At 70.2% G+C, this 51,920-nt stretch carries 46 protein-coding genes; 21 read left to right on the top strand and 25 right to left on the bottom strand.

Annotation, left to right across the window (positions count from 1 at the left end; translation table 11 throughout):
• The 9 genes from D7X99_RS27730 to D7X99_RS27690 all read right to left on the bottom strand — a co-directional run.
• The coding region (locus D7X99_RS27730) for a TolC family protein (RefSeq protein WP_147476282.1) at positions 1-1,338 on the bottom strand (1,338 nt) is incomplete at its 3' end.
• Between the two features lie 162 nt (positions 1,339-1,500).
• Entirely contained in the window at positions 1,501-2,154 is a 654-nt protein-coding gene (locus D7X99_RS27725; protein ID WP_121780417.1) for an isoprenylcysteine carboxylmethyltransferase family protein, read from the bottom strand.
• A gap of 65 nt (positions 2,155-2,219) precedes the next feature.
• On the bottom strand, positions 2,220-2,765 hold the full coding sequence (locus tag D7X99_RS27720; protein WP_121780416.1) for an RNA polymerase sigma factor: 546 nt from the start codon (positions 2,763-2,765) through the stop codon (positions 2,220-2,222).
• Positions 2,762-5,890: an efflux RND transporter permease subunit gene (locus tag D7X99_RS27715; protein WP_121780415.1), complete on the bottom strand. Its 3,129-nt coding sequence runs from the start codon at positions 5,888-5,890 to the stop codon at positions 2,762-2,764. The genes D7X99_RS27720 and D7X99_RS27715 overlap by 4 nt, the downstream gene beginning before the upstream one ends.
• On the bottom strand, positions 5,880-7,070 hold the full coding sequence (locus tag D7X99_RS27710) for an efflux RND transporter periplasmic adaptor subunit (protein WP_121780414.1): 1,191 nt from the start codon (positions 7,068-7,070) through the stop codon (positions 5,880-5,882). Before D7X99_RS27710 ends, D7X99_RS27715 begins: the two co-directional genes overlap by 11 nt.
• On the bottom strand, positions 7,067-8,296 hold the full coding sequence (locus D7X99_RS27705) for a TolC family protein (protein WP_121780413.1): 1,230 nt from the start codon (positions 8,294-8,296) through the stop codon (positions 7,067-7,069). The genes D7X99_RS27710 and D7X99_RS27705 overlap by 4 nt, the downstream gene beginning before the upstream one ends.
• A 105-nt stretch (positions 8,297-8,401) precedes the next feature.
• On the bottom strand, positions 8,402-8,719 hold the full coding sequence (locus tag D7X99_RS27700; protein ID WP_121780412.1) for a hypothetical protein: 318 nt from the start codon (positions 8,717-8,719) through the stop codon (positions 8,402-8,404).
• 76 nt (positions 8,720-8,795) lie between these two features.
• The gene (locus D7X99_RS27695; RefSeq protein WP_121780411.1) at positions 8,796-9,662 is read right to left on the bottom strand and encodes an N-acetylmuramoyl-L-alanine amidase; all 867 of its coding nucleotides are present in this window, start codon (positions 9,660-9,662) and stop codon (positions 8,796-8,798) included.
• A gap of 157 nt (positions 9,663-9,819) precedes the next feature.
• Entirely contained in the window at positions 9,820-10,923 is a 1,104-nt protein-coding gene (locus tag D7X99_RS27690) for an ornithine cyclodeaminase family protein (protein ID WP_121780410.1), read from the bottom strand.
• Positions 10,924-11,137: 214 nt separating this feature from the next.
• Between D7X99_RS27690 and D7X99_RS27685 the strand changes: the two genes are divergently transcribed.
• From D7X99_RS27685 to D7X99_RS27675, 3 genes are all read left to right on the top strand, one after another.
• Positions 11,138-12,409 (top strand): ATP-binding protein, encoded by a 1,272-nt coding sequence (locus D7X99_RS27685; protein WP_211484211.1) that lies wholly within the window; start codon positions 11,138-11,140, stop codon positions 12,407-12,409.
• Between the two features lie 201 nt (positions 12,410-12,610).
• Positions 12,611-13,798 (top strand): alpha/beta fold hydrolase, encoded by a 1,188-nt coding sequence (locus tag D7X99_RS27680; RefSeq protein ID WP_233613778.1) that lies wholly within the window; start codon positions 12,611-12,613, stop codon positions 13,796-13,798.
• Positions 13,799-13,986: 188 nt separating this feature from the next.
• Positions 13,987-15,519, top strand: coding sequence for a methyl-accepting chemotaxis protein (locus D7X99_RS27675; protein WP_121780407.1), 1,533 nt, complete (start codon positions 13,987-13,989; stop codon positions 15,517-15,519).
• Here the strand turns inward: D7X99_RS27675 and D7X99_RS27670 are convergent.
• The gene (locus D7X99_RS27670; protein WP_121780406.1) at positions 15,467-16,999 is read right to left on the bottom strand and encodes an MFS transporter; all 1,533 of its coding nucleotides are present in this window, start codon (positions 16,997-16,999) and stop codon (positions 15,467-15,469) included. The two genes, D7X99_RS27675 and D7X99_RS27670, sit on opposite strands and share 53 nt — an antisense overlap.
• A gap of 166 nt (positions 17,000-17,165) precedes the next feature.
• Here D7X99_RS27670 and D7X99_RS27665 point away from each other — a divergent pair, with 166 nt between their 5' ends.
• Genes D7X99_RS27665 through D7X99_RS27655 form a run of 3 tightly spaced genes read left to right on the top strand, consistent with a single transcriptional unit; the run spans position 17,166 to position 19,305 of the window.
• The gene (locus D7X99_RS27665; protein ID WP_121780405.1) at positions 17,166-18,164 is read left to right on the top strand and encodes a polyprenyl synthetase family protein; all 999 of its coding nucleotides are present in this window, start codon (positions 17,166-17,168) and stop codon (positions 18,162-18,164) included.
• The gene (locus tag D7X99_RS27660) at positions 18,161-18,760 is read left to right on the top strand and encodes a GbsR/MarR family transcriptional regulator (RefSeq protein ID WP_121780404.1); all 600 of its coding nucleotides are present in this window, start codon (positions 18,161-18,163) and stop codon (positions 18,758-18,760) included. Before D7X99_RS27665 ends, D7X99_RS27660 begins: the two co-directional genes overlap by 4 nt.
• Positions 18,761-18,777: 17 nt before the next feature.
• On the top strand, positions 18,778-19,305 hold the full coding sequence (locus D7X99_RS27655; protein ID WP_121780403.1) for a gamma-glutamylcyclotransferase: 528 nt from the start codon (positions 18,778-18,780) through the stop codon (positions 19,303-19,305).
• Between the two features lie 16 nt (positions 19,306-19,321).
• Here D7X99_RS27655 and D7X99_RS27650 read toward each other — a convergent pair whose 3' ends face one another.
• Together D7X99_RS27650 and D7X99_RS44325 are read right to left on the bottom strand one after the other, a co-directional pair.
• Complete coding sequence (locus D7X99_RS27650; RefSeq protein ID WP_121780402.1) at positions 19,322-20,263, bottom strand: sorbosone dehydrogenase family protein; 942 nt, start codon at positions 20,261-20,263, stop codon at positions 19,322-19,324.
• Between the two features lie 54 nt (positions 20,264-20,317).
• Positions 20,318-20,449 (bottom strand): hypothetical protein, encoded by a 132-nt coding sequence (locus tag D7X99_RS44325; protein WP_255429624.1) that lies wholly within the window; start codon positions 20,447-20,449, stop codon positions 20,318-20,320.
• 368 nt (positions 20,450-20,817) lie between these two features.
• Here D7X99_RS44325 and D7X99_RS27645 point away from each other — a divergent pair, with 368 nt between their 5' ends.
• From D7X99_RS27645 to D7X99_RS27635, 3 genes are all read left to right on the top strand, one after another.
• A complete protein-coding gene (locus tag D7X99_RS27645; protein ID WP_120576236.1) occupies positions 20,818-21,081 on the top strand; it encodes a hypothetical protein in 264 nt (87 codons plus the stop codon).
• Entirely contained in the window at positions 21,078-21,869 is a 792-nt protein-coding gene (locus tag D7X99_RS27640) for a heme oxygenase (biliverdin-producing) (RefSeq protein WP_121780401.1), read from the top strand. The genes D7X99_RS27645 and D7X99_RS27640 overlap by 4 nt, the downstream gene beginning before the upstream one ends.
• A gap of 104 nt (positions 21,870-21,973) precedes the next feature.
• Complete coding sequence (locus D7X99_RS27635) at positions 21,974-22,324, top strand: PilZ domain-containing protein (protein WP_233613777.1); 351 nt, start codon at positions 21,974-21,976, stop codon at positions 22,322-22,324.
• Positions 22,325-22,330: 6 nt separating this feature from the next.
• On the opposite strand, the gene D7X99_RS27630 is transcribed toward D7X99_RS27635, so the two are convergent.
• The 5 genes from D7X99_RS27630 to D7X99_RS27610 are packed head-to-tail and all read right to left on the bottom strand — an operon-like array spanning position 22,331 to position 30,535.
• Positions 22,331-23,296: an aldo/keto reductase gene (locus tag D7X99_RS27630; protein ID WP_121780400.1), complete on the bottom strand. Its 966-nt coding sequence runs from the start codon at positions 23,294-23,296 to the stop codon at positions 22,331-22,333.
• 35 nt (positions 23,297-23,331) lie between these two features.
• Positions 23,332-25,536, bottom strand: a complete 2,205-nt coding sequence (gene glgB / locus D7X99_RS27625; protein ID WP_121780399.1) for a 1,4-alpha-glucan branching protein GlgB — start codon at positions 25,534-25,536, stop codon at positions 23,332-23,334.
• Entirely contained in the window at positions 25,533-26,867 is a 1,335-nt protein-coding gene (locus D7X99_RS27620) for a phosphotransferase (protein ID WP_121780398.1), read from the bottom strand. The genes glgB and D7X99_RS27620 overlap by 4 nt, the downstream gene beginning before the upstream one ends.
• Before the next feature lie 6 nt (positions 26,868-26,873).
• Positions 26,874-28,523 carry a maltose alpha-D-glucosyltransferase gene (gene treS / locus D7X99_RS27615; RefSeq protein WP_121780397.1) on the bottom strand — a complete coding sequence of 550 codons (1,650 nt, stop codon included), beginning with the start codon at positions 28,521-28,523 and terminating at the stop codon, positions 26,874-26,876.
• Positions 28,524-28,540: 17 nt separating this feature from the next.
• Positions 28,541-30,535, bottom strand: coding sequence for an alpha-1,4-glucan--maltose-1-phosphate maltosyltransferase (locus tag D7X99_RS27610; protein ID WP_121780396.1), 1,995 nt, complete (start codon positions 30,533-30,535; stop codon positions 28,541-28,543).
• Positions 30,536-30,746: 211 nt separating this feature from the next.
• Here D7X99_RS27610 and D7X99_RS27605 point away from each other — a divergent pair, with 211 nt between their 5' ends.
• Both D7X99_RS27605 and D7X99_RS27600 read left to right on the top strand, forming a co-directional pair.
• Positions 30,747-31,352, top strand: a complete 606-nt coding sequence (locus D7X99_RS27605; RefSeq protein WP_121780395.1) for a sigma-70 family RNA polymerase sigma factor — start codon at positions 30,747-30,749, stop codon at positions 31,350-31,352.
• A 128-nt stretch (positions 31,353-31,480) separates the two neighbouring features.
• Positions 31,481-32,074, top strand: coding sequence for a hypothetical protein (locus D7X99_RS27600; RefSeq protein WP_121780394.1), 594 nt, complete (start codon positions 31,481-31,483; stop codon positions 32,072-32,074).
• 223 nt (positions 32,075-32,297) lie between these two features.
• On the opposite strand, the gene D7X99_RS43940 is transcribed toward D7X99_RS27600, so the two are convergent.
• Positions 32,298-33,713, bottom strand: coding sequence for a GntR family transcriptional regulator (locus D7X99_RS43940; RefSeq protein ID WP_233613776.1), 1,416 nt, complete (start codon positions 33,711-33,713; stop codon positions 32,298-32,300).
• Positions 33,714-34,150: 437 nt separating this feature from the next.
• Here D7X99_RS43940 and D7X99_RS27590 point away from each other — a divergent pair, with 437 nt between their 5' ends.
• Positions 34,151-34,909, top strand: a complete 759-nt coding sequence (locus D7X99_RS27590) for a hypothetical protein (protein ID WP_147476281.1) — start codon at positions 34,151-34,153, stop codon at positions 34,907-34,909.
• A gap of 140 nt (positions 34,910-35,049) precedes the next feature.
• A complete protein-coding gene (locus tag D7X99_RS27585; protein WP_147476280.1) occupies positions 35,050-35,619 on the top strand; it encodes a hypothetical protein in 570 nt (189 codons plus the stop codon).
• Here D7X99_RS27585 and D7X99_RS27580 read toward each other — a convergent pair.
• The 4 genes from D7X99_RS27580 to D7X99_RS27565 form a co-directional block, all read right to left on the bottom strand.
• On the bottom strand, positions 35,588-37,138 hold the full coding sequence (locus D7X99_RS27580; RefSeq protein WP_121780391.1) for a cell wall metabolism sensor histidine kinase WalK: 1,551 nt from the start codon (positions 37,136-37,138) through the stop codon (positions 35,588-35,590). The genes D7X99_RS27585 and D7X99_RS27580 overlap by 32 nt on opposite strands.
• Entirely contained in the window at positions 37,135-37,809 is a 675-nt protein-coding gene (locus D7X99_RS27575) for a response regulator transcription factor (RefSeq protein WP_121780390.1), read from the bottom strand. Before D7X99_RS27575 ends, D7X99_RS27580 begins: the two co-directional genes overlap by 4 nt.
• A 64-nt stretch (positions 37,810-37,873) precedes the next feature.
• Positions 37,874-38,884, bottom strand: a complete 1,011-nt coding sequence (locus tag D7X99_RS27570) for a protocatechuate 3,4-dioxygenase (RefSeq protein ID WP_121780389.1) — start codon at positions 38,882-38,884, stop codon at positions 37,874-37,876.
• 134 nt (positions 38,885-39,018) lie between these two features.
• Positions 39,019-39,366: a hypothetical protein gene (locus D7X99_RS27565; RefSeq protein ID WP_121780388.1), complete on the bottom strand. Its 348-nt coding sequence runs from the start codon at positions 39,364-39,366 to the stop codon at positions 39,019-39,021.
• Positions 39,367-39,535: 169 nt separating this feature from the next.
• On the opposite strand from D7X99_RS27565, the gene D7X99_RS27560 reads away from it, so the two are divergent.
• The 8 genes from D7X99_RS27560 to D7X99_RS27525 are packed head-to-tail and all read left to right on the top strand — an operon-like array spanning position 39,536 to position 49,470.
• Positions 39,536-40,594: an alpha/beta fold hydrolase gene (locus tag D7X99_RS27560; RefSeq protein WP_121780387.1), complete on the top strand. Its 1,059-nt coding sequence runs from the start codon at positions 39,536-39,538 to the stop codon at positions 40,592-40,594.
• 14 nt (positions 40,595-40,608) lie between these two features.
• Positions 40,609-41,535, top strand: coding sequence for an acetoacetate decarboxylase family protein (locus tag D7X99_RS27555; RefSeq protein WP_121780386.1), 927 nt, complete (start codon positions 40,609-40,611; stop codon positions 41,533-41,535).
• Positions 41,532-42,074, top strand: coding sequence for a hypothetical protein (locus D7X99_RS27550; RefSeq protein ID WP_121780385.1), 543 nt, complete (start codon positions 41,532-41,534; stop codon positions 42,072-42,074). The genes D7X99_RS27555 and D7X99_RS27550 overlap by 4 nt, the downstream gene beginning before the upstream one ends.
• Positions 42,071-44,191: a patatin-like phospholipase family protein gene (locus D7X99_RS27545; RefSeq protein WP_121780384.1), complete on the top strand. Its 2,121-nt coding sequence runs from the start codon at positions 42,071-42,073 to the stop codon at positions 44,189-44,191. The genes D7X99_RS27550 and D7X99_RS27545 overlap by 4 nt, the downstream gene beginning before the upstream one ends.
• Positions 44,175-45,950: a GMC oxidoreductase gene (locus D7X99_RS27540; RefSeq protein ID WP_121780383.1), complete on the top strand. Its 1,776-nt coding sequence runs from the start codon at positions 44,175-44,177 to the stop codon at positions 45,948-45,950. The genes D7X99_RS27545 and D7X99_RS27540 overlap by 17 nt, the downstream gene beginning before the upstream one ends.
• Positions 45,926-47,740, top strand: a complete 1,815-nt coding sequence (locus D7X99_RS27535) for a metallophosphoesterase (RefSeq protein ID WP_121780382.1) — start codon at positions 45,926-45,928, stop codon at positions 47,738-47,740. Before D7X99_RS27540 ends, D7X99_RS27535 begins: the two co-directional genes overlap by 25 nt.
• A gap of 34 nt (positions 47,741-47,774) precedes the next feature.
• On the top strand, positions 47,775-48,464 hold the full coding sequence (locus tag D7X99_RS27530; protein ID WP_121780381.1) for a hypothetical protein: 690 nt from the start codon (positions 47,775-47,777) through the stop codon (positions 48,462-48,464).
• A gap of 40 nt (positions 48,465-48,504) precedes the next feature.
• A complete protein-coding gene (locus D7X99_RS27525; protein ID WP_121780380.1) occupies positions 48,505-49,470 on the top strand; it encodes a hypothetical protein in 966 nt (321 codons plus the stop codon).
• Between the two features lie 16 nt (positions 49,471-49,486).
• Here D7X99_RS27525 and D7X99_RS27520 read toward each other — a convergent pair whose 3' ends face one another.
• The 3 genes from D7X99_RS27520 to D7X99_RS27510 all read right to left on the bottom strand — a co-directional run bounded on the left by D7X99_RS27520 (position 49,487) and on the right by D7X99_RS27510 (position 51,790).
• Positions 49,487-49,966: a hypothetical protein gene (locus tag D7X99_RS27520; protein ID WP_121780379.1), complete on the bottom strand. Its 480-nt coding sequence runs from the start codon at positions 49,964-49,966 to the stop codon at positions 49,487-49,489.
• Positions 49,967-50,104: 138 nt separating this feature from the next.
• Complete coding sequence (locus tag D7X99_RS27515) at positions 50,105-51,493, bottom strand: sigma 54-interacting transcriptional regulator (RefSeq protein ID WP_121780378.1); 1,389 nt, start codon at positions 51,491-51,493, stop codon at positions 50,105-50,107.
• A gap of 102 nt (positions 51,494-51,595) precedes the next feature.
• Positions 51,596-51,790, bottom strand: a complete 195-nt coding sequence (locus D7X99_RS27510; protein ID WP_014397120.1) for a hypothetical protein — start codon at positions 51,788-51,790, stop codon at positions 51,596-51,598.
• Positions 51,791-51,920: the final 130 nt, after the last annotated feature.

The raw sequence follows: 51,920 nt of genomic DNA, 5'->3' as shown, positions 1-51,920 counted from the left end.
GGCGGGCGCGGCGGTGGACGGCAGGCGTCCTCCCACGAGCCGCTCCAGGTCGGCTCGCGCCATCCAGTAGTCGCGGACCGTCTCCAGGTACGCCCTCCAGGCCTCCACCTGCTCGCGTCGCGCGAGGAGGAGGGCGGGAAGGCCGATCTGCATGGCGTTGTACTGGCGTTGTGACTCCTCGACGATGGTGGTGCGCAGCGGGAGCACGACCTTCTGGTAGCGCTCCGCCATGTTCCGCAGCGTCACCAGCTTCGCCCTCGCGGCGCGCACCTCCGAGCGGGCGTTGACGGCCAGCTCCGTCAGCCGGTTCTCGCCCTGGCGGTGCTGCGCCTCCAGCTTCGCGATGAGCGCCTGACGTTGATCGAAGATGGGCAGCTCCAGCGACAGCGTGGGGCCCAGCAGGCGCGGCCCGTTCGCGTCGCGGTGCGTGTGCACGCCCACCTCCACGCGGCCGAAGAAGCGCGTGCTGCGCGCCAGCTCCAGCGCGTTCCACAACAGCGACGTCTGCTTGCGGGCCGCGTCGATGTCCAGCCGCTGCTCGATGGCCAGCGTCTCCAGGCGCTCCAACGAGGACTCGGCGGCGGGGACCTCCGGCAGCTTCCGCGCCAGCGTCCACTGGACCCTCGCGCCGTACAGACCCATCAGGCGGGTGAGGTGTTCGCGCGCTTCGACCAGCGCCAGCTCATCCTGGGCCAGCTCCAATCGCGCCTGCTCCAGCGAGGCCTGTTCGGTGGCCAGGGCCAGCACCGTGATGTTTCCCGCGGCGCGCTGACGGTTGGACAGGTCCGCCGCCGCGTCCGCGGCCTGGAACACCTCGCGGCGCAGCGCGACCAGCTGCTGCCGGGCCTGCACCTCCGTGAACGCCTGTCGGACCTCCGCCGTGGTGGCCAGCGCCTCGTGCGCCACGCGCAGCGTGTCCGCGTGGAACTGCTCCTTCGCCACGCGCTTGCGCAAGGGCAGCGTGAAGAGGTCCACGAAGCTCTGGACGATGGAGAACTCGGTCTCGGTGATGCCGTCCGAGGACAGCGGGAAGCCGATGCTCCCGTCGAAGGACGGGTTGGTGAGCAACCCGGCCTGCACCATGTCCGCCTGGGACACACCCAGGTCCTCGTACGTCGCCTGGAGCGCGGGGTTGTTGAGCAGCGCCACCTCCACCGCGCGGTCCGACGTGAGGTCGCCGGCCAGCAGGGCATCCAGGTGTTGCTGCACCTGCGCGTCCTCCGGCGTCCCCTGATTCCAACGCGTCTTCAAACCCGTTCGCTCCTCCACGAGCGCCGCCACTTCCATGTGGCCGCGCTCCTTCTGGATGGACGCGCAGCCACCGAGCAGCAGAACCACGAAGAGCCAGGGGGATTTCCAATGCACACGAGACCTCGAAAAAGGATGTGCCCTGTTGAGCAAGGGTCGGGCCATCGCGTCAGGTAGCGCAACCCCACGGAATGACGGCGTCCGAAGGAACACGCTCGCATGGGCACTTCGTGCGAGGTGTGACCGCCAACGTCACACTGTGATGCGCGGCGCGGCGTCCAGGCCGGGCGCTTCGAGCCGCCCCACACCGGGGATGAAGCGGCCCACGCGCGCCGCGTAGCGCTGATAGGTGCCGCCGTGCAGGCCCAGCAGGTGCTCCTCCTCCAGCCGCACCTGGAGCGACACCAGCAGCACGTAGTCGAGCCAGCCCATCACGGTCCACGCGCTCGGGGTCGCGAGCGCCATGCCCGTCACCACCACGAGCATCCCGCTGAAGATGGGGTTGCGCACGACGCCGAAGAGGCCTCCCGTCACCAGCTCCGTCCGGTCCGAGTCGATGCCGATGCGCCACGACGCGCCCATCTCCACCTGGGCGCGCACGGTGAAGATGAACCCCACGGCCACCAGGGCCCAGCCAGTCCATCGGAGCGCGCCAGGGACCTGCCACACGCCCAACGCCTGCTCACCAATGGCCAGGTGCGCCGCGCTCCAGAGCACGATGGCCCCCATGAACAGGGCCATGCCCGCGCCGATGACCCGCTGGAGCGGCGGGCCGGAGCGGTGCAGCACCAGCGCCGGGCGGCCCGTGCGGCGGCGCAGGCGCACCGACGGCAACACCATGGCGAAGAGGAGGAAGGCGAGGGTGGCGGCGGGCAGGGCCGGCCGGGTGAAGGTGGCGACGTCCATGGGAGACCTCCAGCTGCGTTCCCCCAGGCTGACGCCCGGCCCCGCGCGCTCTTACACCTGGTTTTTCACGCGGGCGCGCAGTCGCAGTCCACGCAGCCCTGCGCGCAGCAATGGCCGCACAGCTCCACCAGCTGCTCGCCCAGGGCCTTCCGGGCGCGGTGCAGGCGCACGGCGGCGTTGTTGGCGGAGATGCCCGCCTCCTGCGCGTACGTGGCCACGGTGAGCCCCTCCAGGTCCACCCGGCGCACGGCCTCCGCGTACTCGGGCTTGAGCGTCCCCGCGAGCCCCGCCACGCAGCCGCACACCGTCGCCTCCAGGCCGTTGGCGTCCTCGGTGGACAGCGGCTGCTCGTGGGCCAGGGACTCCAGCGTGGTGACCTCCCGCTGGCCCCGGCGGTGGCGGTCCACCAGCGCGTTGCGCAGGAGCCGGTAGAACCAGGCCACCGCGCTCTGCTCCTCGCGCAGCGAGCCTCCCTGTTCCATGCCCTTCACGAACGCGGCCTGCAGCACCTCGCGCGCTGCCTCCTGGCTCCCCACGCGCGGCGTGAGGAACGCGAGGAACGCGTGGTGATGGCGCAGCAGCGCGTCCATCGCTTCCGGTGACAGGCTCATGCCGGGACCTTTCGCGCGGCCCTTCGCGCCTTGATCCGCTCCTGGAACCCGTGCACCAGCGCGTAGAACGTGGGCAGGGCCAGCAGCGTGAAGAGGGTGGACGTGACGAGCCCGCCGACCATCACCACCGCCAGCGGACGTTCAATCTCCGTCCCGTGCAGCGGCAACACCAGCAACGGCAGCAACCCGAGGATGGCTGTGCCCGCGGTCATCAGCTTGGGCCTCACGCGGCCGATGCTCGCCTCGCGCACGGCCTCCGCGAAGGGCTTGCCCCGGCCCATCAGGTCCTTCGTCTGCGCCACGAGCACCAGGCCGTTCTGCACCGCGATGCCGAACAGGCCGATGAGGCCCACCAGGCTGGACACGTTCCAGGTCTCGCCCGCGAGGAGCAGCGCGAGGATGCCGCCCACGAACGCGTCCGGCAGCGTGGCCAGGATGACCAGCGCCTCCGCCACCGAGTCCAGCGCGAGGTAGAGCAGGACGAACACCGCCATCAGCGCCAGGGCGATGGCCACCGTCAACGCCTGCGCCGCGCGCTCCTGGCTCTCCACCTTGCCGCCCACGTCCACGAAGTAGCCCGTGGGCAGCTTCAGCTGCGTGGCCAGCACCTCCCGCACCTCCGCCGCCGTGCTGCCCAGGTCTCGGCCGGACACGCCCGCCTCCACCGCGATGCGCCGGCTGCCAGCCTCGCGGCGCACGCTCCCCGCGCCGGAGGTCTCCTCGATGGTGGCCAGCTGACTCAGCGGGATGCGCGTGCCGTCGTGTCCGTCCACCAGCAGGTTGCGGATGGCGTTCACGTCACCCCGGCGGTGGTCCGCCAGCCGGAGCACCAGGTCATAGCGGCGCTGGCCCCGCCAGATCTGCGCGGACTCCTCACCCACGAGCCCTACGCGGACGGCCCGGATGACGTCGCCGGGCGTCAGGCCCACGCGCGCCACCGCCGCGCGGTTCACCGCGATGCGCAGCTGTGGCAGGCCGCTCAGCCGCTCCACCCGCAGGTCCTCCACTCCGTCCACTTTCGACATCAACGCGCGCGTGCGCTCAGCGAGCTCCGAGAGCGTGTCCAGGTCCGGCCCGAAGACGCGGACGGAGAGGTCCGCGGGGCTGCCTCCCAGTCCCTCGTCGATGCGCATCCCCAGCGGCGTGGTGAAGAGCACCGACACGCCGGGCACCTTCCCCACCGCCTCGCGCATCCGCGACTCCAGCGTCTCGCGGCCTCCGAGAGTGTCCTTCTTGAGGACCACCAACACGTCGGACAGGGTGTGGGGCATCGGGTCCTCGGTGCGCTCGGCGCGGCCGGTGCGGCGCACCACGTCCTCCACCTCCGGGAACTCGCGCAGCACGTCCTCCACGCGGTGGTTGAGGCGATCCACCTCGTCCAGTGACGCCTCCGCCGGCAGCACCGTCTGGAGCAGGAACGCGCCCTCGTCCAGCCGGGGCATGAAGTCGCTGCCCACCATGAAGGCCAGGCCCAGCGCGGGCACGGTGATGGCCAGCGCCACCACGCGCACCAGGCCTGCGTGGCGCATGCACTTGTCCAGGATTGGCGCGTACGCGGCCTTCACCTTGCGGATGACCCACACGTCCTCCGGCGAGTCCTCACGCGGCGCGCGCAAGAGCAGCCCCGACACCACCGGCACCAGCGTGAGCGCCAGCGCGAGCGACGCGGCCAAACACGCCACCACCGCCGCCGCGAGCGGCTGATACATGCGGCCCTCGATGCCCGACATCGCGAAGAGCGGGATGAACACCGAGACGACGATGAGCGTGGCGTAGGCGATAGGGCGGCCCACTTCCATCGCCGCAGCCAGCGCCTCGTCGCGCACCGAGCGGCGGCCCTTGCCCTCGCGCAGGTCGTGGATGACGTTCTCCACGACGATGATGGCCGCGTCCACCAACAGGCCCACCGCGATGGCCAGGCCTCCCAGCGTCATCGTGTTCAACCCGATGCCCGCCGCCTTGAGCAGCAGTCCCGCCAGTGCCAGCGACAGGGGCAGGGTGAGCGTGACGATGAGCGCCGCGCGCCAGTCCCCCAGCAACAGGAAGAGCACGCCCACCACCAGGAACGCGCCCAGCAGGATGGCCCGGCCCACTCCTCCCAGCGCGGAGCCCACCAGTTCCGATTGGTCATAGACGACGCGCAGCTGCACGCCCGGCGGCAGCGAGCGTCGCAGCTCGTCGATGGCCGCGCGCACGCCCTCGGTGACGAGCACGGTGTCCGCGCCGAACTGCTTGCTCACGCGGCAGCTCACCACCTCGCCATCCAACCGGTGCGCCATGCCCCGGCGCGGCGCGGGGGCTTCGCGCACGTCCGCCACGTCTCCCAGCAGCACGGGTGTCCCGTCGCGCAGCGCGACCACGGTGTTGTTCAGGTCCTCCACCGTCTCCGCCCGGCCCACGGCGCGCACGGCCCACTCCATGGGGCCCTGCGTGATGAAGCCTCCGGAGGCGTTGACGCTGGCGCCCTCCAGGCCGTGCTGCACCTCGTCCAGGGTGACGCCTCGCGCCACCAGTTGATCCGGATCCAGCAGCACCTGGAACTGGCGCAGGTAGCCGCCCAGCCGCTCCACGCCCGCGACGCCGGGCACCGCGAGCAGCCGGTTCTTGATGTCGAACTCCGCCAGGTCGCGCAGCGCCATCAGGTCCGCGCTGCCGGGCTCCGCCTCCAGTGTGAACTCGAAGACCTCGTTGAGCCGGCCGGTGAGGCTGGACACGAGCGGCGTGTCGGTGCCCGGTGGCAGCTCGCCCGCCGCCTGCGCCACGCGCTCCGCCACGTACTGGCGGCTGCGGAAGTAGTCCGCGTCCGGTTCGAACTCCACCGTCACCTGCGTGACGCCCAGCTGCGAGGTGGAGCGGATGCGGCGCACTTCCGGCAGGCCCGCCAGCGCCACCTCCATGGGGATGGCCACCGCCGTCTCCAGCTCCTCGGCGCCCATGGCCGCGTTCTGCACGATGACGTTGAAGATGGGCGCGGACAGATCCGGGAACACGTCCTGGCGCAGGTTGCGGAGCGCCATCACGCCAAAGGCCGCCAGCGCCAGGACGACGAGCACCGTCAGCCCGGGCCGCGAGAAGGACGCGCGGAGGATGCGCCCCGGCAGCGTCGTGCTCGGATCAGTGGCCATGCTCGTCACCTCCGCCCTGGGACTTCTCCACCTCGGCCTTGAGCAGGAACGCGCCCTCCACCACCACCTCGTCGCCCACGGCGAGCCCCTTCAGGACCTCCACCTGTGTGCCCAGGCTGCGGCCCCGGCCCACCTCACGCTGCTCGAAGACGCCGGCCTCCGGCGTGGGCAGGAACGCCACCCAGCCGTTCTCCAGCCGCTGGAGCGCCGCCGCGGGCACGGCCGTGAGCGTGGCGCCCGGCTCTCCCAGCGGGATGGACGCGGACGCGGACATGCCCGGCCGCAGGAGCCCCTTGCCGTTGTCCAGCTCCAGGCGCACGGGGATGGTGCGGCTGTGGGGATCCACCCGTTGCCCCACGTGGCCCACCTTCGCGGTGAACTCCTGGCCCGGGAACGCGGCGAAGGTGACGCGCGCGTCCGCGCCGGGCTTCAGGCGCACCGCGTCTCGTTCGAACGCGTGGACGATGAGCCACAGCGACGACAGGTCGCCCACGCGGAAGAGCGGTTGAGACGGGTCGGCCATCTGCCCCAACCGCGCGGTGCGCTCCACGACGGTGCCGTCGATGGGCGCCTTGAGCACGAAGCCGGACGTGCCCTCACCGCTGGCGCTGCCCGCCCCCAACGCCGCGAGCGCGGCCTTCGCTGCGGCGACCTCCGCCTCCGCGGCGGCGGCATCCGCTTCAGCGGCCTGCGCGTCCTTGCGCGCGACGATGCGCTCCTCGGCCAGCGTGCGCTTTCGGTCCGCGGCCTGCCGTGCGGCGGTGGCGCGGGCCTGGGTGGCCTGGAGGTCCGCGCGGGCACGGCCCAGCTCCGGACTCTGGAGCTCCGCCAGCCGCTGGCCCTGCTTCACGGTCTGGCCCGTCGTCACGGCGACGGAGGCCACGCGCGCGGAGACCGGCGAGGCCACCTCCGCGTAGGCGTCCTCGCTGAAGGTCAGCTCGCCCAGCGCGGTGACGCTCTCTCCGCCCGGACGGGCCTCCACCTTCGCGGTGGTGACGCGCAGGTCCCGGAGCATCTCCTGGGGGACGTGCACGTGGATGACGTCACCGGACTCGACGTGGAGCTTCTCCTTGGCTCCCTCGTCGTGGCCGTGTTCGTGCGCATCGTCGTGTTCCGCCTTGGATGACTTGCAGGCGGTGAGGCCCACGAGGACGGACAGCAGCAGCAGCGTGGGCTTCATGGCAGGACTCCCGTTTCCACTTCCAACTGCACACGAGCAAGGGCCAATCGCAGCAGGCCTTCGAGCCACGCGGCCCGCGCCTCCAGCGTGTCGCGACGGACGAGGAGGAAGGCCGCGAGGTCCATCTCCCCGGCGTCATAGGAGCGCTGCGCCAGCGCCTCGTTGTCGTCCAGGAGCGGGAGGATCTGCTCCAGGGCCCCGAGGGCGCCGAGGCTCGCGCGGTAGCGATACTTCGCGGCCTGGACCTGGGCGGGCACGACGGTGCGCGCGGCGGTCAGCTCCTGCTCGGCGCGGCTTGCATCCGCTTCGCCCACGAGGCGCGCTTCCTGGCCGCGAGCGAAGAGGGGCAGGGGCACGCTGAGCGTTCCCAGGAACACCGTCTCGTCCGCCTCCTTCTGGTAGCGCGCGCCCACTGTCACGTCCGGCAGCACCTGGCGCCGGCCCAGCGTCGCGGCGGCCGTCGCCTGGACCTGCTCCTGCTCCAGGGCCACAAGATCCGCGCGCGCTCCAGCGCCGTCCGGCACCTCGCGGACGGGCGCCCGCGCGATGGACCGCAGATCATCGTCGTAGGTGACCAGGGGCCTCGCGCGGTAGCCCACGCGGACCTCCAGCTCCTCTCGCAGCGCGTAGATCTCGCCGGCCGCGACCTGGAGGTCGGCGCGCGCCCGGGCGTGCGCCACCTTCGCCACGTTCACGTCCACGGCCGGAACGTCACCGGCCGCGTAGCGCTGCTCCGTGGCCTTGACGGTGCGCGCCGCCGCTTCCGCCGCGGCCTCCACCAGCTTCTTCCGCTCCCCGGCTTGCAGGAGACGCAGGTAGGCGGCGGCCACGTCTCCCAAGAGGAGCCGCTCCGCGTCGCGCAGCCGGGCCTCCTCCATGGACAGGCCCGCGCGCGCCGCATCACGCCGCAGGCCCTGCTTGCCGCCCAGCTCGAAGGGCTGCGACAGGCCCAACGCGAGGTCCAGGCCGTAGACGCCATTGGGGAGCCGGCGCGGGCCTACCTGAACGTCGAGCTGGGGGTTCTCGCGCAGGAGCGGCGCGGCGCTCGCCAGGGGGCCCTGGGCGGCGCGGACGCGGGCCCGGGCCTCGACCAGCGCCGGGGCGTGCTCGCGCGCCAGGGTGAAGACGTCCTGGAGGGTGATGCGGGATGGATCCGCGCCACCAGGGCGCGGCCAGAGCAGGACGGCGGCCAGCCCGAGGGCGGCCGTCGCGGAACGGATGGGCACGGAAGAGGACCTCTGCGGAAGGCGGGCCGCGCGCACCCATGCACCCGGGCAGGAGGCCGGGCGCACCGGTGGCGGGGCGCGTGCGAACGACGATGGACGCGGGCCTTAAGCGAGAGGAACTATGGGGACGTGCAGGATGTCATCCGCTTCGGCGGAGGACGGCTCCGAGGCTTCGGGAGTGATGGGAGGCTCCCGGAACAGGGAGCCCATGAGGCCCGGCAGCGGCACGGCGACGGCCAGGGGCTTCGCGTGCGTGCAGCAGGCGCAGTCCACGCAGGTGGGGGCGCACTGGCCCTGCGCGTCGTCATCCGCGCAGCCCGTGAGGCACGTCTCCGCCTGCTGCGCCGGCCCGAAGGCATGCGCGAGCCCGCCCCCGATGGGAGCGAGCAGCATCAGGCAGATGAAGAGCCAGAGTCGGAGCACTGGAGCGGTCTTCTAGCACGCTCCGGTGGAAGTGCGCACGTCGTGAGGGCAGGGCGGGCAGCGCGAGGAGCGCTGCTCAGCCGCCAATGCCCTTGCGCAGCCGGGACCAGTCGAAGTTCGCCGCCGGGTCATCCTTGCGGCCCTTGGGCACGGCCACGTCCTTGTGCCCGACGATGTTCTTCGCCGGCACGTCGTACTCCTGCTTCAGGTAGCCCACGAGCTGCGTCAACGCCTTGTACTGCGCCTCCGTGAAGGCCGTCTTGCCGCTGCCGTCGTTGACGATCTCGATGCCGATGGAGCGCGCGTTCACGTCCGTGGGCACGCCGTGCAGCTCCCCCTTGCCCGCGTGCCACGCGCGCTTGGTGTCGCCGACCAGCTGGTAGATCTTCCCATCGCGGTCCAGCATGTAGTGCGCGGACACCTTGCTGTCCGGGTTGCGCATCCACGCCAGGTCCCCGGATCCGTTGTTGGTGCCGGTGTGGTGCAGCACGATGGTGTCGATGTCCGCGCCGTTGCGCGAGTCGCTGTTGGGCGAGGGCGCGCTGATGACCGCGGGCTTGGTGAACTTCCCGGGCTCGGTGGGCGGAGGCGTCGTCGCCTTGAGCGCCTTCGTCAGCGCCGCCGCCGTCTGCGTCCCGTAGTAGCCGGTGGCGGAGATCTTGTTGGCCGTCTGGAACTTCTTCACCGCCGCCTCGGTCTGCGGCCCGAAGGAGCCGGCGCCCGAGTTCATCTGCGCCTGCGTCATGTAGCCCAGCTTCACCAGCCCCTGCTGCAGCTGCTTCACCTTCGCCCCGGAGTCACCCTTGCCCAGGCCCGCGGGCGGCGCCGTGAGGGCCGTGGACGCGGCCGCCGCGCGCGCGGGAGCGGCGGTGCGGGGGGCCGTGGCGGCGGTGCTCGCGGTCGCGTTGGCGGTAGCGCGGGGGGTCGGGGCGCGGACGGTCATGGTGTACGATTCCAGGAATAGTGGATAGCTGCTGCTTTCGCGATTATCGGCGGCGTGTGCGGGAAGTTGTGTGCCGGGAGTGAAACGAAACCGCCCCGACGCCCGGCGTGGAGGCCGGGCATCGGGGCGGTGCTGTCCGCGTGTGTCCTCGGGTCCGTCAGCTGCCGGTGGCGCGGCGCGGAGACTCGGCGCGTCCGGCCACGTCACCCCGCACCTGCGAGTACGGATCCAACGGATCCCCGCCCAGTGCCTCCAGCGCCACCAGGGTGCCCAGGCCCATGCGGCGCGCGTGGTCCAACAGCAGGCGCGTCACCACGTGGTCCTCCAGCGCGTGGCCGGTGGAGTCGAACACCGTGTTGCGCTCGCGCCAGCCCTCGAACTCCTCCGGCTGCTGAACCACGGTGGCCAGGTCCGGGCCAATCTGGTCCGGGTGGAGCTGCTGACACTCTCCCTCCAGGCGCGCCTGGGCGGGAAAGTCCGGCACGACGAGGCTGCGGCGCAAGAGCGCCAGGGGCAGCTCCGCCTTGCCCGGCTGGTCCGAGCCCACCGCGTTGACGTGCGCGTGCGGCTGGAGCGCGTGGCCGGAGATGATGGCCCCGGCGCCCGGTGCGACGGTGGTCGCGGTGCAGAGGATGTCCGAGCGCATCTCCAGGTCCGGCAGCAGCGTGGGCCGCACGTCCAGCCCCAGGAACGCCACGCGCCGCACGAAGGAGCGCGCCGCGTCCGGATCGATGTCGTGCACCAGCACCTGTTCCAACCGGAACACGCGGCTGAGCGCATGCAACTGAGACACGGCCTGCGCGCCGCAGCCCACCAGCCCCAGCACCCGGCTGTCCGGAGACGCCAGGTAGCGGCTGGCCACCGCCGACGCCGCGCCGGTGCGCAGCGCCGTGGCGAACACCCCGTCCATCACCGCCACCAGATGGCCCGTCTTCACGTCATAGACGCTGTGGGACGCGACGAGCGTGGGCATTCCCGAGTCACCCCGGTTGCCGGGGAGGGAGGCGGACACCCTCACGGTCAGGCTGTCCCCGCGCCGCAGGGCGGGCATCCAGCCCATCGTCCCGGAAGGCCGCGAGTCGCTCACCACCTGGAAGCCCTCCCGCTTGGGGACCTGCAGGACGGACTCGTCGAACTCCCGCAATGCCACGGTGAGTGCGTGGATGAGCTCGTCCATCAGGACGTCCAGACCCACGCCTTCCACGAGCGCGCGTAAGTCAGTGGGGCCGAGCAGCAGGGTGCGAGGAGCCGGGAGCGTCATGTACGCGGAGTCTACGCCCCTGACAGGAATTGCAACGGGTCAGTTTTGATTACGAATTCCTGTCTTGCTGTGGCTTTTGAATACAGGTGCAGGGAACAAGGCGGCGAAGGGGTTGTGTTGGAAGCGGGCGCCCGACATCCGGCGGACCCCCGGAGTCCCGGCTTCGTGTCCGCCCGCAAGTCGCTCCACCCCCAACACCCGAGTGAACGCCTCCTTGAAGCCCTCCGTTCCCAGGACGCCCGTGCTCACCGCCGTCTCCGATCCGTCGTCTCACCACCGCACCGATAGCGCGCCCGACGCGCCCCGCGCGCGCATCCTCCTGGTGGACGACACGCCGGCGAACCTGCTCGCCCTGGAGGCCATCCTGGAGCCGCTCGGCCAGCAGGTGGTGTCGGTGCGCTCCGGCGACGAGGCGCTGAAGGCGCTGCTGCTGGACGAGTACGCGTGCGTGCTGATGGACGTACAGATGCCGGGGCTGGATGGCCTGGAGACGGCGCGCCTGGTGCGCACCCGCGAGCGCACGAAGCACCTGCCCATCCTCTTCATCACCGCGCTCAGCCGTGAGGCGGCCTACGTCACCCGCGGCTACGAATACGGCGCGGTGGACTACCTGCTCAAGCCCGTGGATCCGAACATCCTGCGCGCCAAGGTGTCCGTGTTCGTGGAGCTGTACCTGCGCGGTGAGATGCTGCGGCAGCAGGCGCTGGAGCTGGCGGAGGGCCGCCGCGTGGAGGAGGAGCTGCAGCGCGCGGCGGAGCTCGAGCAGCAGCTGGTGGGAATCGTGGGGCACGACATCCGCACGCCGCTCGCGGCCATCCTCACCACGGCCCACGTCCAGCTGTCTCGCGAGCCGCTGCCAGAGGCCCAACGCAAGGCCTTCGAGCGCGTGGCCCGGGGCGGCGAGCGCATCCAGCGCATCGTGGATCAGCTGTTGGACTTCACCCGTGCGCGCGTGGGCGGCGGCATCCCGGTGGTGCCGGGCGCGGGCGACCTCAACGAGCTGTGCCGCAAGCTCGTGGACGAGCTGCGCGCGGCGAAACCGGAGCGCTCCATCCTGTGCGACTTCGCCCGCGACAGCCTCCCGGGCGTGTGGGACCTGGACCGGCTGGCGCAGGTGGTGGCCAACCTCCTGGACAACGCGCTCAAGTACAGCCCGCGAGACACGCCCGTGCGTCTGCGCACTTATGAACAGGGCGCGGACACCGTCCACCTGGAGGTCCAGAACGCCGGGGCCCCCATCCCCGCGCACCTCCTGCCCACGCTCTTCCAGCCCTTCCGCCGAGGCGACGGCCCGGGCCAGCGCGAGAGCCTGGGCCTGGGGCTCTACATCGCGCGTAGCATCGTGGAGACCCACGGCGGCACCCTCCGGGTGGAATCGACCCCGGACGCCGGTACGATCTTCTCTCTGTGTCTTCCGCGTCAGGCTTTGGTTGAGACACGCGCGCACTCCGCGTGCGCGGGCGCCTCCACGCCGATGACGGCGTGAGACACAAGGCCGTTCGCGTCACGGGCAGTGCATTGCAGTGGTGGCTGATTACTGCACATGAAATGCATACAACAATCCATCCACATCAAAACCTCTCATAAGATGAGGCAAGCATGTGGAGGGTTTGCTACAATGCCAGACGTCCGGGAGGCAGTCCGTCCGGACGTAAAATGTGTCCGCTTTGGGGAGGGTGCGCGACAAATGAACGACAACTCGACGTGGATTCCCGTGGAAGGAAGCGACCCGATTCGTGCGTGGGTGCGACGCCCCGCCTCTGGAACGGGTCCGGCCCTGCTGCTGCTGATGGTGGAGGCGTTCGAGGGAAACGCCCACCTGAAGCTGATGGCCGAGCGCTTCAGTGAAGAGGGCTACGTGGTGGTGGTGCCCGACCTCGCCTCGCGAGGGGAACCAGAGGAGATGGACCTGAAGCCGGTGGTGGCCTGGGCGCGCTCGCTACCGGAGGTGGTGGGACTGCGGGGCAAGAAGCAGGTCGGCGCGCTGGGCTACGGGCTGGGCGGGACGCTGGCCGCGCAGCTGGCGGCGCACGCGCACGTGGACTGCGCGGTGGCCTACTGCGCGCCCGGCATGGAGGACGTGCTCGCGCAGGGTGGTGAGAACGCGGCCCCCATGGTGCTCCACTACGCGGAGTGGGACGGCTTCGTGCCCCCGGCCGCGGTGGCGCGGGTGAAGCAGCACGTCAGCGTCGACGTGGAGCTGTACGTGTACCAGGGCGTGCGCCACGGCTTCTTCCGCGAGGGCTCGCCGGCCTGGAACCGGCCCTCGATGATGACGGCGCACACGCGCACCCTCGCGCTGCTCAAGCGCGTGATGGGGCCGCGCTACGACCTGGCCGCGCTGTGGGACAAGCACACGGAGCTGGAGTTCGCCGCGCGGGACGCGGACGCGACCATGAAGACCATGGTGTCGCACCCGTACGTCAACAGCGTGCCGGTGATGACGGGTGGGGTGGGCGCGGAGTACCTGCACCGCTTCTACGAAAACCACTTCGTGCACGCCAACCCCAAGGACACGAAGATGACCCTGCTGTCGCGCACCGTGGGCGCCGACCGCGTGGTGGACGAGTTCATCTTCAGCTTCACCCACGACATCGAGATGGACTGGATGCTCCCGGGCATCCCGCCCACCGGGAAGTACGTGGAGGCGGCCTTCGTCGCGGTGGTGAACTTCCGCGGCGACAAGCTCTACCACGAGCACATCTACTGGGATCAGGCCGCCGTGCTCGTCCAGCTGGGCCTGATTGACCGCAAGGGCCTGCCCGTCACCGGCGCCGAGGCCGCGCGCAAGCTGCTGGATGAGACCCTCCCGTCCAACACCCTGATGGAGAAGTGGGACGAGAGCGCGCCGTCCAACAACCGCAAGGCCGGCTGACTCAAGCCGGGATGACGCCCGCGCCCCGGGTTCGTCGCTACCCAGGGCGCGGTGTCTGACTTTCACGGGCTGGGATGCGCGGAGCCATTGCGCCGGCTCCTCTGGGATGTCCACAATGCAGCACCTCACTGGATGGTCCAGGGGGGCTACGTTTCCCAGACTTCCTCTGGATTTGGCGCCGCTCCCGGATGCGACTCTCCCTTTCGCAGAAGCTCACGCTGGCGCCGCTGCTGGTGGCGCTGTTCTTCACGGTCCTCTTCTTCGGCTACCTCATCCCGCGCGTCAGCTCCGCCTTCGAGGCGCAGGGCCGGGACGTGGGAGGCGCGTTGCCCGCGGCGCTGGCGGCCACGCTGCCCGCGGCGATGCCCGGGGGCCAGACGGAGGCGCTCCAGGCGGTGCTGGATCAGGCGGTCCGCCACCACCAGGTGGCCTACGTGGCCGTCTTCGACGGGACCGGGCAGCTGCGCGCGGTGGCGGGCGAGTACGCCACCGCGATGCGGGAGCTGCGCGACCGGCTGGCCCGCGCGCAGGGTGACGCGACGTTCTACGTGCGGGACGCGGAGCTGTTGGACGTGAGCTCGCGCTTCGCGAACGGCGCGGGCACCGTGCACGTGGGCTTCAACCGCACGTCGGCGCGCGCGCAGGTGCGGGCCATCACCACCGGGGTGAGCGTGGTGATGGTGCTGGCGCTCGCGCTCTTCGTCGTCGTGGGCATCGTGCTGGCGCGCCGGGTGGCGGCGCCGCTGGTGCAGCTGACGGCGGCCGCCCAGCGCATCGCGGAGCACGGCGACCTGCGCGAGACGGTGCGCGTGGAGGGCTCGGACGAGGTGGCCCAGCTGTCGAAGGCCTTCTCCCTGATGGTGTCCAAGGTGAAGGACCTCTTGCAGCAGCTGCAGGGCTCGTCGGACCTGCTGCGCGGCTCGGTGGACCACCTGAACGACTCCGCGGGCCGGCAGAACGAGATGGTGTCCCGCCACGCCGCCGCGCTGCAGGAGACGCAGGTGACGGCGCAGGAGATCCGCCAGACGTCGGTGGTGGCGTCGCGCGCGGCGGAGACGGTCATCGACGTGGCGGAGCGCGCGGAGGTGCTGGGCAAGACGGGAGAAATCGCCATCACCGAGAGCATCGAGGGGATGGTGGCGCTGCGCGCGCAGGTGGAGCAGATCGCCGAGCGCATCATGGCCCTGGGCGAGCGCACCGAGCAGATCTCCGGCATCACGGAGACGGTGAAGGACCTGGCGGACCAGTCCCACCTGCTCGCGGTGAACGCGGCCATCGAGGCGGCGCGCTCCGGGGAGCACGGCAAGGGCTTCGCGGTGGTGGCCCGGGAGATTCGCGGCCTGGCGGACCAGTCCATCCGCGCGACGAACCAGGTGCGCGGCATCCTGGCGGACATCAGCACCGCCATCTTCGCCACGGTGGAGATCACGGCCGCGGGCACGCAGCGCATGGAGACGGGCCTGGCCCAGGTGCGCACGTCCGGGGACACGCTGCGCCAGCTGTCCTCCATCGTGCGGGACAGCGTGGTGTCCGCCCGTCAGATTTCGCAGACGGTGAACCAGCAGGCCACCGGCATCGAGCAGATCTTCACCGCCGTCAACGAGCTCAACACGGTGATGGGCGACACGGTGAAGCGCATCGCCACCACCAGCGAGTCCGCCGTGTCGCTCAAGCTCCTGTCGGAGCGCGTGGCGGCGATGGTGCGCGACTACCGGCTGTAACCGGGCGGAGGCGGGGCGCGAACCGCTCCACCACCTGGGCCACGGTGCGCGTGGTGGCGGCGCCGGGTTCGTTCACCCGGGCCGCGAGGAAGGCGGCCCCCAGCCGGGCCACCGACGACACGACGAAGAGCACGTGCAGGTTCACCCAGAGGTGGCCGCCCAGCATGAACTGCTGGGGCACGCGCGCCGCCAGCGCCCCGCCCAGGGCCGCCGCCGCCGCGTAGGCCAGCCCGCCCGCGGTGGCGAAGGCCGCCAGGTAGAAGGGCCGGCCCCGGCGCGGCGCCACCGTGAGCGGCAGCGCGAAGATGGCCAGGCCGTGGCCGCTCCACAGCGCCCCCGCCAGGAGCACGTCGAACAGCAGCGGCCAGAGCGTCCCCGCGGAGGGCAGCAGCCACAGCATGGGGATGGCGCTGATGCCCAGCGAGCAGAGCATCAGCACCGGCTGCGCCCCCAGCTTGTCGATGGCGCGGCCCCACAGGGGCGCCGTCAGCACGCGCACGCCCGCCACCGCCGCCGCGTGCAGGGCCATGATGACGAAGGTCATCTTGAGGTTCTGAAGGCTGTGCAGCGCGAAGAAGGGCGCGGACACGCCCACCGCCGCGTTCCACGCCACCTGGTACAGAAGCACCCGGCGGGCCCCGTCGTCCTTCCAGGGCAGGAGCGCCGCCTTGAGCTCCAGCTTCGGAGAAGTGCCCGGGGGCGCCGGGTCATGCTGCGCGGCCATCATCAGCGTGGTGACGACGCCCATGACGCACGCGGCGAGCGCCAGCAGCGGCAGCGCCATGCCCACCCCGTCCAACCCCTTCAGCCGGTCCATCAGCAGGCCCGCGGTGAGCGACGCGCCAGTGCCCATCAGCGTGGTGAGCGCGGTGCGCTTGCCGAAGAAGCGGCCCCGCACGGCGCCGGGGACGAGCTCCCCCATCCACGCCACCCACGCGTTGTTGCCCACCACCGCCAGCAGCGCGGACGCCCCGGCCACGGCGAGCAGCAGGTGCTGCTGCCCCTCCAGGGACAGGCCCAGCCACGGCAACAGCGCCATCGGCAGCAGGGCCAGCCGGGACAGGCACACCGCCGTCAGCGCCACCCGCCGGTGGCCGAAGCAGAGGGTGAGCCACGCGGCGGGGAACTGCACGAACTGCGCGAAGAACGGCAGCGCCGTCATCACGCCCACCAGGAAGGGCCCCAGCTTCAGCGCGATGGCCCACGCGGTGAGCACGGTAGGACCCGCGCACGCGGTGAACACCTCCGCGAACATCCCCTCCACAATGGAAACCTTCAGCGACGCGCGCAGGCGCCGGTGCAGGGGCGGGCCGCGGTGGCCGTCCGGGGGCGGAGGGGCCCCCAGGAGGGGCGCGGACGCACCGGGCAGCGAGGTGCCAGGGCGGAAGAGGGGGACGCCGGTGGCGAGGGAAGCGAAGCTCTGGACGAGGCGGCGACGGAAGGCGGCGGACACTGGGATTCGTTTCCCACGGCCTCGCATTCCCTCTCAATCGGACCTCCAAGGAGTCCCCCGAGCCCGCCCGGCCACCAACCGGCCTTATTCGTCGCTTTCAGCCTGCTGTCCGCTCGCTTGGAGGGCAGAAGGGATTCAGGTGCAGTTCACGCGGTCTTGAACTATATGAACGACCCGGAAGGAGACCGCGCACATGGATGTCGCTCACGAGCTGACGGAGTTTCTGGGGCAGGTGGAGCAGCGTCTGACCGAATTGCTCGCGGATGGCGACGTCGGCCCGGACGTGAAGGGCGACACGCTGATGGATGCGGCGCGCCATCTGTGTCTGGGGGCCGGCGGCAAGCGGGCCCGCCCCATGCTCGTCCGCCTGTTTGGTGGCGTGGTGGGTGTGCCGGCCGCCCGGCTGGTGGATGTGGGTGTGGCGGCGGAGATGATCCACTCGGCCAGCCTGCTGCATGACGACGTGGTGGACGCGGGCATGTTCCGCCGGGGCCGCCCGACGGTGAACGCGCGCTGGGGGAACATCGTCGCGGTGATGAGCGGCGACCTCATCCTGTCCACGGCGCTGTCGCGGCTTTCCCTGCTGGACGCGCGGCTGGTGCAGAGCGGCCTGGCCATCGTCACGGAGATGACCCGCGCGGCCATCGCGGAGGTGGAGGCGCGCGGCGACATGAACCTGCCGCTCACGCGGCTGCGCTACATCGCCGAGGGCAAGACGGGGTCGCTGTTCGGCTGGTGCGGCAAGGCCGCGGCGACGCTGGCGGACAAGCCGGAGGCGACTGCGCGCTTCGACGCCTTTGGCCGGCACCTGGGCGTGGCGTTCCAGATCGCCGACGACATCCGCGACATCCTGGGCACGGACGTGGGCAAGCCCCGGTACGCGGACGTGCACTCGCGCACTCCGTCGCTGCCCATCCTGCTGGCGGTGTCGCGGGACGAGTCCCTGCGCCGCAAGCTCAAGGACGCGTGGGCGTTCTCCGTCATCACCCCGGAGCGCACCCGGGAGATTGGCGCCGCCATCGAGGCCGCCGGCGCGGTGGAGGCGTCCATGGAGATGATGAACGTCGAAATCGAAGCGGCGCTCGACAAGTTGGGGCCCTTCGCGAACGACGCCGCGGGAGCGGAGCTGATGAGCTGGGCGCACCGGCTGTCGGAGGGCATCGCGGAGCAGGTGAAGGGACGCGCTGCATGAAGGGCTACCTGTGGACGGGGGGGGATCCCGGGAGCCAGAAGACCGTCGCGCCGCCGGAGAACGGACGGCTGGCGCCATGGGAAGCCATCGCGGTGGAAGCGGTGGGCAACGTCATCGAGTTCTGGGGCTTCAAGCGCAACCAGGGCCGCGTGTGGGGCCTGCTCTACCTGCGCGGCGAGCCGCTGACGGCCGGTGAGATTGAACGCGAGCTCGACCTGTCCAAGGGCGGCGTGTCCATGCTGCTGCGCGACCTGGAGCACTGGGGCGTCGTCCAGCGGGTGCGCGTGCCGCGGGACACGGTGTGGCGCTACGCGGCGGAGACGGACCTGGTGCGGATGGTGACGCACGTGGTGGAGGAGCGCGAGGCCGCCTTCGTCACCCGCATCCGCGCGGACCTGTCCGAAGCGCGCCGGCTGGCGGAGGGTGCTGCTGGCGTGCAGGCGGAGAAGCTGCGGCGGCTGGAGCGCATGGCCGTGCTGTCCGACCACGTGGAGCGCGCGCTGCGGCTGTTCATCAAGACGTCCCGCCTGGACGTGGGCGGGGTGCTGGGCGCGTTCCGCGACGGCGCCCTGTCGCGCGGCAAAGGCGAGCGGTAGAGGCGGGAGGACACACAATGGATTCGCACTACGACCAGGTGATGAAGGCGCGCGAGCAGGCGGACGCGAACGCGCCCCGGCGCTACTTCGCGTACTCGACCATCCTGGACCGGGCTGCCTTCGAGGAGTGGAGGCAGCAGCACAGCTACGGCTTCTTCGACCTGCCGGAGGGCCAGCTCGCCGAGGCGCTGGACGTGGACCTCGTGTACGACTTTCCGTCGCGCTGGTGGGGCGGCCGGGTGGCGGGCCTGACGGACGCGCCGGGCGCGCGCGTGTACGGGCGGCTCTTCGAGATCCCCGGCAAGGACTGGCCCATCGTCCAGCACAAGGAGGGCTTCGTCACCAGCATGTGCGTGGAGCGCACGGTGCGCGTGCGCGTGGATGGCCAGGAGGTGGAGGCCACCGCGTTCGTGACCAACCCGCGCCGTGCGTCGTCGGATGGGCCGGTGAGCCCCCGCTTCGTGGAGGCTCTGGTGCGTGGCGCGACGAGCGCCGGGCTGCCCGCGGACTACGTGGAGAAGCTGGCGCGCGGCGAGTCGCGCTGAGTCGCTCGCCGCCGGGCTACGGCCGGGCGGTGGGGGCGATGCGGTAGAGAGCACCGGCGGCGCCGTCGCTGACGATGAAGCCGCCGCCCGGGGCCAGGGCCACGTCCACCGGCCGGCCCCACACGCTCAGGTCCGGTTTCTTGAAGCCCGTGACGAGGTCCATCTCCTGCGTGGGCTGGTGCGTGGCCAGGTCCCACGGGAAGACGGTGACCTTGTAGCCGGTCCGCTCCGTGCGGTTCCACGATCCGTGGTAGGCGACCAGCGCGCCGCGCTTCCACGCCGGATTGATCTCCCCATGGTCGAAGAACGTCAGGCCCAGAGGCGCCGAGTGCGCCTGGATGCCCTGGTCCGTCTTGTCCAACGCGGCGCAGTCCGCCTTGGCGCCGTCCCGGTTCAGGTTGTAGTCGCGGTCCAGGGGCATGTGCTTCAGGCCGCTGGGGGAGTCCGGGTTGGAGTTGCAGAAGGGCCAGCCGTAATGGCCGCCCTGCCGCACGGAGGTGAGGGCCTCTGGCGGGTGGTTGTCCACGTACTCCAGAATGACCTTGCCGTACTGCCCGGTGCCGTCGTCGAACGGGTAGGGCGTGTTGTCGCGGTTGTTGACCGCCACCCACAGCGTGTCGGTGCCCGGCTCCCACGCCAGGCCCTCCGCGTTGCGCATGCCCCGGGCGAACAGCTCGCGTGAGCCGCCGCTCCAGTCCCACCGGTAGATGGCGCCGCGCAGCGGGTCGCTGGTGGTGTCGCTCAGGCACACGTTGCAGGTGGACGCGATGGCCACGTACACGCGGTGCTGTGAGTCCACCGCCAGGTTCTTGAACTCGTGGCCGTAGGCGCCGTGCAGCTCCGGGAGGGACGCGTCCGGCAGTCCCGTGACGACGGTCTCCACCGCGCCGCGCGTCGTCTCACCGGGCGTCCAGCGCGAGCGCGTGACGCGGTCCTTCTCCGACAGGAAGACCCACACCTGCCCGTCGCGCTCGTGGAAGACGAGGTCGTGGGGCCGCGCCTGCCCACTGTGTCACCTCCGGCGCCTGGCCCTCGAGTCCCGGAGCGAAAGGGAGGGCTCCGGGGCGTTCGTCGAGTTGGACTTGCAGCCGGCCTGGAGGCACGCCAGGCCCAGGAAGGCCGTCAGCACGAGGGGTCGCCGCATGGTCGTCTTTTCCTAACCGCGTTCTCCGACTGAACGCGACCTGAACAAACCTTCAGCCACTTGTTCGTCGTCCCGAGCACCCCTGAACGGGCCTGAACAAATCTTCAGGGAGTTTCGCCGCGCCGGAAAGGGTCGTGCCTACATGAACAAAAAGGCAGCCAGCGCCATTGGCGTGAGACATGAAACAAATAAATCAAGACATATGTAATTGACTGCGATGTTTGTCTTTGTCTGGTGTTTCGATGTCTGTCTTTGAGGTGTTGACCACCGGTCTCCGGATCAGAACGGGGTGGACCGGGCTTGACGGCGGAAGGGCGTTGTGGCTTCATGATTTTGATTTCGATAATCAAAATCATATGGAGAGCGCGATGCTCGGTCAGGGATGCTGCAGGGCGGTGCTGGCGCGAGGCCCGTGCGCTGAAGTGACGCGGTGCAGCTGTGGGCACATCCACCTGGCGGTGGGCCCGGTGACGCTGCGCCTGGAGGAGGACGTCCTGCGCGCGCTGGGCCACACCCTGGTGGAGGCCATCCACCAGTTGGAGATGCCGCACGCGCCCGCGCACGAGGCGGAAGCGCAGGAGCCGGCTCCCGCCGCCGCCCACGGGGCGCCCACCGGCGGGTGGAAGCAGTGAGCACCGTCCGGGGGACGCTCCGCTGGGGCGGCTTCGAGCGCTCCGCGAGGGACAAGCGCCTGTCCTCCGCGTCCACGGCCCTCGAGGGCCTCCCGTCCACGCAGCGGCTGTCGCTGCGGCTGGAGGAGGGGACGGGGATCGCTCGGCGCCAGGCGGAGCAGTCCACCTTCCTGGAAGCGCTCTTCCAAGGCTCGTGGAACGGCGGCGTCTATGGCCAGTTCGTGCGGGCGCGGCACTACGTGAACCACCTGCGCCAGCTGCACGTCGTCTACGAGGCGCTGGAGTCCGTGCTGCCGGTGCTGAAGGACGGCCCGCTCACGCGCGTGCTGCGGCTGCCGGAGCTGCGGCGGGCCTCCGCGTTGCTGGCGGACCTGGACTGGTTCTGCGGCGACACGCGCACGAAGCCCTTCGCCTGCGCGGAGACGCGGCTGCACGCCGAGCGGATCCGCGAAGTGGCGGCCGAGGCCCCGCACCTGCTCATCGCCCATGCGTGGGCCCGCTGCGTCCAGGACCTCTACACTGCCCCCCAGCGCTCGGAGCTCATCGCGCAGGCGTTCGAGCTGGAGAACGGCCGGGGCACGGCCTTCTACAACGCGGTGTCCGCCGCGGAGCTGCTCGCCTTCCAGAGCCGGCTGGTGGCCCGGCTGGACGAGGTGCCGCTGACGGAGGGCGAGGCCCAGGAGGTGGTCCAGGAGGCGCGGCTGGCCTTCCGCATCCAATCGCTCATCTGCGACGAGCTCGCTCGGGACGCGCCGGAGCTGGAGGGGCTGGGCGGTACTCCCGGGTAGGGTTGACGCGAACCCACGGAGGAGGGGGGCCGACCCACCGGCCCGCCTCCTCGCCTGGGGGGGCGATATGCCGTTTCGTGACAGGCACGTTAGGATGGCGGAACGTGACACTCCAGATGACCTCTCACATCGATCGCCGCGCTTTCCCCCGCATCCACGCGCCCCTCTATTCGCGCCCCGCGCGCATGAAGGTGGGCGAAAAGAAGCAGGTGCTCGACGTCAGCCTCGGAGGCGCGCGCATCTACTCGGATGAGCCGCAGGACGTGGGCTCGCGCCTGGATCTGGAGTTGTTCCTCCCGGATGGCAGCTCGCTGGAATGTACGGCGCGCATCGTCTGGGCCATCAAACTACCCAAGGACGCCGTGGCCCGCTTCGAGGTGGGCCTGTCCTTCATCGACGTGCCAGAGCCCGTCCTGGCACGTCTGCAGACCGTCCTCGTCGCGGACGAAGGCTAGACGGCGCTACTTCGAAGACGCGCTGTCCAGCTCGCGCAGGTCGTCCGCTTCCAGCTTCAGGGAGAAGGCCCCGAGCAGCTCCTTCACCTGCGGCACGGACGTGGCGCTGGCGATGGGCGCCTCCACCGTGGGCCGCGTCACAAGCCACGCGAGCGCCACCTGTGACGGCGTGGCACCCCGGCGCTCCGCCACCTTCTTCAGCGCGGCGACGACGCCCCAGCCCTGCGTGTTGCCGTACTTCTTGAGCACGTTGCCCGCGCGCAAAGACGCCGGTGCTGGCTGTCCCTCCTGGTACTTGCCGGTGAGGAAGCCCGCGGCGAGCCCGAAGTAGGGCGCCACGGCCAGGCCTTCCTTCTCACTCACCTGCTGGAGCGCGCCCTCGAACTTCGGGCGCTCCACCAGGTTGTACTCCGGTTGAATGACCTGGTAGCGCGTGAGCCCCAGCTTCTTCTGCGTGTCCAGGGCCTGCTGCGCGCGCTCCGCCGTGTGGTTGCTCAGGCCCAGCGCCTTCACCTTGCCCGCCTTCACCAGCGCGTCGAAGGCGCGGAGCGTCTCCTCGAAGGGCGTGTTCGGGTCGTCGTAGTGCGCGTAGTACAGGTCGATGCGCTCCACGCCCAGCCGGCGCAGGGACGCGTCCACGCTCTTCTCGATGTGCTCGCGCGTGAGGCCCTTGCCCAGCGCCGTCTCCGCGCCGACCTTCGTGGCCACCACCAGGCGGTCCTTCGCCTTGCGCGAGGCAATCCACCTGCCCAGCACCGTCTCTGACTCGCCGCCCACGTGGCCGGGGATCCACCGCGAGTACACGTCCGCGGTGTCCACGAAGTTGCCGCCGCCCTCCACGAACGCGTCGAGCACGGCGAACGAGGTCGCCTCGTCCGCCGTCCAGCCGAAGACGTTCCCGCCCAGACACAGCGGGAATACCTCCAGGCCCGTCGTTCCCAGCTGCCGCTTCGCCGCTGCTCCTGCCGCCATGCCCCGGTTCCTTCCGGTGAGGCCGGGGCGTCGTCCTACCCCGGCGTGAACCACACCACCGACAGCGGGGGCAGGGTGAGCGCCGCGGAGGCCGGCTGGCCATCCCAGCCCGTGGGCTCCGTGTGCACCTGACCCCGGTTGCCCAGGCCGCTTCCGCCGTACTCCCCGGCGTCGGTGTTGACCAGCTCCACATAACGGCCGTGGAGCGGGAAGCCCACGCGATAATCCTCGCGAGGCACCGGCGACATGTTGGCCACGCACACCACGTGACGGCCGGGCGTGCGCGAGCGGCGCACGAAGGCCAGCACGTTCGCCGCGGACGCGTCCGGCTGCAGCCACTGGAAGCCCACGGGCTCGCTGTCCGAGTCGTACAGCGCGGGCAGGTCGCGGTAGACGCGGTTCAGGTCGCCCACCAGCTTCTGGATGCCCTTGTGGCCCGGGTCGTTGAGCAGGTGCCAGTCCAGGCTCTTGTCGTGGTTCCACTCCGCCGGCTGGCCGAACTCACCGCCCATGAAGAGCAGCTTCTTGCCCGGGTGGGCCCACATCCACGCGAACAGCGCGCGCAGGTTGGCGCGCTTCTGCCACGCGTCGCCCGGCATGCGCCCGTAGAGGCTGCCCTTGCCGTGCACCACCTCGTCGTGGCTCAGCGGCAGCATGAAGTGCTCGCTGAACGCGTACAGCAGGCCGAAGGTGAGCTGGTTGTGGTGGAACTGCCGGTAGACGGCGTCCTTGGAGAAGTACGACAGCGTGTCGTGCATCCAGCCCATGTTCCACTTGAAGTGGAAGCCCAGGCCGCCCTCGCTGACGGGCTGGGACACCTTGGGCCACGCGGTGGACTCCTCCGCGATGACGACCACGCCCGGGTGCTTGCGGCGGATGGTGTCGTTGAGCTCGCGCAGGAACTGGATGGCCTCTTCGTTCTCGCGGCCGCCCCAGCGGTTGGGGACCCACTCGCCGTGCTTCCGGCTGTAGTCCAGGTAGAGCATGGAGGCCACCGCGTCCACGCGCAGCCCGTCGATGTGGTACTCCTCCAGCCAGAACAGCGCGTTGGCGATGAGGAAGTTGCGCACCTCGTTGCGGCCGAAGTTGAAGACGAGCGTGCCCCAGTCCGGCTGCGAACCCTGGCGTGGATCCGAGTGCTCGTAGAGGGACGTGCCGTCGAACTGGCCCAGCGCGTGGCTGTCGCGCGGGAAGTGGCCCGGCACCCAGTCCACGATGACGCCGATGCCCTCCTGGTGCAGGTAGTCCACCAGGTAGCGGAAGTCGTCCGGGTGGCCGAAGCGCGAGGTGGGCGCGTAGTAGCCACCGACCTGGTAGCCCCAGGAGCCGCCGTAGGGGTGCTCGGACACGGGCAAGAGCTCCACGTGCGTGAAGCCCAGCTCCTTCGCGTAGCGAGACAGCTCCGGCGCCAGCTCGCGGTACGTCATGGGCCGGTCGCCGTCCTCCACCACGCGGCGCCAGCTGCCCAGGTGGACCTCGTACACGCTCCACGGGTGCTGGGCCGCGTCCACGTGCTTCTCGCGCGTCTCCAGCCACGCGCTGTCGCCCCAGGCGTAGCGCTGCAGGTCGTGCACCACGGACGCGGTGGCGGGCGGCGTCTCCGTGCGGAAGGCGAAGGGGTCCGCCTTGAGCAGCGCGCCGCCGCCGTGGCCGGGCCGGATTTCGAACTTGTAGCGGGTGCCCTCGCCGACCTCCGGGACGAACAGCTCCCAGATGCCGGAGGACCCCATGCGCCGCATGGCGTGCAGGCGGCCGTCCCAGCCGTTGAAGTCACCCACCACGGACACGCCCCGGGCGGTGGGCGCCCAGACGGCGAACGATGTGCCCTTCACGCCGTTGTGGTGGATGAGGTGCGCGCCCATGCGCTCCCAGAGCCGCTCGTGGCGGCCCTCGCCGGCGAAGTACAGGTCCATCTCCCCGATGGTGGGCAGGAAGCTGTACGGGTCGCGCAGCGTGAAGACCTTCTTGCCCGGGTACTCCACCTCCAGCAGGTAGCCGAAGGGCTCCGTGCGGCCGTTGATGCGCGCCTCGAAGACGCCGCCGGTGCGGTGCTGCATGGGCACCTTGCCCCCGAACTCCGGCAGGACGTGGATGGCCACGGCCTCCGGGCGGTAGGCGCGCACCACCACCGCGTCGCCGTCCGGGTGGACGCCCAACATGGAGTGCGGCTCCGGATGGCGCAGCTCCACCACGCGTTGCAGCTCCGCGTCCACCTGTGCTCTGTCCGCAGGCTTCCTCACTGGGCATCCTCCATCCGCAACAGGGCCTCGACGGGGATGCGCACCCAGTCCGGCCGGTTGGCGAGTTCGTAGCGCACTTCGTACAACAGCTTCTCCAGTTCGAAGGCACGCAACATCACGTCAAAGGCTTCATCGCTGTCGGGCAGGAAGGGGGCGCCGCGCGTCGCCTGGCGGTAGCCTTCCAGGAATGCGTCTCGGGTGGGGCCCACGCGCCCGCGCGGCTGGCCGCCCTCCAGCGACACGGTCGCCTCCGCGTAGTCGAACGAGCGGATCATCCCCGCCACGTCGCGCAGCGCGCTGTACTTCTCCCGGCGCGCGGTGAAGGAGCGGGACGGCTCGCCCTCGAAGTCGAAGAACAGCCACTGGCCATCCGAGCGCAGCACCTGGCCCAGGTGCAGGTCGCCGTGGATGCGGATCTTCTGGCCGGAGGGCGCCACCTGCGCCAGCCGCTTCGCGTACGCGATGAGGCCCTCGCGCCGGCCCTCCAGGTCCGCGTGCAGCCGCCCGGCGTCCGCCAGCGTCACGCCCAGCTCGCCCACGATGGACGCGCTCCAGCGCTGCAGGTCCTCCTGGAGCAGCGGCTCCGGGGAGAACGCCAGGTCCTCCGGCTCCGCGGAGGCGAACGCCTTGTGCAGCTCTCCCAGCCGCGCGCCCAGGTCTCGCATGTCCCCGAGGAAGCGCTCGCTCAGCGCCTTCTCCTGGCGCAGCCGCTCCAGCGTGTACTTCCAGCCGTCCACGGCGTCCGGCACGAAGCGGTGCGCCAGCGCGAGCGTCGCGCCCGCGGGGCCCTCCAGGTTCAGCGCGCCCACCAACTGCGGCGTCGCGCGGAAGGACGTCTTCGTCGCGAGGAAGCGGCCCACCTCGTATTCGGGGTTCACGCCGGCCTCCAGCTTGCGGATGACCTTGACGATGACCCGCTCGCCCAGCACCAGCGAGGTGTTGCTCTGCTCCACGTTGAGCCGGCGCACGGTGAGCGGATCCGGCAGCGCCACGCCGCTGTCCGTGGAGGCGATCCATTCACCCACCACGCGGCCGGAGCCGGACACCACCTGCCGGCCCTCTCGCGCGAGGCTGAAGAGGGCGCGCACACAGTCGTCGTCCTCCAGCGCGCTCACCAGTCCGTCGGCCGTGTGCCGGACCTGGAGCTGGTAGCGCTCCGGATTCCCCAGCTCGTAGACGACTTCGATGATGGCCAGGGTGAAGGAACACGTGCCCAGGTCCATGTTCACGTGGTCCGCCACGCTGACACTTTTGATGGGCCACGCCTTGCCGGCGAACCAACGTTGGGCCTTGAGGAAGTCTGGCAGCTTGGTCAGGTCCAGGGGGGTCACGCGGGGTTACTCCTTCGCCTGCAGCGGCTTGTCCAACCGGAACCACAGGAACATGTAAGGCCCCATCGACAGCTGATAGGGCAGGTCGCTGATGCGGGGGAACGGCGTCTCTCCAATCAACTCCACGGGAATGCTGCCGCTGAACTCGCGCAGGTCCAGCACGCCCGGCTGCGCGAAGCGCGACAGGTTGCACACGACGAGCACCGTCTGGCCCTCCCACTCACGCACGAAGGCCAGCACCTTGCGGTTCTCCGTGGTGAGGAAGCGCAGGGTGCCCATGGCGAACACGGGGTAGCGCTGGCGGATGCCAATCATCCGCTTCACCCACTGGAGCAGGCTGGACTTCTGCCGCTCCTGGGCCTCCACGTTGATGGACTGGTAGCCGTAGACGGGATCCGCGATGACGGGCGCGAAGAGGCGCGCGTAGTCCGCGCGGCTGAAGCCCGCGTTGCGGTCGCCGGTCCACTGCATGGGCGTGCGCACGCCGTTGCGGTCGCCCAGGTAGATGTTGTCGCCCATGCCGATTTCGTCCCCGTAGTAGAGGACCGGCGTGCCGGGCAGCGTGAAGAGCAGGCTGTGCATCAGCTCGATGCGGCGCCGGCCGTTGTCCATCAGCGGCGCCAACCTGCGGCGGATGCCCAGGTTGATGCGCATGCGCGGGTCGGTGGCGTACTCCCGGTACATGTAGTCCCGGTCCTCGTCCGTCACCATCTCCAGCGTCAGCTCATCGTGGTTGCGCAGGAAGATGGCCCACTGGCAGGACTCCGGGATGTCCGGCGTCTGCTGCATGATTTCCACGATGGGCGTGCGGTCCTCGCGGCGCACCGCCATGAAGAGGCGGGGCATCACCGGGAAGTGGAAGCCCATGTGGAACTCGTCGCCTTCGCCGAAGTACACGCGCACGTCGGCGGGCCACTGGTTCGCCTCCGCGAGCAGCACCTTGCCCTGGTACTCGGAGTCGATCGTCTTGCGCAGCTTCTTCAGGAACGCGTGCGTCTCCGGGAGGTTCTCGCAGTTGGTGCCCTCGCGCTCGAAGAGGTAGGGCACGGCGTCGCAGCGGAACCCGTCCACGCCCATGTTGAGCCAGAAGCGCATGACGTCCAGCATGGCTTCCTGCACTTCGGGGTTGTCGTAGTTCAGGTCCGGCTGGTGGCTGAAGAAGCGGTGCCAGAAGTACTGCTTGGCCACCGGATCCCACGTCCAGTTGGAGCGCTCCGTGTCGGTGAAGATGATGCGCGCGCCCTTGTAGGCTTCGTCCGTGTCGCTCCAGACGTACCAGTTGCGCTTGGGGCTCTGGGGGTCCCTGCGCGCCTCCTGGAACCAGGGGTGCTGGTCGCTGGTGTGGTTCACCACCAGCTCGATGATGATGCGCAGCCCGCGCTTGTGGGCCTCTTCCACCAGCCGCTGGAAGTCCGCCAGCGTGCCGTAGTCCGGGTGGATGCCGTAGTAGTCCGCGATGTCGTAGCCGTCGTCGCGCAGCGGGGACGGGTAGTGCGGCAGGAGCCACAGGCAGTCCACGCCCAGGTCCTGGAGATACGGCAGCTTTTCAATCAGGCCCGGGATGTCCCCGTGGCCGTCCCCGTTGGAGTCATGGAATGCGCGGATGTGCAGCTCGTAGATGAGCGCTTTTTTGTACCAAAGCGGATCCAGGTCCATACGCCTCTCGGAGGGAGTCACTCGAAGTAGTCGAACGCGTGTTCGGTGCGGCGGTAGCGGTACACGGCCCAGATGGCCGCGGGTTGTTCGGGCGTCAGGCGCACCTGCACGTCCGGGCCCTGCCAGAGCGAGCGCTGATCAGCCATCAGCTCCTGCACCTGATAGGTCTCCTCCGCGGTGACGCCCAGCCATTCCATGGGCACGCGGAGCAGGGCTTCCTGTGGCGCGTACGGATCCAGGCTCACCGCCACCAGCACCGTACTGAGTCCGTCCGGTGAGCGCTTGCCGTAGAAGAGGACGCGGTCGTTGTCGGACTCGAAGAAGCGCAGCGCCTGGTAGTGCTGGAGCGCGGGGTGCGCCTTGCGGATGGCGTTGAGCCTGGAAATCCATCCGGAGATGTTGCCCGGCCGGTCCCAGTCCCATGCCACGAGCTGGTACTTCTCCGAATCCAGGTACTCCTCCTTGCCCGGTACCGGGCGGCCCTCGCACAGCTCGTAGCCCGAGTACATGCCCCACACGGACGACAGCGTGGAGGCCAGCGCCACGCGCACGCGGAAGGCGCCGGGCCCCGCGTTCTGGAGGTTCTCCGGGAGGATGTCCGGCGTGTTGGGCCAGAGGTTGCCGCGGAAGTAGTCCGCCACGGGCGGCTGGGTGATCTCCTCCAGGTACGTGCGCAGCTCGTCCTTGAAGAGGCGCCAGGTGAAGTACGTGTACGACTGGGTGAAGCCCACCTTGCCCAGGGCCTTCATCACCTTGGGGCGGGTGAAGGCCTCCGACAGGAAGAGCACGTCCGGGTGCAGGTCCTGCACTTCCCGGATGAGCCAGTGCCAGAACTGCATGGGCTTGGTGTGCGGGTTGTCCACACGGAAGGTCCGCACGCCGTTGTCCACCCAGTGCAGGACCACGGACTTGAGCTCCTTCCAGAGGGCGTCCCGTGCGGGGCCCATCCAGTCGAAGTTGACGATGTCCTCGTAGCGCTTGGGCGGGTTCTCCGCCGTCTTGATGGTGCCGTCCGGGCGGTGCTGGAACCACTCCGGATGCTCCTTCACGTACGGGTGGTCCGGCGAGCACTGGAAGGCCAGGTCCAGCGCCACTTCGATGCCGTGCGCCTTCGCCGCGTCCACGAACGCGCGGAAGTCCTGCAGCGTGCCCAGCTCCGGGTGCACGGCCTTGTGGCCGCCCTCGGAAGCGCCAATGGCCCACGGGCTGCCCACGTCACCGGGCTCCGAGCGCAGGCTGTTGTTCTTGCCCTTGCGAGCGGTGCGCCCGATGGGGTGGATGGGCGGCAGGTAGACGGTGTCGAACCCGAGCTTCTGGATGTACGGCAGCCAGGTCTGCGCGTCCTTGAAGGTGCCGTGCGTCTTGCCGTCGCGCTTCGCGGAGCGGGGGAAGAATTCGTACCAGGCGGCATTGCGCGCCTTCTCCCGGTCCACGAACACCTCCAGCACCTTGTCGTACTTGCTGGAGAGCGTGCGGTCCGGATGCCGTGACGCGGCGTCCGCCAGCTCGGAGGACAGCGCGGCGAGGAGGAGGTCCGGCGTGGGCGGCGTGCGCAGGCGGGCTCCTGCCTCGGCGAGCAGCCGGTGGTCCTCCGGGGACTTGCCCTTGGCGCGAGCGGCCGCGCCTTCCAGCAGGGCAGCGCCCTCCAGCAGCTCGCTCTTCACGTCGCGGCCAGCGTCCACCTTGCGCTTCAGCTCGTGTGCCCAGGTGCGGAAGAGATTTGGCCAGGCTTCAATCGTGAATTCGTAACGGCCGTTCTTCGCGAGCGGGATGGAGCCTTCCCAGGCGTCGTTGTTCTTGAAGGCGAGGGGGACCTCCGCCCAGTCCGTCTTCTGGGCAGCAGGGGTGACCTGGCGCCAGCGGGCGACGGCCACGAGGACGTCGTGGCCTTCCTTGAAGATGTCCGCCCGGACGGTGAGGCTCTCCCCGGCGACGCGCTTGATGGCGTAGCGCCCCGCGTCCAGCTCCGGCTGGACGTTCTCGATGAACACGCTTCCGAGTCGTTCGGTCATATCGGCTGGCGGCCCCTTATAGGACTCTGAGTTATTGGCTCCAGGCGGCAATGCGCGGGTGTTGATGATTGAAGATGGCTGCCGCCTGGTCGCGTTGGCCTGTCAACGTTAGGAACGGAGGGAGCGGTCGCCCAGCCCGAGGGGCTGGGTGGACGGGCCCCGATAGTTGAAGCTGGGATCCGCCCCTCCGGTTGCGGTATCCGGGACGAACATGGCGCCCAACGACTCCGCTGCTCAGCAAGCGAGTGACCAGTCGGCCGACCGCGACCTGCTGAAGCAGGTGGCACTCGGCAGCGCCGCGGCCATGCGCGATGTCTACGTGAGGTGTTCCGCGCGGGCGTTCGCCATCGGGGTCAGGCTGTTGCCCACGCGGGCGGACGCGGAAGAGGTGCTGCAGGAGACCTTCCTGGAGGTCTGGCGGCGCGCGCGCGAGTTCGACCCGGCGCGCGGCGGACTGGAGACGTGGGTCACGACGATCGCGCGCACGCGGGCCATTGACCGGCTGCGTTCGCTGGGCACGGTGTCGCGGATGGTGGAGGGGGTGGCGCAGCAGCCGCCCCCGGTGAGCGCGACGCCGCCGTCACCGGATGATTCCGCCGCCGCGGCGCAGGACCAGGCGCGGGTGCGGGCGGCGATGGCGCAGTTGCCGCCGGAGCAGCGGGAGGTGGTGCTGCTCGGGTATTTCGACGGGCTGTCTCAGAGTGAGATCGCGAAGAAGACGGGCCAGCCGCTGGGGACGGTGAAGACGCGTGCGCGGCTGGCGCTGGAGAAGCTGGCGGTGCTGTTGGACGCGCCTGCGGTGCGCGCGTCCGGCTGAGTGCAGGACAGCAGCCCTGTTCCGCGGGGACGGGCGGTGGGGCAGGCCCCGGCCGCGTCCTCCTTGCCGCTGTCGGGTGGGGCCCCAAACGTTGCGACTGTTTGGCGAACCCGAGGGAGGGGGCGGACATGCGCAAGATGCGGGAGACGGGGACGGCGTTGATGAACGCGCGGGAGATGCGGCTGGTGCTGGCCAGTGCGCCGCGCAACCTGATGGAGCTGTCCCGGCGCGAGCTGATAGGGATGGTGCGGCGCGCGCGCGGCATGGTGGACCAGTACGAGAAGCTGGCGCGCCGGCTGCGCCGTGAGGCCATGCGCGTCCCCATGGGGAGCCGTGTGATCGGCGGACGCATGGACACACGGCGCAAGGCGGCCCTGTTCCGCAAGGCGCTGACGCGCTTCGAGTCGCGGCTGCGGCGGATGGAGATGGTGCCAGCGCGCAAGGCGAGGCCGACAATGCGCAAGCGGCCGGCGGCGAAGAGAACGCTGAGGCCCGCGGCCCGCGCCACGGCGCAGCGCAAGAAGGCGGTGGTGGCGAAGAAGGCAATGCGGCCCGCGGGCTATGCGCGCCGGGGCCCGGTGAAGGCACGAGCGCACAAGGCGCGGCGCATGCCGGCGGTGAAGGCACGGGCGCACAAGGCCCGGCGCATGCCGGCGATGAAGGCGCAGGCGCACCGGGCCGTGAAGGGGCGGACGCCAGCGCGCCGGGCCGCGACGAGGTAGCGGATTTCGGGGGAGGGAAGCCGGGTCGCGTCCAGCTCGTGGCCTGGCGAGGGGGAGGGGAGCTGGACTGTGTCCGCCCCGCATTGGGGCGGACACGGTGGGCGTGAGCGGAGCCCATCGACAGAAGGTCGCCGACAAAGCCGGCGCGAAAGTCCGGAGCGAGCGGCGGAGTCCAGGTCCCACCGGCACCAGCGTTCCAACTCAAGGGCCGACGTACGAAGATTCATGTGCGAGAGCGGACGCGAAGGGCCTTCGCCGCACACGACGCGGAATCGTCCTGCAGGGTGGCTGCCGCGGAGGCGCCGTCACCGCGTTTCTCGGCGTGGAGGTGCAGCTCCGTCGCTTCGTCATGTGTGGGAGCTGATGGGGAGGCGCTGGCACCACGCTCGTCGCCGCGGAGGTGCGGCTCCGTCGCTTCGTCATGTGCGGGAGCTGATGAGGAGGCGCTGGCACCACGCTCGTCGCCGCGGAGGTGCAGTTCCGACGCTTCGTCATGTGCAACGGCTGATGAGGGGGCGCTGGCACCACGCTCGTCGCCGCGGAGCTGCAGTTCCGACGCTTCGTCATGTGCAACGGCTGATGCGAAATCGGCGGCGCTATGTTTCTCGTCGCGGAGGTGCAGCTCCGGCGCTTCGCCCTGCGCGATAGTTGATGCGGAGGTACCGGCGCCACGCTCCTCAAGAGAGGGGCGTACCTCCAGAGCGTCGTCTTGCGCGGTGGTTGACCTGGAGGTGTCGGCGCCATGCTCCTCGACACAGGGGAGTGCCTCCTGCGCAACAGCCTGCGCGGTGGTTTGCGCGGAATCGCCAGCGCCACGTTCATCGACGCCAGGGCGTGCCTTCGACTCATCGGCCAGGCCGCTGGCCTGTGCGGGCGTACCAATGAGTTCCTCCTGGGCGGATGGGGCCTCGGGGGACGCAGGTTCCTGGGGCGCAGGGGCGAATGCGTTCAGCACGCGCTCATCGCGCGCCTTCAGCAGTGCTGGCAGCTCATGCTGAAGTGCCTGCACGTCGCGCTCGTTCAGAATCGCCATCACGCGGAAGGCCCACTCGCGCAGCGCCTCTCCGCCCATGAGCTGCAGCAGTTGGGCGGCTCCGCCCATGAATGCCCGCTGCAGGGACTGAACGAGGAGCACGTGCCCGGGACGCGCCGCCACCCGCGCCGCATGCCGCAGCAACTCGAATTCCGCCTGCGCGCAGGTTTCCCCCGACTCCCAGCGCGCCGCGTCCTGGAGCTGGAAGCATGTGCTCCCCAGCCGGTCCAGGTCGAGGTCCGAGGCCCTCGCGCAGCAGTCGGCCACAAGCTCCACCAGCACCTGCCGCTTGAGGCTGAAGTAGCCCTCCAGAAGCCACCGGGCATCCGGGTTGCTCGCGTCATGCAGCGCCAGCCCCAGGTTCTCCAGCGTCAGCGACTCATCCAACGCCACCGCGCGCGTCTTGCGTCCGGGGCGCTGCACCACCAGGCCTCTCGCCGCCAGCCGCCGCAGCGCCTCGCGGATGGTTCCCCGGCACACCTCATAGCGGCGCGCCAGCTTCGCTTCGGAGCCGAATTGTCCGCTCGGGTGCAGCAGCCCCAGCGCGATATCGCGCTCGATTTGCGCCTCCACATAGGCCACGAGTCCTCGCCGTTCCATCCCCATCCCCTTCCTCGTCCCAGCATCGCCATCCAACCACAGGGGTCTGACATGGACGTGCGGGTCCACCCTCCGCGTCGCTTTCCGGGCCAGCGCGCCCCCGGGCCGCATGGGCTGAAAACTTGTCCGACTGTCGGACAGGTTTTGAGGCAACCGGTCCCGGGCGGGCGACCCTGTCCGTGCACCATCTTGGTATCCGCGCGCGCATGACGTTGTGCCCACTGACGGGCCGGCGCGGCCTGGGGCCCATGCGGAGGAGGCTTGTCCGACTGTCGGACAGGTTTTGAGGGAGCCGGCCCCGGGCGGGCGCCTCTATCCGTGGCTCACCTTCGTGTTCGCGCATGCACGACGCCGCGGGCCCACGGCCGCGGTCCGTGAGTCAGGCTCCGGGTGGAATGCTTCGGGGCGCGGGACTTGCTGACGACTTGCGTAGATGCCGGCCCATGCGGAAATCCTGGCCGTACGCAGTGGTGATGCTGCTGGTGCTCGTTGGCGTGCCCAGATTGCTGCGCCACTTCATTCCCGACCGGCGGCTGGCACTGACGATGTTCCCCGTCGTCATGTTCGCCCTGCTTGTGCCGATAGCCCTCTACTTTCTTCCTCGCTACCGCCGGAGCCAGAAGCTCACGGACGAGGGGCTCCAGTTGTTGTCGGAGGGGAGGGTGGCCGCCGCGCTCGAGCGGTTCGAGGCGTCGCGGCCCCTGGCGAAGGTCCAGGTCATTCCCACGTACAACATCGGCATCGCCCGGCTCCAGCTCTGGCAACTGCCGGTAGCGGGGCGTGAGCTTTCGAGTCTGGAGTCCCGGAAGGATCTGACGCCGCAGTTCCGCGCGGTGTTGTCCGCGGCGCTCGCGCTGGTGGACGCGCTCGAAGGCAGGCTGGCGCGAGTGGAGCCCCGGCTGGCCGAGGCGAGGTCGCGGGTGGACTTTCCCTTGTGGTTCGCGCCGCTCGCTTCGGCGGTGGTGGCGTGCCGTGAGGGACGCTGGGCCGAGGCTCGCGAGCTGCTGGCCGATGCAGCGCTGGAGAATCTCAACGGACCGCTGCGCGGACTGCGGAATGTGCTGGAGGTATGGTGCGTAGAGCAGATCACCGGGGAGGCGCGGCCGGTGGACGCCATCGCTCTTTTCGGGGAAGCGTCACAGGACTCGCTTGAGGCCGCGTGGCCGGAGCTCGTGAACTACGTGGTGAAAAGGTCATCTTGATGGGCACTTGGGAACGCGGGCTTCCAGCATTGAAGCAGGTTTCGATTCCCAGCCTGGCTCCCCTGCGCGAGGTCGGGAGCGCGGCGTTCGCGCTGTCGGACCTGGACCAGTTGGGGACTCCGAACTTCGAAGGGAAGGACGTGGAGGCTTCCATCAAAACGTGGTGGATCGAGGCGCAGTGCAGTCTGGAGTTTGCTCTGTCGCATGACTTCCTCACCGGGGAAGCCAGGGTCATCGCGGAAGAAACAGCGGAGTTCGAGCATGCCCTCGCGCACCTTTCCTTTTCCGCGGAAGAGCCCTTCCAAATGGGGCCCTCCTCCGAGGAGCGGACGCGGCGCGATGGGCATGGCGGCTGGCGCGTCCTTCGGATCGACACGCATGGCGGCACGTTCGAGGTGACAAGCTTCTCACGCGAGCGATCTGCTCGTTGCTTCGCGGACCTCCTGGAGCATCGCGGACACAAGCAGGGCTATTTCGTCGAGCCCCAGGACCCGCTGCCTCCTCTTCCGTCCCGAGGCCCAGGCCCCATGCATTGGGTCCTGCTGCGCCAGGACGAGAACGGCGTGCGATATGAGATCGCGCGAGCGCCCTGGCGTTCGCAGCTGGAGTGGCTGGCGGAGCAGTACAACAAGGAGCCTCGCCACAAGCAGCTCTGGTTTGTTGAGAGCCTGCCTCCTGTCACCCCGGCGGCGACATCAGCGGACCGGTGAAGGTGACCTCCAGGCCTCCGTATTCCGAGGGGGCCAGGGTCATCTTCCAGCCGTGCAGTTCCACCACGTTGTGCACAATGTGCAGGCCCAGGCCCTGGCCTTGCGGCTCTCGTGTTCGTGCCGCGTTGCCTCGGAAGCGGCGCTCCAGGATCCTGGACCGCTCTTCCTCGGAGATGCCCGGTCCGTCGTCGATGACCCGCAGGTGGAAGGTCTGCTGGCGCGTCGTCTCCAGCACCACCGCCACGTGGCCGTCCTCGCGTCCGTAACGGATGCCGTTGAGCACCACGTTGCTGACCGCCTGCTCCAGCAAGGTCTCGTCGCTCATCACCCAGGTTTGTGTCGCCGGGACTCCGCTCTCCAGGGCGATGCGCTGTGGCCTCGCGATGGGCTGGTGCCGGCCCAGCACCCGTGACACCAACGCGTTCAGGTCCACCGGCGCGTGCTGTACCTGCGGTGCTCCCGCTTCCAGCCTCGCCGCCGCTCCCAGGTTATGCACCAGCGAGGCCATGTAGTGCGCCTCGCTCATCGCGGACAACATCAGCCCCGACTCCAGTGGCTCGCCCGATCGCATCCGCTGCTGCATCGCGGCCAGGTGCCCCTGCAACACCGTGAGCGGCGTCATCACGTCATGCGTCGTGTTCGCCAAGAAGTCTCGCAGCGTCTGCTCGCGCGCTTGCTGGTGCGCCATCTGTGCCTGGATCTCCGCTCGGGCCTGCTGGAAGGCTCGGGCCAGCTCCGCGATCTCGTCGGTGCCGTTCACCGTGACGGGCTGCTCGTAGCGGCTGCCCGATGAGGCTCGCACCTGGTCCGTCAGCCGGCGCAGGCGCTGCACCACCGGCCCCAGCGCCACCACCATCGCGGACAGGAGGATGAGCGTCGGCACTCCCCAAACGTACAGCGGCGGCAGCCCCACCTCTGGCGACTCCGCGGGCTCCACCCGACGCGCGAGCACGTACTCGCAGGGGCCTCCATCCCAGGGCATGCGCAACAGCAGGTCCTGCACCAGCGCGCCGTCCGCCTTCGAGTAGCGGCGCACGCCCACGCCGTCGTCCTGCACGCCCTTGCGCAGCTCGTCGTCCAACGCCGGTGCCAGCGGGTTTCGCGAAACGAACTGTCCGTCGAACGGATAGAGGCTTACCGGCGGCAGGCGCCGCCCCAGCGGCCCCCGGGCCCCCAAGCGCGGCGGACCTTCATCACCGGGCCTGGGGCCTCCCGATGCGGGCCCGTTGCCCGGGGGCTCGTTTGGCGCGACCGTGCCGGAGGGCGGGCCTCCGTTGCCGTCGGGCAGGCCTTCGCGCTCCCACGGCGGACGCTGGGGGGAACGGGAGCGGACCATCCAGGTCTCGGGTGTGGCCTCGCAGCGCTCTCGGCCCCCGGACTGCATTTGCGACAGCGTGGACGCGATGATGACTTCGTCCGTCGTGCGGCGGCGCACCGAGTGCTCCACCTGTACCAGCGCGAACACCGCGGGCACTGTCACCGCCACCGCCGTGAGCGCCAGCCGCAACCGCAGCTTCACGCATCCTCCCCGGGCACCAGCCGGTAGCCCACACCCCAGACCGTCTCCACGCACTTCACCGGACCCAGCTTGCGCCGCAGCCGCGACACGTGGACGTCCAGCGTGCGCTCCGTGCCCTCACGCTCCGGATCCAACACGTGCTCCACCAGCCACTGCCGCGTCACCGCCTCCTGCGGCCTGCGCGCCAGCGCCGCGAGCAACTCGAACTCCACCCGCGTGAGCTCCACCGGCCGCCCCTGCACCTGCACCGTGTGCCCCTGCAGATCGATGCGCAGCGGGCCCACCTCCACCACCGCCTGCTCCTTCTGCAACGTGGGCCGGCGCAGGCGCGCTCGCACGCGCTCCACCAGCTCCTCCGGCCAGAAGGGCTTCGTCATGTAGTCGTCCGCGCCCAGCTTCAGCGCCCGGACCTTGTCCAGCGTGTCGTTGCGCGCGCTCAGGATGAGCACCGGGACCTCCGAGAAGGTCCTCAGCGCCTTGAGCATGTCCAGGCCGTAGGTGCCCGGCAGCATCAGGTCCAACACCACGAGGCTCACGTCCGGCAGGTCTCCGGACACCAGCAGCCGGCCCTCGCGCCACCACACGGGCTCGAAGCCCGCGCCGCGCAGGTGCCCGACAATCTGGGACCCGAGCTGGTCGTCATCCTCCACCAGCAGGATGCGGTCGCCCATGCGCCATGCCTCCCTTCGGACACACCACCCCGAAGGACTCCGGGGTGGCCCGGCTCACCCTAGTTCAGGGCATGCCACCGTCGAAGCCCGGCGGTGGCCCCATGCCGCCATCCCAGACAGGCGGGGGACCCATGCCACCGTCGCCACCCGGAGGCGGACCGCCGGGCCCACCACCGCCGCCGCTGCCGCCCGGCATGGCGCAGGACGCAGTGTTCAGCGAGGAGCGGACGACCAGCGTCTTGGACGCCAGCATCGCGCCGTCCGACATGCGCTGCGTGGCGAAGAGGTAGTCGCCCACCGCGTCTCCTGAGACCACCGTGTCGTTCTGGTTGGTCGTGTCGCGCTCGCCACGCGTGTTGTAGAGCGGCTGGCTGTCGACGATGTCGTCGCTCGTCGAGTCGTCGAAGAACAGCTGCGACGTGACGAACTCCTGGCCGTTCACCCGCACCGTGAAGTGGATGTGGATGGTGCGGCTGCTGTACCAACCGGGGAAGCACGTGTCGAAGTCCACGCGCCCGTTGACGTCCGTGGTCTGCACGCCGCGGAACCACCGCGCCGCTCGGGCCGTCGCGTCTCCGGACGTGCAGAAGTCGCTCGCGTCCTCTCCGGAGTAGAGGCCCTCCGGGCCCGCGTGCCAGATGTCCACCGTGGCACCCGGGATGGGCTTGCAGGACTCGTCCACGACGAGGAAGGCCAGGCGCACCGGCAGGCCGTCATGGCCCTCGCTGATGTCCTTGCGGTCCACCGTGGTCGCGTAGCAGGGCCCCAGCGTGGCCTCGCAGGCGAGGTTGCACACCGTGCCCAGGCCGGACGCGAAGGGGTCCGGATACACGGCGGCGGCCGTCATCGCCGCGGTGCCTCCCGTGGCCCAGAAGCCCGGGTCCACCACGCCCGCGTCGGTGCCCGTGCCCGCGTCGGCGCCGGTGTTGGTGTCGCCGCCCGTCGTGTCGTCGCCTCCGCAGGCGACGAGCAGCTTCGCCACGGGAACCGCGGCCAGCGACAGGCCAATGCCACGCAAGATGCTCCGGCGCGTGATGACCTTGGGGGAAAGGTCCTGAGGGGATTCGCTCTTCATCCGGGGTTCCTCCGGGAGCTCGGGAGCCAGGGGCGGCGAGCGTGCCGCCCTCGGGGCCGCCCGGGGCTGACCGGACGGCGAACCGGGTTATCTCGGGAGAACCTTAAGCAATCCTTGCGCGGAAGGTCCGCGACTCAGGAAAAGCGCACGCGGAAGGCGGCGAGCAGTGGACCCGCTGCCCGTCCGTCCGCCGTGGAGCGGGGACCGCATTCGGGGAGCGTCGTGCCCAGTTCCTCCAGCGCGGGCTTCATGGAGTCGAAGGCGTGGAGCGCCTCCGCCGCGTTGTCGAAGAAGCGCGGATGCAACAGCCAACCGGAGATGCCGCAGGTGACGACATGGAAGGACCGCGAGTCATCCGACTCGTAGGTCAGACGCAGGAGGCCGCGGAAGCCCTCGTCCCGCACGACGGTGCCGCCCTGGCTGCCCATGCCGCCGAGCGTCGCGCCGCCCTCGTAGTCGCTCCAACCTGGGTCCGCGTTCATGCCCCACGCATAGCACTCCAAGGGCTGACACGGACGGCGTGACAGGGAGGCGCAGCGCCGTTGCCCGCGGTCCCGGTCTGGCGCAGCGAGCGGCGCCCCGGGTGGGGTTGCACGCCGGTTGTCGGCCCTCGCGCACCGCCCAACGTTTGCGGAGTGGGGGGATGCCGTCATGTCCGCGGAAACAATCCATGAGCCGCGCTACACCGAGGAGATCGTTCCCTTCCTCGCGGGTGACGGCCGCGCGCTGCACCTGGTTCACCTGCGCGGTGTCGAGAAGGCGGACAAGGGGCCGGTGGTGCTGGTGCACGGAGCCGGCGTGCGCGGGAACATCTTCCGCGCGCCGGTGCGACAGACGGTCGTCGATGCGCTGATTGAAGACGGCTACGACGTGTGGCTGGAGAACTGGCGCGCCAGCATGGACGTGGAGCCGGGCGAGTGGACCCTGGACCAGGCCGCCGTCCTGGACCACCCGCCCGCCATCCGCACCGTCCGGGAGAAGACGGGCGCGGACAAGATCAAGGCCGTCATCCACTGCCAGGGCTCCACCAGCTTCACCATGGCCGCGGTGGCGGGGCTCCTTCCAGAGGTGGACCTCATCATCACCAACGCGGTGTCGCTGCACCCGGTGGTGCCCGCGACCGCCAAGGTGAAGCTGCACTACGCCGTGCCGCTGGTCGCGCACCTGACGCCCTTCCTGGATCCGCAGTGGGCCTACGGCGGCCCCACGCGCACGTCCCGGATGTTGACGCGCGTGGTGCAGGCCACGCATCACGAGTGCGAGAACCTGGTCTGCCGCTGGACGAGCTTCACCTACGGCACGGGCTTCCCGGTGCTGTGGCGCCACGAGAACCTCAACGCCCGGACGCACGACTGGCTCCAGCACGAGTTCGGTCCGGTGCCCTTCAGCTTCTTCAAGCAGATGGACCAGTGCGTGCGCGCCGGCCATCTGGTGCCTGTGGAGGGCTTCCGTGCACTGCCGGAGGACCTGGGCGTGCGCGAGCCCCAGACGGACGCGCGCTTCGTCTTCTTCGCGGGAGAGGAGAACCGCTGCTTCCTCGCGGAGAGCCAGCGCCGCAGCTTCGAACACCTGGAGCACTTCCACCCGGGCCGGCACGCGCTGCACCTCCTGCCGGGCTACGGCCACCTGGACGTCTTCATGGGCAAGCGCGCGTCCCAGGACGTCTTCCCCCTCATCCTCTCCGAGCTGGATCGCTCCGCGCTCCACTGACGAAAGGCAAAGCCATGTTCCTGCCTCGACGCATCCAGACCCAGTACGGCCGCTATTCGCGGGTGGACGACATCCCGTACGCGCTGCCGGTGGACTCGATGGGGGCACCGGCGATGGTGGCCGCCTTCACCGTGGACGCTCGCCGCGCCGCGGCCCTGCTGCCCGGCAATGAATTGCACCCGCTGCGCCTGTCGCGCGACCGCGGCGTGCTGCTCGTCTCCGTCATCGACTACAAGCAGACGGACATCGGCGCGTACATCGAGTTCAGCATCGCGCTCGCGTGCACGCATGGACGCAGGCCCGCGCCGCCGCTCCTGCCCCTGCTGTTCCAGAAGCGCTTCGGCCTGGGGCAGTACGTGGTGGACCTGCCGGTGAACACGGAGGTCTCCGTGAAGGGCGGCAAGGGCATCTGGGGCATGCCCAAGCACCTGGCCCGGCTGGACTTCCGGGTGGAGGACGGCTCCGTGAGCAGCCGCTACGAGGAGGGCGGCCAGCAGGCGGTGCGCGTGCGCATCGAGCGCCCGAAGCTCGCGTGGCTTCCGCTGCGGATGGCGGCGGTGAACTACTGCGCCTTCCGGGGGATGCTGATGAAGTCCACCATCTACTTCCGGGGCCGCTTCGGCTTCCGGTTGGGGAAGCGCGCGTGGGGCACGCTGGAGGTGGGGGACCATCCGCGCGTGCAGGTGCTGAGGGATTTGAGCATCTCCCCGCGCCCGTTCCTCACCGGGTTCTTCCCATCGTCCAGCGGCGTGCTGGATGACCACTTCGAGGCGTGGTTCCTCACCCAGCCCACGCTGCCTCCGGACACGTATCCGGAGGGACTCAAGAGCGTGGTGGACCTGGGCCAGGACCAGACGCCCATGCCGGACCCGGAGTCGGACGGAGCGCCGCCGAGGGTGCTCCAGGCCGTGGCGCCCCTGCCGGAGGAAGCGCGGCCATGAAGCGCGGCGGCCGCCTGGATCTGGCGAACGCGTGCCTGTTGTTCCTGTGCACGTCCATGTACCTGGGCACGGGCTGGTCGCTGATCCTCTTCACGTTCCCCATCGCGCCCCAGCTCACGGTGGACAACTACTACCTGCAGTTCGTGCCGCAGGTGCAGGCGGCCACGCGGTTCTTCACCTGGATGACGGCGGTGATGCTGCTCTCCGCCGGAGTGCTGGTGTGGCGCGAGCGCAAGACGGCCCTGCGCTGGTATCCGGTGGGCGTGCTCGTCGCGGTGGTGGTGGCCACGCTGCTCACGCGCATCTACATCTTCCCGTACAACGACGAGATGGCCGCCGGCATCACGTCGCCTGAACGGCTGACGGAGGTGCTGGGCGCGTGGATGCGGATGAACCGCATCCGCGTGGGGCTGTGGACGGTGCAGTGGCTGCTCACGCTGGGCTACTTCGTGCACCGGGTGCTGCGCGCCGAGCAGCCGGCGGGAGAGCGCTGGCGCCTGGGCCTGCCCGTGCCTCCGCGCCGGGAGGCCCACGCATGAGCCCGACCGCGTCGCGATGGCTGGAGCGCCAGGCCCGCGTCCACGGGCGCCCCTGGCGCTGGGCGCTCGCGGCCATCGGGTGGATCACCGTCGCGACCGGCGCGGCGCAGATGTTCCTGCCAGGGCTGGAGCTGCGCCTGTTGCACGCGGATGCGTCCGCAGCGCCCGCGCACTTCTTCCGCATCGTGGGCATGTTCATGGTGCTGTTCGGAGGCCTGCTCCTGCACGGCCTGCACGAGCCCCGAGCGAACCCCGCCGCCTTCCTGTGGACCGGCCTCCAGAAGATGGGGGCCTGCGGAATGGTGGCAGCGGGCGTGGCGCGCGACCTGCTGTCGCCCCTGGCGCTGGGGGTGGCCGCGTTCGACGCGCTGTCCGCCGTGCTGGTGCTGGGGTTCTACGCGTCGCTGCGCCAGCGCGAGCAGATCATCACCGTGCTCAGGCCGCAGACAGAGGAAGGGGCTCCGGAGGCCACCAGTCCTTCCGTCAGTGCGCTGCGTGTCGCGGATGCGACCCGGAATGGCGTGCCTTCGCGGCGGCCCCAGCGCACGTTCGACGAGGCCACGGCCGTCCAGGGGTCCCCGGCGGAGGCGCCCCGGCGTTCGCTGGTGCTCGCGGGAGGCGGCATGCGCGTCGCGTGGCAGGCGGGCGTGCTGCGCGCGCTGACGGACGCACGGCTGTCCTTCTCCCACGCGGACGGTACGTCCGGCGGCATCATCAACCTGGCGATGTGGCTGTCCGGCCAGACCCCCGCGCAGATGTGCGAGCGGTGGCGGACGCTGGACGTGAAGGACTTCGTGTCGCTGATGCCGCTGGATGAATACGCGCGGCCCTGGACGCTCACCGCGCTGGGGGACGCGGACGGCATCGTCCAGCGCGTCTTCCCGCACCTGGGAGTGGACGTGGACGCCATCCGCGCGAACCGCGAGCGTTCCGGCACCTTCAACGTGTGCGACTTCGCCCGGAAGACGAACGAGGCCATCCCGCACACGGACGTGGACCGCGACCTGCTGGTGGCTGGCATCTCCCTGCCGCTCTTCATGCCCCCGGTGGTGAAGGACAGCCACCTGTACCTGGACTCGGTGTGGATCCAGGACGCCAACGTGATGGAGGCCGTGCACCGGGGCGCGGACGAGGTGTGGATCGTCTGGTGCATCGGCAACACGTCCACCTACGCAGACGGCTTCTTCCGCCAGTACGTCCATATGATTGAGCTGAGCGCGAACGGCGCGCTCTTCGCCCAGCTGGAGCAGGTGCGCGAGCTCAACGCGCGCATCCTCGCGGGCGAGCACGTGCCGGGACACGTGCGGCCCATCACCGTGCACCTCATCAGGCCCGAGCACCCGCTGCCCCTGGACCCGGACTTCTACGTGGGCCACGTCACGGCCTCGACCCTCATCGACCAGGGCTACTCGGACGCCTGTCGCTACCTGGCGGTGGCGGACGGACAGGGCCTGCCCCTCACCCCGGAGATCACGCAGATGACCGAACCCTCCTACGACTTGACCTTCCGCGAGACCATGGCCGGTCCGCTCGCGATGGGCACCACCGACCCCGAGGCGGGCGCCCACGACGGACGCTCCACGCCCTTCACCATGCACTGCACCATCACCATCGACGACATGGAGGCGTTCATCCGCGACCCGGACCACGCGGCCCGTCTGGTGGCGCACGTGCAATACAAGCCGCTGGGCATGGACCTGCCCGTGCGCGAAGGGAGCTTCAATCTCTTCCGCTCCACGGATGATCCGCGCACGAAGATCATGACCTACGGCCTGCGCTTCCAGGCGAACGACCAGGACTACTACCTGGACGGCACGAAGACGCTGCGCGACGACCCGGGCCCGGACCTCTGGCGCGACACCACCCGGCTCTACAGCTACCTGCACGCGGGCGTGGACTCGCGCGGCCCGGTGGTGGGCGCGGGCGTCCTGGTGCTGGGCATGCGCGAGCTGCTCCACCTGGTGGCCAGCATGCGCTCGTCGCGTGGGGGCTTGGAGGGCGCGGGCATGATGGCCCGCTTCGGCCACCTGTTCCTGGGCGCGCTCTGGGACCTCTACGCCCCGGAGGCGCCGGTGCGCGAGCGCGCAGAGGAGGCCACGCATGGCCACGAGGGCTGAGCACTTCGACGTCGTCATCGTGGGCTCGGGCTTCGGCGGTTCGGTGATGGCGTGGCGGTTGGCGGAAGCGGGCCTGCGGGTGTGCGTGCTGGAGCGGGGCAAGGCGTATCCGCCGGGCTCCTTCGCGCGCAGTCCGCACGACATGCGCCGCAACTTCTGGGACCCGCGCAAGGGCATGCACGGCCTGTTCAACCTCTGGTCCTTCCAGGGGCTGGGCGGCGTGGTGTCCTCGGGGCTGGGCGGCGGGTCGCTCATCTACGCGAACGTGCTGCTGCGCAAGGACGCGAAGACCTTCATCCACGAGGCTCTCCATGACGGAGGCTACGAGGACTGGCCCGTCACCCGCGCGGATCTGGAGACGCACTACGACGCCGTGGAGCGGATGATGCGCGTGCAGCGCTATCCGCTGGAGCATCCGCCTTACGACTCCACCGCGAAGACGCTGGCCATGAAGCTCGCGGCCGAGCGCCTGGGCCGCGCGGGCGACTGGCAGCTGCCACCGCTGGCCGTCACGTTCGGCAACCCCGGCGAGGTGCCCGTCCCTGGCGAGCCCATCCGCGAGGAGCATCCCAACCTCCACGGCCGTACGCGCACCACCTGTCACCTCTGCGGCGAGTGCGACATCGGGTGCAACACGGGCAGCAAGAACACGCTCGATTACACGTACCTGTCCGCGGCGAAGGACGCGGGGGCGGAGCTGCGCACGCGCGCGGAGGTGACGGAGCTGTGGCCCTCGGAAGGGGGAGGCTACGTGGTGCGGTACCTGGACCACACGGACACGCCGGAGGACGTGCCTCGCGAAGGTCCCCAGTCCATGCTGCCGCGCAGCACCGTGACGGCGGACCGGCTGGTGCTGGCGGCGGGCACGTTCGGCACCCCGTTCCTGCTCCTGAAGAACCAGCGGAACTTCCCCGGCCTGAGCGGACGGCTGGGCACGCGCTTCTGCGGCAACGGAGACCTGCTGGGCTTCATGCGCCAGTGCCACGACTCGAGCACCGGCAAGCAGCTGCCTCGCATCCTGGAGGGAGGGCACGGGCCGGTCATCACCAGCGCGCTGCACTTCCGGAGCCAGGAGGAGGGCGGCACGGGCCGGGGCTACTACATCGAGGACGCGGGCTACCCGGAGTTCGTCAACTGGCTCTACGAGGGCGCGTATCAGGCGCCGTTGGTGGAGCGAGGCCTCAAGCTGGCGTGGCGCCTGATTCGTGGGTGGACGGGACGCACGCACGACTCCGACGTGAGCGAGGAGATCGCCGAGCTGCTGGGGGATTGCCTGGGCTCCGCGACGTCGTTGCCGCTGCTGGGCATGGGGCGCGACCTTCCCACCGGCCACATGCGGCTGACGGACGACGGGATGCTGGCCATCGACTGGCGGATGAGCGGTTCGCGCGAGTACTTCCAGCAGGTGCGCCAGTCGATGGCGGACATCGCTCGGACGCTGGAGGGGAGGCTGCTCCAGAACCCGCTCAGCTACCTGAGCCGGGTCATCACCGTGCACCCGCTGGGCGGCTGTCCCATGGGACGCAGGCCGGACGAGGGAGTGGTGGACTCGACGGGCGAGGCCTTTGGCCACCCGGGGCTGTACGTGGCCGACGGCTCGATGATGCCGGGCCCCGTCGGGCCCAACCCGAGCCTCACCATCGCCGCGCTCGCGGACCGGTTCGCGGATGCGCTCATTGATTCGTATCGCCGGGGCACCCGGGGACGTGCGTGGCGGGAAACGGAGGAGGGGCCATGGCCGTCCGCGCATCCGATGTGAGCCGCATCCCGGGCCGGCGCGTCGAGCCCGCGCCACAGACGCCTCCGGGCCGGAAGATGGTGTCGTGGTACGACCCGGCCGTGCTCGCGAAGTCGGGCATGAAGGCCCTGCTGTCCGGGACGTTCGGAAAGCAGGCGGACCGGCGGCTGCTGGATGCCGTCTCCCGGCCGCAGCCGCTGACGTTCGACTACTCGGTGGACGACACCGGTCATCCGCGCGACGAGCTGTGGCTGGACTACGTGGCGGACCTGGGCGACGGCTGGGACTCCACCTACGCGGTGGCGTCCGCGGTGATGGCGCCGGAGCTGGCGCTCACGGGCGAGTCCGGCGAGACGCACGTCACGCGGGGCGGAGACGTGCTCGTGTTCGGCGGGGACGAGGTGTACCCGACCGCGAGCGTGGACGAATACCAGGCGCGCACGGTGGTGCCGTACGAGGACGCGCTGAACAAGCGGCGACACCGGCCGCACCTGTTCGCGGTGCCCGGCAACCATGATTGGTACGACGGACTGGTGTCCTTCACGCGCCTGTTCTGCCAGGGCCGGCGCTCCAATGGCTGGCGCACGCAGCAGCAGCGCAGCTACTTCGCGCTGAGGCTGCCGCACGGTTGGTGGCTGGTGGGCACGGACATGCAGCTGGAGTCCGACCTGGACGCGCCGCAGGTGGAGTTCTTCCAGAAGGTGGCCGCACAGATGCGCGGCACGGACCGGATCATCCTCTGCAACGCGGAGCCTGCGTGGGTGAAGCAGCAGGTGATGCCTCCCGCGGGGCGCGGCTTCCTGGACCACAACATCGACTTCCTGGAGCAGAAGGTGCTGGGCAAGAAGGTGAGCGTCTTCCTGGCGGGAGACCTGCACCACTACCGCCGGCACGAGAACGCGGACGGGCGGCAGAAGATCATCGCGGGTGGGGGAGGGGCGTTCCTGCATCCCACGCACCTGCCCAAGGTGGATCAGAGTCCGGGCGGCTTCGTGCAGAAGGCGAGCTATCCGCCGCGGAAGACGTCCCAGTGGCTCGCCTGGCGCAACCTGGCGTTCACCGCGATCAACCCGTGGTTCGGCGCGTTCATGGGCGTCGTCTACACACTGCTGGGCTGGGGCGTGGCCGCGAACCTCAACGAGGGTGCGGTGGGTGCGCCTTCGTTCCGGGAGCTCATCAACGCGGCGTTGCAGAGCACGGGCTCGATGGTGCTGGGGGCCGGCGTGGTGCTGGGCGCGGTGGCGTTCGCGGACGGCCGGCGGGGACCGCTCTGGAAGAAGGCCGCTGGCGTGGTGCATGGACTGGCGCACCTGGGGGTGGCGCTGCTGCTCACCTGGGGCGTGTCCGCCGTCGCCGCGCCACTGGCGGCGGAGCTTCAATGGAGCCTGCGGCGGGACTTCCTCAGCGGGCTGCTGCTGTTTGGCGGCGGAGCGCTGGTGGGGCCGCTGGTGGTGGGCGTGTACCTGCTGCTGTCGCTCAACGTGTTCTCCTGTCACCCCAACGAGGCGTTCTCGTCGCTGTCGATTCCGGACTGGAAGAACTTCCTCCGGCTCCACTTCGACGAAGACGGCCAGCTCACGGTGTACCCGGTGGGTTTCCGGCGGGTGCCGCGACGGTGGAAGCGGGGACGTTCTCCCGAGGATCCGGTGTGGATTCCGGACCCGACGGACACGCGGGCGACACCGCCCCGGCTCATCGAGCCGCCCATCGTCATTCACCGGACGAAGGCCCTTCCGATGCTGGAGGAGACCGGTCCGCCGAGACCCACGGACATGATGGTGGACAAACACCCACCCGGCGGAGCGGTTTGAGCGGCGCGGGCCAAAGTCCTACGCTGCGTCCCATATGAAGGCGATGCTCCTGTCCCTGCTCTTCCTCGGCGCCGCGCCGTCCGGCCCCGCGCCGTCGTCCCTGCCTCCCGAAGCGCTGGGGGCGCCCCCGCTCGTGGATGCGTCTCCGACCGCGTGGTCGTGCACCATCGACACGCTGCGTGCGGGGAAGGAGTGCGTGTTCGAGGCGGATGCGCCGCCTCCCAAGAACGCGAACTCGGACGTGGAGTCCGCCAACATCAAGCTGCTGAAGGACGCATCTCGCGCCCTCTGCTCGGAGGCCGTGAGCAACGCGCGGGACGGCTCGCCCGACCCCAAGCTCGTCGCTGTCTGCGAGCGCAAGTACGCGGACGTCGTGGGCCGCTGCGGCATCGAAGGCAATACGCCGGTGGTGGACGCCAAGGGCCGCTTCGCGCCCGCGGCTCGCGCCTGCTACCGCGCGCTGTCCTCCGTGCTCCAGGATGTGCAGCTGATGGCCTCCGTGGCCTCCACCTGCTGTGAGTGCGCGGCGCGCAGCCAGTGCCCCGGCAACGGGGAGAGCTGCTACGCGGCCGTGTCGCGGCAGCAGGCCGGGCCCACCACGCTCGCGTGCATGGACGAGCGCTGCCACGACGCCTGCTCCATGATGCTGCCCCCGTCCGCGTCCATTCCGCGCCAGTCGCCGTCGCGCGCGAACTCGCAGCACACCGACTCCGCCTCGCTGTAGCGCGTCCACCGCGCTGTCGCACTTCAAGGAGCCTCGCGCCATGCCCCGTCTTCTGTTGCTGACCCTCCTGGGTGCGCTCGCCACCGGCTGCGGTGCCTCGCACTCCCACGTCGCGCTGGAGGACCGCGCCCTCACGGACTCGCCTCCGCCGCGGACGCCGCCCCCCGCGCCCAAGCAATCCGTCGTCGCGGAGCAACCGCCCACGTCGCCGCATGACGCCCGCGCGTTCCTGGCCCGCTACTCCACGCCCGCCTCGTGCGAGACCGCCGCCCGCAAGCTCCAGGCGACTTCACGCGACGACGCGTGGCTGGCCCTGAAGCTGTGCTCGGAGGCCCCCGGCTTCACCCAGCTGGGCGCCGTGCTGGGCAGTGCGTGGGCGGAAGACCTGCGCGTGCGTCCGGATGCCGCCAACCTCATCGCCCGCGTCGTGGCCCAGCGCGGCGGCAGCGTGGACGGTGAGCTGCGCCTGCTCCATGCGCGCAAGGTGCCCATCTTCTCGCTCGCGTCCGCCGTCGCCCAGCCGGACACCTACCGAGGCCGCTACGTGCTCCTGCGCGCGCAGGTGGCCGACCAGCGCTCGGAAGGGGAGCGCCCCACGCTGTGGCTGGTGGAGCAGGGCCTCCAGTCCGTGGCCTCCCGCCGCGAGGTCGGCATCGCCTACCACACCGACACCGTGACGCAGGCCTCTGGCGACCTGGGCGGACGGACGGCGATCACCGGCGAGGGCCGCGTGGGCGGCTCCATCTTCACCCGCGAGAGCACCACCCAGTCCGCCTCCGAGCGCACCTACGACAACCTCTCCGAGGAGACCGGCCGCGAAGCCCTGGGCCGGCTCGCCGCGCCGGATCCCTTCCTGGAGACCCGCCGCGACTACGTCATCCTCGCGCGCTTCGACGGCCTGCGCGTCACCTCCGGCATGACCACCGACGACGAGGACGAGGGCCCGAAGATCCCCGTGCTCACCATCGTCAGCTACCACCTGCCGCAGGCGCTCGCCGTCTACTGACGCGAGCGCCCGCCCGTCAGCGCTTCACCGGTGCCGCCGCCGCCGTCGCAGTCATGTCCCGCGACGGCGTGCCGGAGTAGATCTCCACGTCCGTGGCCACCCACGACCCCAGCCGCTCGCCGTAGGTCGTGTGCACCAGCACACCCGGGGACAGCTGGGTGCGGGCCACGCGCTTTCCGTCGCGCAGGATTCGCGTGGACGGCGCCACCACGAACGGCCGCTCCACGCCGTCGTCGTCGCGCACCGTGAAGCCCCGCGCGCCCGAAATCGTCACCGTGCCGTAGAAGTCCGGAACGTCCTCCGCCACCACCGAGCCCAAGCTTCCGCTTCCGCTCCCGCCGGTGCCTTCCTCCGTGGGAACCGCCGCCCCGGCCTGGAACACCGCGAGCCGCGGCACCACGCCACTCTCCGAGACAGCCCCGTCCCGCGGCTGGCACGCGCTGACGCCCAGCACGAGCCCCCCGACGAACAGCCACCTCCCCCATCCCTGGCGCATGGCACCCACCTCTCGTGCGTTGGTGCTCCCAAGATGGGGCGGAAACCCGCACCGACAACCACCCCCGCCAGGGAGGCCCGCCCCAGTGTCACCCGGCCCACGGGGGCCGTGACTCCGGGTGGGGGCAGGGGACCGCCGTCAGTCCGGCCCGGACACCAGCCCGTGCTTGCGCAGGAGCTTCCGCAGGTAGACGCGGTCGATGCCCGCCTCTCGCGACGCCTTGGAGACGTTGCCGCCGCACCGCTCGAGCACCGTGCGCAGGTAGTCGCGCTCGAAGCCTTCGATGAGGCGCTCCTTCGCTTCCTTGAAGGGCAGCTCCAGCGCCAGCGACAGCGTGTCCTCCGGGTCCAGGTCCGGCGACAGGGCAGGGCGCGCGACCGGCGTGTCCGGCAGCTCCGGCAGCGCGGACTCGCCCAGGCTCACCACCCGGTCCACCACGTTGCGCAGCTCCCGCACGTTGCCCGGCCACGGGTACTGGGCCAGCAGGGCGCGCGTCTGGTCCGACAGGGCACTGGGCGGCTTGCCCATCCGCTCCAGCACGGTGTCGATGAGCAGCGGGATGTCCTCCGGCCGCTCGCGCAGGGGCGGCAGCGTCGCGCGCAGCACCGCGAGCCGGTGGAACAGGTCTCCGCGGAAGCGGCCCGTCTTCACCGCGCCCTCCAGGTCCTGGTGCGTGGCCGCCACCACCCGCACGTTCACCGAGCGGTAGTCATTGGCGCCCACCCGCTTCACCTGCCGGCGCTCCAGCGCGCGCAACAGCCGGGGCTGCACCTCCAGCGGGAGCTCTCCGACTTCATCCAGGAAGAGGGTGCCGCCGTGCGCGCGCTCGAAGGCGCCCGCCCGGTCCGCCTGCGCGCCCGTGAAGGCGCCCTTCACGTGGCCGAACAGCTCCGACTCCAACAGCTGCGGCGCCACGCCCGCCAGGTCCACGATGACGAAGGGCCCCTTGGAGCGCCCGCCATGCAGGTGCAGTCCTTCCGCGCACAGCTCCTTGCCGGTGCCCGTCTCGCCCTGGATGAGCACGTCGGACTCGCCCTGGGCCACGCGCTCCAGCAGGGTGAACACCTCGCGCATCCGGCGGCTCTGGCCCACCAGGTTGCCGAAGCGCTCACGGTTGGAGAGGGGCAGGGTGTGCGCCTTCTCTCCCTCCGGGACGAGCTTCAGCTCCGTCGTGCCCAGCGTGAGCACCGCGCCGGGGCGCACCTCCAGGGTGGTGAAGCGCATGCCCTCGCAGAAGGAGCCGTTGCGCGAGCCCACGTCCACCGCCTGGATGCTGTCCTCGCGCACGTCCAGCAGCAGGTGGCTGCGAGACACCGCCCGGTCCGCGATGATCACATCCGAGCTGGCGTCCGCGCCCACCCGGTAGCGCCCGGGCGCCAGCGGGTAGCTCTGGCCCGCCTCCGGGCCGGACAGCACCAACAGCCGCACCCGCACCCGCGCCGAGCGCATCGCCGGCAGGGCGTCCGTGCGTAGCTGCCGGTCCTCCTCCCCGCTGTCGTCCCCGAAGCGCGCCACGGCGCGGACCATAACATACGGAAACGGAAAGGCCCGGCCTCCCCGCACGCACCGACAAAGGTGAGTGCCTGGAAGAGGACGGGCCCGCGAGGAGTCCAGGGGCTTCCGCGGCGGTCAGGCCGGCGGCTTCGCGTGCTTGTAGAAGAGCACCAGCGTGTAGCAGTGGAACTCGTTGTCAGAGGACTGGCACACGACCCGGTCCACGATCTCCAGGTCCGCGTTGCTCTTGATCCAGCGGGTGACGTTCTCACCCAACTCTTCCCGCTCCTTGGCCTTCGTCGCGGAGAAGACCTTCACGCCCGTGAACATCGCCTGCCACTCCTTGTGGGTGGTGAGAAAAGGCTTGACCGGGAGTTATCGCACACGCCGTTTTGGGGTGTCAAAAATGCTGCGGTCCAAAAGTCGTGATCCGCGGGGGAGCGGGGGAGCGGGGTGGGGT

The organism is Corallococcus sp. AB032C, from assembly GCF_003668935.1.
GTDB lineage: Bacteria > Myxococcota > Myxococcia > Myxococcales > Myxococcaceae > Corallococcus > Corallococcus exiguus.
This window is presented reverse-complemented; position numbering and strand designations above follow the sequence as displayed.

Bases quoted from the DNA above. Each gene is read 5' to 3' on its own strand.
- D7X99_RS27610 (WP_121780396.1), bottom strand. From the start codon at position 30,535: ATGACCGAACGACTCGGAAGCGTGTTCATCGAGAACGTCCAGCCGGAG.
- D7X99_RS27575 (WP_121780390.1), bottom strand. From the start codon at position 37,809: ATGGGCGACCGCATCCTGCTGGTGGAGGATGACGACCAGCTCGGGTCC.
- D7X99_RS27660 (WP_121780404.1), top strand. From the start codon at position 18,161: ATGAAGGGCTACCTGTGGACGGGGGGGGATCCCGGGAGCCAGAAGACC.
- D7X99_RS27510 (WP_014397120.1), bottom strand. From the start codon at position 51,790: ATGTTCACGGGCGTGAAGGTCTTCTCCGCGACGAAGGCCAAGGAGCGG.
- D7X99_RS27645 (WP_120576236.1), top strand. From the start codon at position 20,818: ATGCTCGGTCAGGGATGCTGCAGGGCGGTGCTGGCGCGAGGCCCGTGC.
- D7X99_RS27550 (WP_121780385.1), top strand. From the start codon at position 41,532: ATGAAGCGCGGCGGCCGCCTGGATCTGGCGAACGCGTGCCTGTTGTTC.
- D7X99_RS27605 (WP_121780395.1), top strand. From the start codon at position 30,747: ATGGCGCCCAACGACTCCGCTGCTCAGCAAGCGAGTGACCAGTCGGCC.
- D7X99_RS27670 (WP_121780406.1), bottom strand. From the start codon at position 16,999: ATGCGAGGCCGTGGGAAACGAATCCCAGTGTCCGCCGCCTTCCGTCGC.
- treS (WP_121780397.1), bottom strand. From the start codon at position 28,523: ATGGACCTGGATCCGCTTTGGTACAAAAAAGCGCTCATCTACGAGCTG.
- D7X99_RS27715 (WP_121780415.1), bottom strand. From the start codon at position 5,890: ATGGCCACTGATCCGAGCACGACGCTGCCGGGGCGCATCCTCCGCGCG.
- D7X99_RS27630 (WP_121780400.1), bottom strand. From the start codon at position 23,296: ATGGCGGCAGGAGCAGCGGCGAAGCGGCAGCTGGGAACGACGGGCCTG.
- D7X99_RS27555 (WP_121780386.1), top strand. From the start codon at position 40,609: ATGTTCCTGCCTCGACGCATCCAGACCCAGTACGGCCGCTATTCGCGG.
- D7X99_RS27655 (WP_121780403.1), top strand. From the start codon at position 18,778: ATGGATTCGCACTACGACCAGGTGATGAAGGCGCGCGAGCAGGCGGAC.
- D7X99_RS27560 (WP_121780387.1), top strand. From the start codon at position 39,536: ATGTCCGCGGAAACAATCCATGAGCCGCGCTACACCGAGGAGATCGTT.
- D7X99_RS27530 (WP_121780381.1), top strand. From the start codon at position 47,775: ATGAAGGCGATGCTCCTGTCCCTGCTCTTCCTCGGCGCCGCGCCGTCC.
- D7X99_RS27515 (WP_121780378.1), bottom strand. From the start codon at position 51,493: ATGGTCCGCGCCGTGGCGCGCTTCGGGGACGACAGCGGGGAGGAGGAC.
- D7X99_RS27725 (WP_121780417.1), bottom strand. From the start codon at position 2,154: ATGGACGTCGCCACCTTCACCCGGCCGGCCCTGCCCGCCGCCACCCTC.
- D7X99_RS27525 (WP_121780380.1), top strand. From the start codon at position 48,505: ATGCCCCGTCTTCTGTTGCTGACCCTCCTGGGTGCGCTCGCCACCGGC.
- D7X99_RS27690 (WP_121780410.1), bottom strand. From the start codon at position 10,923: ATGACGCTCCCGGCTCCTCGCACCCTGCTGCTCGGCCCCACTGACTTA.
- D7X99_RS27570 (WP_121780389.1), bottom strand. From the start codon at position 38,884: ATGAAGAGCGAATCCCCTCAGGACCTTTCCCCCAAGGTCATCACGCGC.
- D7X99_RS27565 (WP_121780388.1), bottom strand. From the start codon at position 39,366: ATGAACGCGGACCCAGGTTGGAGCGACTACGAGGGCGGCGCGACGCTC.
- D7X99_RS44325 (WP_255429624.1), bottom strand. From the start codon at position 20,449: ATGCGGCGACCCCTCGTGCTGACGGCCTTCCTGGGCCTGGCGTGCCTC.
- D7X99_RS27710 (WP_121780414.1), bottom strand. From the start codon at position 7,070: ATGAAGCCCACGCTGCTGCTGCTGTCCGTCCTCGTGGGCCTCACCGCC.
- D7X99_RS27600 (WP_121780394.1), top strand. From the start codon at position 31,481: ATGCGCAAGATGCGGGAGACGGGGACGGCGTTGATGAACGCGCGGGAG.
- D7X99_RS27680 (WP_233613778.1), top strand. From the start codon at position 12,611: ATGAACGACAACTCGACGTGGATTCCCGTGGAAGGAAGCGACCCGATT.
- D7X99_RS27675 (WP_121780407.1), top strand. From the start codon at position 13,987: ATGCGACTCTCCCTTTCGCAGAAGCTCACGCTGGCGCCGCTGCTGGTG.
- D7X99_RS43940 (WP_233613776.1), bottom strand. From the start codon at position 33,713: ATGGGGATGGAACGGCGAGGACTCGTGGCCTATGTGGAGGCGCAAATC.
- D7X99_RS27590 (WP_147476281.1), top strand. From the start codon at position 34,151: ATGCGGAAATCCTGGCCGTACGCAGTGGTGATGCTGCTGGTGCTCGTT.
- D7X99_RS27540 (WP_121780383.1), top strand. From the start codon at position 44,175: ATGGCCACGAGGGCTGAGCACTTCGACGTCGTCATCGTGGGCTCGGGC.
- D7X99_RS27695 (WP_121780411.1), bottom strand. From the start codon at position 9,662: ATGACCGTCCGCGCCCCGACCCCCCGCGCTACCGCCAACGCGACCGCG.
- D7X99_RS27520 (WP_121780379.1), bottom strand. From the start codon at position 49,966: ATGCGCCAGGGATGGGGGAGGTGGCTGTTCGTCGGGGGGCTCGTGCTG.
- D7X99_RS27665 (WP_121780405.1), top strand. From the start codon at position 17,166: ATGGATGTCGCTCACGAGCTGACGGAGTTTCTGGGGCAGGTGGAGCAG.
- D7X99_RS27535 (WP_121780382.1), top strand. From the start codon at position 45,926: ATGGCCGTCCGCGCATCCGATGTGAGCCGCATCCCGGGCCGGCGCGTC.
- D7X99_RS27720 (WP_121780416.1), bottom strand. From the start codon at position 2,765: ATGAGCCTGTCACCGGAAGCGATGGACGCGCTGCTGCGCCATCACCAC.
- D7X99_RS27545 (WP_121780384.1), top strand. From the start codon at position 42,071: ATGAGCCCGACCGCGTCGCGATGGCTGGAGCGCCAGGCCCGCGTCCAC.